Origin of the sequence: Bifidobacterium sp. M0399 (genome assembly GCF_016100595.1) — a bacterium.
Lineage (GTDB): Bacteria > Actinomycetota > Actinomycetes > Actinomycetales > Bifidobacteriaceae > Bombiscardovia > Bombiscardovia polysaccharolytica.
In genome coordinates this window covers 575,965-633,635 of the sequence record NZ_JACFSD010000001.1, presented here as the reverse complement: position 1 = coordinate 633,635, position 57,671 = coordinate 575,965, and the positions used below count along the sequence as shown (strand labels likewise).

The 57,671-nt window shown below is 62.3% G+C and carries 43 protein-coding genes (2 of these 43 only partly in view); 35 read left to right on the top strand and 8 right to left on the bottom strand.

What is annotated here, in order from left to right; genetic code table 11:
* From hemW to metF, 11 genes are all read left to right on the top strand, one after another.
* Positions 1-991 carry the 3' portion of a radical SAM family heme chaperone HemW gene (gene hemW, locus H3V09_RS02540; protein ID WP_198190839.1) on the top strand. It extends 353 nt beyond the left edge of the window, so 991 of the gene's 1,344 nt are visible here — the last part of the coding sequence; its start codon lies beyond the left edge, outside the window; its stop codon occupies positions 989-991.
* A gap of 123 nt (positions 992-1,114) precedes the next feature.
* Complete coding sequence (gltB, locus tag H3V09_RS02535; protein WP_198190838.1) at positions 1,115-5,671, top strand: glutamate synthase large subunit; 4,557 nt, start codon at positions 1,115-1,117, stop codon at positions 5,669-5,671.
* A 1-nt stretch (position 5,672) separates the two neighbouring features.
* A complete protein-coding gene (locus H3V09_RS02530) occupies positions 5,673-7,220 on the top strand; it encodes a glutamate synthase subunit beta (protein WP_198190837.1) in 1,548 nt (515 codons plus the stop codon).
* A gap of 45 nt (positions 7,221-7,265) precedes the next feature.
* Complete coding sequence (locus H3V09_RS02525) at positions 7,266-7,718, top strand: tripartite tricarboxylate transporter TctB family protein (RefSeq protein ID WP_232339339.1); 453 nt, start codon at positions 7,266-7,268, stop codon at positions 7,716-7,718.
* A gap of 2 nt (positions 7,719-7,720) precedes the next feature.
* Positions 7,721-8,560 carry an ABC transporter ATP-binding protein gene (locus tag H3V09_RS02520; protein ID WP_198191119.1) on the top strand — a complete coding sequence of 280 codons (840 nt, stop codon included), beginning with the start codon at positions 7,721-7,723 and terminating at the stop codon, positions 8,558-8,560.
* Positions 8,561-8,700: 140 nt separating this feature from the next.
* Positions 8,701-10,464, top strand: coding sequence for an ABC transporter ATP-binding protein (locus H3V09_RS02515; protein ID WP_198190836.1), 1,764 nt, complete (start codon positions 8,701-8,703; stop codon positions 10,462-10,464).
* Positions 10,465-12,411: an ABC transporter ATP-binding protein gene (locus H3V09_RS02510; protein ID WP_198190835.1), complete on the top strand. Its 1,947-nt coding sequence runs from the start codon at positions 10,465-10,467 to the stop codon at positions 12,409-12,411.
* 6 nt (positions 12,412-12,417) lie between these two features.
* The gene (locus tag H3V09_RS02505; protein WP_198190834.1) at positions 12,418-13,551 is read left to right on the top strand and encodes a tRNA (adenine-N1)-methyltransferase; all 1,134 of its coding nucleotides are present in this window, start codon (positions 12,418-12,420) and stop codon (positions 13,549-13,551) included.
* Between the two features lie 80 nt (positions 13,552-13,631).
* Positions 13,632-14,192: a SixA phosphatase family protein gene (locus H3V09_RS02500; protein ID WP_046322947.1), complete on the top strand. Its 561-nt coding sequence runs from the start codon at positions 13,632-13,634 to the stop codon at positions 14,190-14,192.
* Between the two features lie 178 nt (positions 14,193-14,370).
* Positions 14,371-16,707, top strand: coding sequence for a 5-methyltetrahydropteroyltriglutamate--homocysteine S-methyltransferase (metE, locus tag H3V09_RS02495; protein WP_198190833.1), 2,337 nt, complete (start codon positions 14,371-14,373; stop codon positions 16,705-16,707).
* Positions 16,700-17,581 carry a methylenetetrahydrofolate reductase [NAD(P)H] gene (gene metF, locus H3V09_RS02490; RefSeq protein WP_046322945.1) on the top strand — a complete coding sequence of 294 codons (882 nt, stop codon included), beginning with the start codon at positions 16,700-16,702 and terminating at the stop codon, positions 17,579-17,581. The genes metE and metF overlap by 8 nt, the downstream gene beginning before the upstream one ends.
* 58 nt (positions 17,582-17,639) lie before the next feature.
* Here metF and H3V09_RS02485 read toward each other — a convergent pair whose 3' ends face one another.
* Positions 17,640-17,960: a hypothetical protein gene (locus H3V09_RS02485; protein WP_046322944.1), complete on the bottom strand. Its 321-nt coding sequence runs from the start codon at positions 17,958-17,960 to the stop codon at positions 17,640-17,642.
* 719 nt (positions 17,961-18,679) lie between these two features.
* Between H3V09_RS02485 and H3V09_RS02480 the strand changes: the two genes are divergently transcribed.
* The 9 genes from H3V09_RS02480 (at position 18,680) to H3V09_RS02440 (ending at position 29,585) form a co-directional block, all read left to right on the top strand.
* Positions 18,680-21,784 (top strand): bifunctional [glutamine synthetase] adenylyltransferase/[glutamine synthetase]-adenylyl-L-tyrosine phosphorylase, encoded by a 3,105-nt coding sequence (locus tag H3V09_RS02480; protein ID WP_198190832.1) that lies wholly within the window; start codon positions 18,680-18,682, stop codon positions 21,782-21,784.
* 70 nt (positions 21,785-21,854) lie between these two features.
* Positions 21,855-22,862, top strand: coding sequence for an aspartate carbamoyltransferase (gene pyrB, locus H3V09_RS02475; protein WP_046322941.1), 1,008 nt, complete (start codon positions 21,855-21,857; stop codon positions 22,860-22,862).
* Positions 22,859-23,272, top strand: coding sequence for an aspartate carbamoyltransferase regulatory subunit (locus tag H3V09_RS02470; protein ID WP_015021856.1), 414 nt, complete (start codon positions 22,859-22,861; stop codon positions 23,270-23,272). Before pyrB ends, H3V09_RS02470 begins: the two co-directional genes overlap by 4 nt.
* Before the next feature lies 1 nt (position 23,273).
* On the top strand, positions 23,274-24,707 hold the full coding sequence (locus H3V09_RS02465) for a dihydroorotase (protein WP_198191118.1): 1,434 nt from the start codon (positions 23,274-23,276) through the stop codon (positions 24,705-24,707).
* Positions 24,695-25,756 (top strand): orotidine-5'-phosphate decarboxylase, encoded by a 1,062-nt coding sequence (pyrF, locus tag H3V09_RS02460; protein ID WP_198190831.1) that lies wholly within the window; start codon positions 24,695-24,697, stop codon positions 25,754-25,756. Before H3V09_RS02465 ends, pyrF begins: the two co-directional genes overlap by 13 nt.
* Positions 25,753-26,598, top strand: coding sequence for an iron-sulfur cluster-binding protein (locus H3V09_RS02455; RefSeq protein ID WP_110425264.1), 846 nt, complete (start codon positions 25,753-25,755; stop codon positions 26,596-26,598). The genes pyrF and H3V09_RS02455 overlap by 4 nt, the downstream gene beginning before the upstream one ends.
* Positions 26,595-27,566, top strand: a complete 972-nt coding sequence (locus H3V09_RS02450) for a dihydroorotate dehydrogenase (protein ID WP_198190830.1) — start codon at positions 26,595-26,597, stop codon at positions 27,564-27,566. Before H3V09_RS02455 ends, H3V09_RS02450 begins: the two co-directional genes overlap by 4 nt.
* On the top strand, positions 27,563-28,312 hold the full coding sequence (pyrE, locus tag H3V09_RS02445; protein WP_232339337.1) for an orotate phosphoribosyltransferase: 750 nt from the start codon (positions 27,563-27,565) through the stop codon (positions 28,310-28,312). The genes H3V09_RS02450 and pyrE overlap by 4 nt, the downstream gene beginning before the upstream one ends.
* 157 nt (positions 28,313-28,469) lie before the next feature.
* Positions 28,470-29,585, top strand: coding sequence for a DsbA family protein (locus tag H3V09_RS02440; RefSeq protein ID WP_198190829.1), 1,116 nt, complete (start codon positions 28,470-28,472; stop codon positions 29,583-29,585).
* Between the two features lie 110 nt (positions 29,586-29,695).
* Here the strand turns inward: H3V09_RS02440 and H3V09_RS02435 are convergent, their stop codons facing one another.
* Genes H3V09_RS02435 through H3V09_RS02425 form a run of 3 tightly spaced genes read right to left on the bottom strand, consistent with a single transcriptional unit; the run spans position 29,696 to position 33,379 of the window.
* Complete coding sequence (locus H3V09_RS02435) at positions 29,696-30,634, bottom strand: LysR family transcriptional regulator (RefSeq protein ID WP_046322935.1); 939 nt, start codon at positions 30,632-30,634, stop codon at positions 29,696-29,698.
* Between the two features lie 24 nt (positions 30,635-30,658).
* Positions 30,659-31,441 (bottom strand): 2,3-bisphosphoglycerate-dependent phosphoglycerate mutase, encoded by a 783-nt coding sequence (locus tag H3V09_RS02430; protein ID WP_046322934.1) that lies wholly within the window; start codon positions 31,439-31,441, stop codon positions 30,659-30,661.
* A gap of 30 nt (positions 31,442-31,471) precedes the next feature.
* Positions 31,472-33,379 carry a bifunctional ADP-dependent NAD(P)H-hydrate dehydratase/NAD(P)H-hydrate epimerase gene (locus H3V09_RS02425; protein ID WP_198190828.1) on the bottom strand — a complete coding sequence of 636 codons (1,908 nt, stop codon included), beginning with the start codon at positions 33,377-33,379 and terminating at the stop codon, positions 31,472-31,474.
* A gap of 134 nt (positions 33,380-33,513) precedes the next feature.
* Here H3V09_RS02425 and H3V09_RS02420 point away from each other — a divergent pair, with 134 nt between their 5' ends.
* A complete protein-coding gene (locus H3V09_RS02420) occupies positions 33,514-34,203 on the top strand; it encodes an MgtC/SapB family protein (RefSeq protein WP_046322931.1) in 690 nt (229 codons plus the stop codon).
* Positions 34,204-34,252: 49 nt separating this feature from the next.
* Here the strand turns inward: H3V09_RS02420 and H3V09_RS02415 are convergent, their stop codons facing one another.
* The gene (locus tag H3V09_RS02415; RefSeq protein ID WP_046322930.1) at positions 34,253-35,854 is read right to left on the bottom strand and encodes an ABC-F family ATP-binding cassette domain-containing protein; all 1,602 of its coding nucleotides are present in this window, start codon (positions 35,852-35,854) and stop codon (positions 34,253-34,255) included.
* A gap of 117 nt (positions 35,855-35,971) precedes the next feature.
* Positions 35,972-37,204 carry a TspO/MBR family protein gene (locus tag H3V09_RS02410; RefSeq protein WP_198190827.1) on the bottom strand — a complete coding sequence of 411 codons (1,233 nt, stop codon included), beginning with the start codon at positions 37,202-37,204 and terminating at the stop codon, positions 35,972-35,974.
* Positions 37,205-37,388: 184 nt separating this feature from the next.
* On the opposite strand from H3V09_RS02410, the gene H3V09_RS02405 reads away from it, so the two are divergent.
* The 12 genes from H3V09_RS02405 (at position 37,389) to hemH (ending at position 52,351) form a co-directional block, all read left to right on the top strand.
* Positions 37,389-37,991 (top strand): DNA-3-methyladenine glycosylase I, encoded by a 603-nt coding sequence (locus H3V09_RS02405; protein WP_198190826.1) that lies wholly within the window; start codon positions 37,389-37,391, stop codon positions 37,989-37,991.
* A gap of 126 nt (positions 37,992-38,117) precedes the next feature.
* The gene (uvrA, locus tag H3V09_RS02400; protein ID WP_198191117.1) at positions 38,118-41,075 is read left to right on the top strand and encodes an excinuclease ABC subunit UvrA; all 2,958 of its coding nucleotides are present in this window, start codon (positions 38,118-38,120) and stop codon (positions 41,073-41,075) included.
* A complete protein-coding gene (gene uvrC / locus H3V09_RS02395; RefSeq protein ID WP_198190825.1) occupies positions 41,072-43,372 on the top strand; it encodes an excinuclease ABC subunit UvrC in 2,301 nt (766 codons plus the stop codon). Before uvrA ends, uvrC begins: the two co-directional genes overlap by 4 nt.
* 60 nt (positions 43,373-43,432) lie before the next feature.
* Complete coding sequence (locus tag H3V09_RS02390) at positions 43,433-44,476, top strand: shikimate dehydrogenase family protein (protein ID WP_198190824.1); 1,044 nt, start codon at positions 43,433-43,435, stop codon at positions 44,474-44,476.
* 2 nt (positions 44,477-44,478) lie between these two features.
* Positions 44,479-45,372, top strand: coding sequence for an RNase adapter RapZ (gene rapZ, locus H3V09_RS02385; RefSeq protein WP_198191116.1), 894 nt, complete (start codon positions 44,479-44,481; stop codon positions 45,370-45,372).
* A 120-nt stretch (positions 45,373-45,492) separates the two neighbouring features.
* Positions 45,493-46,452 (top strand): DNA-binding protein WhiA, encoded by a 960-nt coding sequence (gene whiA / locus H3V09_RS02380; protein WP_198190823.1) that lies wholly within the window; start codon positions 45,493-45,495, stop codon positions 46,450-46,452.
* Between the two features lie 79 nt (positions 46,453-46,531).
* Positions 46,532-47,728: a phosphoglycerate kinase gene (locus tag H3V09_RS02375; RefSeq protein WP_198190822.1), complete on the top strand. Its 1,197-nt coding sequence runs from the start codon at positions 46,532-46,534 to the stop codon at positions 47,726-47,728.
* Positions 47,729-47,818: 90 nt separating this feature from the next.
* Positions 47,819-48,601, top strand: coding sequence for a triose-phosphate isomerase (gene tpiA / locus H3V09_RS02370; RefSeq protein ID WP_198190821.1), 783 nt, complete (start codon positions 47,819-47,821; stop codon positions 48,599-48,601).
* 60 nt (positions 48,602-48,661) lie between these two features.
* Positions 48,662-48,910 (top strand): preprotein translocase subunit SecG, encoded by a 249-nt coding sequence (gene secG, locus H3V09_RS02365; protein WP_046322919.1) that lies wholly within the window; start codon positions 48,662-48,664, stop codon positions 48,908-48,910.
* Positions 48,911-49,272: 362 nt separating this feature from the next.
* Positions 49,273-50,031 (top strand): hydrogen peroxide-dependent heme synthase, encoded by a 759-nt coding sequence (gene hemQ, locus H3V09_RS02360; protein ID WP_198190820.1) that lies wholly within the window; start codon positions 49,273-49,275, stop codon positions 50,029-50,031.
* A 57-nt stretch (positions 50,032-50,088) separates the two neighbouring features.
* Positions 50,089-51,435 carry an MFS transporter gene (locus tag H3V09_RS02355; RefSeq protein ID WP_198190819.1) on the top strand — a complete coding sequence of 449 codons (1,347 nt, stop codon included), beginning with the start codon at positions 50,089-50,091 and terminating at the stop codon, positions 51,433-51,435.
* Positions 51,428-52,351, top strand: a complete 924-nt coding sequence (gene hemH, locus H3V09_RS02350; RefSeq protein ID WP_198190818.1) for a ferrochelatase — start codon at positions 51,428-51,430, stop codon at positions 52,349-52,351. Before H3V09_RS02355 ends, hemH begins: the two co-directional genes overlap by 8 nt.
* Before the next feature lie 77 nt (positions 52,352-52,428).
* On the opposite strand, the gene tal is transcribed toward hemH, so the two are convergent.
* Positions 52,429-53,538: a transaldolase gene (gene tal / locus H3V09_RS02345; protein WP_198190817.1), complete on the bottom strand. Its 1,110-nt coding sequence runs from the start codon at positions 53,536-53,538 to the stop codon at positions 52,429-52,431.
* A gap of 157 nt (positions 53,539-53,695) precedes the next feature.
* Positions 53,696-55,798, bottom strand: coding sequence for a transketolase (gene tkt, locus H3V09_RS02340; RefSeq protein WP_198190816.1), 2,103 nt, complete (start codon positions 55,796-55,798; stop codon positions 53,696-53,698).
* A 184-nt stretch (positions 55,799-55,982) separates the two neighbouring features.
* Between tkt and hrcA the strand changes: the two genes are divergently transcribed.
* Together hrcA and dnaJ are read left to right on the top strand one after the other, a co-directional pair.
* Positions 55,983-57,056 (top strand): heat-inducible transcriptional repressor HrcA, encoded by a 1,074-nt coding sequence (gene hrcA, locus H3V09_RS02335; protein WP_198191115.1) that lies wholly within the window; start codon positions 55,983-55,985, stop codon positions 57,054-57,056.
* Between the two features lie 84 nt (positions 57,057-57,140).
* Positions 57,141-57,671, top strand: the 5' end (the start) of a protein-coding gene (gene dnaJ, locus H3V09_RS02330) for a molecular chaperone DnaJ (protein WP_198190815.1). The gene runs 606 nt beyond the window's last position; 531 of the gene's 1,137 nt are visible here — the first part of the coding sequence; it begins with the start codon at positions 57,141-57,143; its stop codon lies off the right edge, out of view.

Here is a 57,671-nt window from a genome sequence, read left to right as displayed (position 1 = left end):
ACTCCGGGGCGGTATCAATCGCGTTTCTTTCGGTATGCAGTCAGCGGTGCCCAGCGTCCTGGCAACCCTGGATCGTACCCATACCCCGGCCAATGTGACCAATGACGTGGCCGCTGCTAAAGACTTGGGTCTCAGGGCTAGTGTGGACCTGATCTACGGGACGCCGGGGGAGCGGCTTGAGGATTGGCGGACCAGCCTGCAGGCGGCTCTGGACCTGGGCGTGGAGCATGTCTCCGCCTACGCCCTGACACTGGAGCCCACCACCAAGATGGGCCGTGCAGTGCGCCGGGGCCAACTGCCCGCGCCCGATGACGATGACGAGGCGGCCAAGTACGAGATGGCCGACGACATGCTCTCTGAGGCGGGCCTCTACTGGTATGAGATCTCAAACTGGGCCCGCCCCGGCCAGGAGAGTCGTCACAACCTAGGCTATTGGCACAACGTGGACTGGGCCGGCATCGGACCTGGCGCCCACTCCCACTATCGTGCTCTGGAAGGGGAGGGCACAGGCATGGCACCGGTGGAAGAAGCCCGGGAACCGGAGCCCGTTTCCTCCGTTTCGCCCGGGTTCAGGGCCACCGGAAAAGCAGCAGCTCAAGAGGCCGATCCTGGGGTACGCTGGTGGCTTTCGCCGGAGCCCGGTCTGGGGGAACGGCGTGCACGGGCCATCCGCTCCTGGGACATCGCCCACCCAAGGGACTGGGCGGCCGCCATGGATGCAGGACATGTGCCCTGGCAGGATGCCGAGCTTCTGGGCTGGAGGCAGGACCTGGAGGAGACGGTCATGCTGGCCCTGCGCCTGCCCGAAGGCCTGGGACTGGATCGACTGACCAGGCTGGCCGGTCGTCCGGCCGATCCGAAGATCCTCAAGGATCTGGTCGATCAGGGCCTCCTGCTGCCCGTGCCTGACAGAATTCAGGTGACCCGCCGGGGCCGCCTGCTCAACGATCTGGTCATCGATCAGGTTCTAGAGGCGGTAGGAATTCGTTAGACACTGCGGAACGTTACACGGATGTCACCTGTGGATGCATTATTCTGTTGATTCACCATTGACAAGGCTCCTCAAGGGCGGAGCATGCCGGCCCCGCCCCCGTCCACGAATGAGGTGATTGCGGTGTCATTCACGGCCCCTCTCGATTTGCATGTCCGCGGCCCCCAAGGGCTCTATGACCCTGATACGGAACACGATGCCTGCGGTTTCGGCATGGTTGCCACCCTAAACCGACGGGACGAAAGACTGATCGTCGAGCAGGGCATCCGCGTCTTGATCAACCTGGACCACCGAGGAGCCGTGGGAGCCGAGCCCAACACCGGCGATGGGGCCGGCATCATGCTCTCTATGCCCGACGAGTTCATGCGCACCCGGGTCTACCGGAATCTGCCCGAAGCCGGCCACTATCTGGCGGGCATGGCCTTCTTGGATAGGGACCCGGCTCAGGCTGCCGGCCAGGAGGAGGCCATCGCCTCCATTGCCGGCCAGGAGGGGCTGCGCGTTCTGGCCTGGCGGTCAGTACCCACCGATCCGGACGGATTGGGCCTGCAGGCTCTGGCCTCCATGCCCCGCTTCCTCATGCCCATCATGTGTGACGCCGGTCCTGAGGGCCGTGGAGATCTGGATCTAGAGCGGCTGGGCTACCGGGTTCGTAAGCGCGCCGAGCACGAGCTGGGTGTCTACTTCGCATCCCTGTCCTGCCGAACCATCACCTACAAGGGCATGCTGACCACCAAGCAGCTGCAGGGATTCTTCCCGGACCTGAGTGATCCGGCCATGAAGGCCCGCCTGGCCATCGTCCATTCCCGCTTCTCAACCAATACTTTCCCATCCTGGCCCTTGGCCCAGCCCTTCAGGATGATCGCCCACAACGGGGAGATCAACACCATTCAGGGCAACCGCAACTGGATGTCAGCCCGGGAAGGAATGCTGAGCTCGGAGCTGCTGGGCGATATGGCCCCGCTGCTGCCGGTCAACACCCCCGGAGCCTCGGACTCGGGCACCTTCGACGAGACCCTGGAACTGCTCCACCTGGCGGGTCGGTCCTTGCCACACGCCGTCTCCATGATGATGCCTCCGGCCTGGCAGCAGGATCCGGACATGGACCCGGATCTGAAGGCCTTCTACGAGTACAACGACACCCTGATCGAGCCCTGGGACGGCCCGGCGGCCATCGTATTCACCGACGGAACCCTGGTGGGTGCCCAGCTGGACCGCAATGGCCTGCGCCCTGGCCGCTGGCAGCTGACCGATGACGGCCACCTGGTCCTGGCCTCGGAGGCCGGTGTCCTAGAGGACACGCCCCAGGAGTCCATCGTCTCCAAGGGCAGGCTGGAGCCGGGGCGCATGTTCCTGGCCGACACCAAAGAGGGCCGGATAGTGCCCGACAGCGAGATCAAGCGCCAGCTGGCCGGTCTGCACCCCTACAGGAAGTGGATTTCCGAACGCACCGTCCGCCTGGACGATCTGCCCGAGCGAGAGCATGTCAATTACTCGCGCATCTCGGTCCACCGTCGGCAGCAGGCCTTCGGCTACACCCGGGAGGACCTGACCATGCTGTTGGGTCCCATGGCCGAAACCGGCAGTGAGCCCATCGGCTCAATGGGCAATGACGCGCCCATCGCCGTGCTCTCACGCCGGTCCCGCATGCTCTTCGACTACTTCACCCAGAAGTTCGCCCAGGTCACCAATCCGCCCCTGGACTGGGAGCGTGAGGAGCTGGTGACCAGCATCGCCTCGGCCATCGGGCCCGAGCCCAATCTTTTGGAGGACACCCCCGAGCACGCTTGGAAGATTCACATCGACCTGCCAGTGGTGAACTCCGTCCAGATGGCGCAGATCAAGCGTCTGGACCGGGCACCGGTCCTGGAAGGCCGCTTCCGCCCCCGTCTGATCCGCGGCCTCTATCAGGTGGCCGGAGGCGGCAAGGCGCTTGAGGAGCGTCTGGAAGCCATCGAAAGGGAGGTGGATCAGGCCATCGAGGAGGGCTGCAATGTGCTTGTCCTGTCCGACCGGGACTCCAACCACATTTGGGGACCCATACCCTCCCTGCTGCTGACCGGGGCCGTACAGCACCATCTGCTTCGTCAGCACACGCGCACCCAGGTCTCCCTGGCGGTGGAGGCCGGCGACGTGCGCGAGGTCCACCACGTGGCCCTGCTGATTGCCTATGGCGCAGCCTGCGTCAATCCCTACCTGGCACTGGAGTCTGTGGAGAATCTGGCCAACAGCGGGGACTTGCACGTGGATGCCAAAAAGGCCTCCGACAACCTGGTCCGGGCTTTGAGCACCGGGGTCCTCAAAATCATGAGCAAGATGGGCGTGAGCACCATCATGTCCTACCGCGGCTCCCAGCTCTTCGAGGCCGTCGGACTCAGTCGGGAGGTCATCGACCGCTGGTTCACGGGCACTACCTCCCTGGTGGGCGGCATAGGCCTGGATGAGATCGCCGCCGAGGTGGCCTATCCCATTGAGTGGACCGCTGGCTCCGGGCATGATCTGGAAACAGGCGGCAACTACCACTGGCGCCGCACCGGCGAGGACCACCTGAACGACCCAGAGTCCATCTTCCTGCTCCAGCAGTCCACCAAACGAGGGGACTACGGGCTCTTCAGGGCCTACACCGACCATGTGAACGCGGCGGTCAAGCAGGGCATGACCCTGCGCGGCCTCATGGAGCTGCACTCCGACAGGGCGCCCATACCGCTGGACCAGGTGGAGGCCGCCGAGTCCATCGTCACCCGCTTCTCCACTGGAGCCATGAGCTACGGGTCCATCTCCCAAGAAGCCCATGAGACCATGGCAGTGGCCATGAATCGGCTCGGGGCCAGGTCCAACTCGGGCGAAGGTGGCGAGTCCCCGGATCGAATCGCAGACCCGGCCCGAACCAGCCGCATCAAGCAGGTGGCCTCGGCCCGATTCGGGGTCACCAGCGACTATCTGGTTTCGGCCACCGACCTGCAGATCAAGTTGGCCCAGGGAGCCAAGCCGGGGGAGGGTGGCCACCTTCCCGGCGCCAAGGTTCCCCCCTGGATCGCCCAGGTCAGGCGCTCCACACCTGGGGTCGAGCTCATCTCCCCTCCGCCCCACCATGACATCTATTCCATCGAGGATCTCAAACAGCTCATCCATGACCTGAAGATGGCCAACCCGCGGGCTCGCATCCACGTCAAGCTGGTCTCCGAGCACGGGGTGGGAACCGTGGCCGCAGGCGTGGCCAAATGCCATGCCGACGTGGTCCTCATCTCCGGCCAGGACGGTGGAACGGGAGCGGCGCCCCTCAATGCCATCAAGCACGCGGGCACCCCCTGGGAGCTGGGCCTGGCCGAGACCCAGCAGACCCTGGTCATGAACGACCTGCGCTCGCGGATTGTGGTCCAGTGCGACGGGGAGCTCAAAACCGGCCGCGACGTTGTCATAGCCGCTCTGCTGGGTGCCGAGGAGTTCGGTTTCGCCACCACGGCGCTCCAGGTGGAGGGCTGCGTCATGATGCGGGCCTGCCATAAGAACACCTGCCCCCAGGGCATAGCCACCCAGGATCCGGAGCTGCGCTCCCGCTTCACCGGTCGGCCCGAGGATCTGATCAACTTCTTCATGTTCATGGCTCGCCAGGTGCGGGAAATTCTGGCCTCCTTGGGCTTCGCCAGCCTGGAGGAGGCAGTCGGTCACGTGGAGTGCCTGCGCCGGGACCCCTCTGTGCAGACCTGGAAGAGCCAGGGCATCGACCTAAATGCCATTCTGCGCAAGCCGGGCCCCACTCCGGGCACTGTGCTGCACCACACTCAGGCCCAGGACCACGAGCTGGACAAGTCACTGGATGTGGATCTGATCAATCAGGCCATCGACGCCTTGGACGAGGGTCGGCCGGTGGCCATCAGGGGAACCGTGCGCAACGTCAACCGGAGCGTAGGTACCATGCTGGGCTACAGAATCACCCGCAAATACGGTGCGGCCGGCCTGCCCCCGAACACCGTGGACATCACGCTGACAGGTTCTGCCGGACAGTCCCTGGGTGCCTTCATTCCTAGAGGCGAGACCATTCGGGTGATCGGTGAGGCCAACGACTATGCAGGCAAGGGCCTGTCCGGCGGCCGTCTGGTCCTCCACGCTGCCCAGGGAGTTCGCTTCGATCCTCACGAGACCGTCATCTGCGGCAACGTGGCAGGATTCGGTGCCACCTCAGGCGATATGTTCGTGGCTGGACGGGCCGGGGAGCGCTTTGCCGTGCGCAACGGTGGCGGCCGCTTCGTGGTCGAGGGTCTGGGCGACCACGGTTGCGAGTACATGACCGGTGGCCTGGTGGTGGTTCTGGGTTCCACTGGACGCAACTTCGGCGCTGGCTTCTCGGGAGGGGATGTCTACCTGCTGGATATGGATACCTCCCGTCTCAATCCTGAAGCCTGGAATGACGGCTCCCTGCTGGCCCTGGAGCCCGACCAGGACCAGGCAGCCATGCTCAAGGAACTGATAGCGGAGCATGTCCGGCTGACTGGCTCAAAGGCTGCAGCCACCCTGCTCGCGGACTGGCCAAACGCGCTGGCCCGGTTCACCCATCTGGTACCCCGTCGTTATTTGGCCATGAAGCAGGCCATGGAAGAGGCCGAACGTGAGCAGGTGGACTTCAACGAGCCCGGCGTCTGGGATGCCACCTACGCCCAGGTCATGGAAGGAGCGCACTAATATGGTCGACCCCAAGGGATTTCTCAAGGTACGTACCCGGCACGAGCTGGCCGAGCGCCCGGTCGCTGAACGTCTGAAGGACTGGCGGGATGTGCACCAGTCCACCGGCCCCGGGCCCTGGACCGCCGAGCAGGCCGCCCGCTGCATGGACTGCGGCACCCCCTTCTGCATGACCGGCTGCCCTCTGGGCAACCTGATCCCCGAGTTCAACGACCTGCTGTCCCGGGGCCGCTGGGAGGAGGCCTACGAGCGGCTGAGCCTAACCAACAACTTCCCGGAGTTCACCGGACGAATCTGCCCTGCTCCCTGCGAGTCCTCCTGCGTGCTCTCGATTCACCAACCGGCCACCACCATCAAGCTTGACGAGCAGACCATCATTGACCAGGCCTGGTCCCTAGGCCTGGTCAAGCCCCGGCCTCCGCAGCGGTTGACCGACATGACTGTGGCTGTGGTCGGGTCGGGTCCAGCAGGGTTGGCCTGCGCCCAGCAGTTGACCAGGGCCGGACACACGGTAGTTGTCTATGAGCGCGCCGATGCCATAGGCGGCCTCTTGCGTTACGGCATTCCCGCCTTCAAGCTGGAGAAGTCCCTGCTGGATCGCCGGTTGGAGCAGATGGAGGCTGAGGGGACCCGATTCCGCACTGGCATCGAAATCGGCCGAGAACTGGGTTGGGACCAGCTGCGTGCCCGATACGATGCCCTGGTGGTGGCCATCGGTTCAACTGAACCCAGGCGTGTGGACCTGCCCGGACGGGAGCTGAAGGGTATCCACTACGCCATGGACTTTCTGCCTGACCCCACCCGTAAACTCATGGGCCGCGAGCCCATCAACGACATCGATGCATCCGACAAGAACGTCATCATCATCGGCGGCGGCGACACCGGGTCGGACTGCTTGGGCACGGCTCTTCGAGAGGGCGCCAAGTCGGTTACCGTCCTGCAGATCCGGCCTCGGGAACCCACATCCAGGCCTGATAACCGGCCCTGGCCAACTTACGCCAGGCTTTACAATCCCACCTCCTCCATGGAGGAGGGCGGCCACTACGAATACGCGGTGGACAGCCTGGAATACCTGGGTGCCGGGGCTGATGACCGAATCAACCTGGACCAGACCAGCGCCCCCACCGGCTTCGACAGGGACGATGAGGGACGAGTGTGCGGAGTTCGCGTGGTGGATGTCAGTCGTGACGACCAGGACCGAATCATTCCCCATCCCGACACCGAGCGAGTCCTGCCGGCAGACCTGGTGCTGATCAGCATTGGCTTTGCCCATCCGGAGACGGTCACCCTAACAGGACAGACCGGCGTAGGACTGGACCCTCGCGGCAACGTGGCCCGTGATGCCGACTATGCCACCGACCGTGACGGGATCTTCGTGTGCGGTGATGCCGGACGCGGCCAGTCCCTGGTGGTCTGGGCGCTGGCCGAGGGTCGTTCCTGCGCGGCGGCAGTGGACCGGTATCTGACCGGCGCCACCGAACTGCCTGCTCCCATTCGAGCCGATGAGCGCGCCATGACTCTGCCTGCGGCCGACCGGTACCCACGCTAATATGAAAAGGTATGGTGCCGATCGAAGGGATGGAGGCAGTGGGATATGACCAACCGCGCTGAACGTAGGGCGCAGGCCAAGCGGAGCCGCCGTAGCGGCAGCGACGACCGGAGGATGGCGGCCAAGGGCAGGGCCGGAGTGATGGACGAACGGGCCTTGCAGGAGCGTTCCCGTCGGCTGGAGGCTGGCCAGGGCGCCGAGTGGAAGCCCACCGGGCACACCGATGACCTGGTGCAGAAGGACTCCGTGGACCCCAACAATCGCAACCCCCGTCTGTTGAAGGCTCCTAGTGGTGTGCGTGAGTGGCTGCGAATCCTGGTCTGGGCCCTGATCATTTGCTCCGGCCTGGCCTTCCTGGTCTGCATGTGGTTGCCCCACGTTCCAATCTGGGCCACCATCGCCATCGCGGTGGTCTTCTGCCTGGGCGTACTGGGGCTCTTCCTGGTCGGCGGCAACCGGGACAATCCCCGACTGGACTCCTACGGAACGGCCCTGTGACCATGACCGAAAGCGTGGCAGAAAAGCAGGCTGTGCTCATGCAGCATGTGGGATTCCGCCGTCAGGGCCGGGTCATTCTTGACGATGTCAATCTTGAGGTGGACCGCGGGCAGAAGTGGGTACTCTTCGGACCCAACGGTGTGGGCAAATCCACCCTGGTGGCCATGATGAGCACCAGAGGCTTCCCCAGCACCGGCAGCGTAGAGATCCTGGGCAACCGGCTGGGCAAGGTGAACGTCTTCTCCTACCGGCATCGGATTGGTCTGGCCTCGGCTGGCCTGGCTAAGACCATCAGCCCCCAGGAGGATCCCTACGACGTGGTGCTGACCGCCTTCAGCGACACTACCGGCCGCTGGAGGGAGACCTTCACGGCCGAGCAGGAGGAGGCCACCCTGGCCTTGATGGATCGGTTCGGCATCGCCTACCTCAAGGGCAAGCGCATGTACCGGCTCTCCGAGGGGGAGCGCGGCCGGGTGCTGATATGCCGGGCGCTGATGGCCAATCCCGACCTGCTCATTCTGGACGAGCCGACCACAGGACTGGACCTGGGTGGCCGTGAGCTGGTGCTCAGGGCCCTGAGCGACATAGGCAGGGAGGACAGGGACAGGACGGTCATCCTGGTCACCCACCGGCTTGAGGAGATTCCTCTGGGCTTCGATCGGATAGCCATGATGGGACGACGTCCTGTGGACACTGCAGACACAGGCGATCCGGATCCTGGCACCATCGTCTACCAGGGGCCCCTGGAGGGTGGACTGACCGGTCCACGCCTGAGCGAGCTCTTCGGTCTGGACCTGACCGTGGTCCACCGCGACGGACGTTGGGGTGCCTTCGCCGTCTGAAGGCCACTTGCCGCCGAAGTTCTGACATGCCCGTATCAGCTCAAGGAATAGCAAATTCGTTCACCGAGGCGCGGGTATAGACTGTGGTGGTTTGTCTGCCCAGGGACCGCGGCAGACCAGTATGCGTGAAGGATGTTGACGTGATCAAGATATGGACCCGCTACCTGCGGCCTTACTGGCTCCAGGTGGCCGTTCTGGTGCTCTTTCAGGTGGCGCAGACGGCCTTGAACCTCTATCTGCCCAACCTGCAGGCGGACATCATCGACAAGGGCGTTGCCGTAGGCGACCAGGATGCCATCTACAGGATCGGCTGGCAGATGATGGGGATCACCGCCATTCAGATTGTGGCCAATGTGGTCGCCGTCTACTGCGCCACCCGTCTGTCCATGAGGATGGGCTACGAGCTGCGCAGGGACCTGTTTGCCTCGGTGGAGGGCTTCAGCCTCAACGAGATCGAGCGCTTCTCGGCGGGATCCCTGATCACACGCACCACCAATGACGTTCAACAGATGCAGATGACCACCATGCAGACACTGATGATCATCCTGCAGGCCCCGGTCATGCTGATCGGCGGTCTGGTTTTGGCCCTGCGCCAAGACGGCCCCCTGACCTGGTCGTTGGCGGTCATCGTCCCACTTATCCTCTTGGTGGCCCTGGTGCTCATGGGGAGGATGGGACCCCTGTTCACCCGCCTGCAGAACATGCTGGACTCCGTCAACCGCCTGGTCCGCGAGCAGATCTCCGGAGTGCGGGTCATCCGAGCCTTCGTTCGAGAGAAGACCGAGGCAGCCCGCTTCGACAAGGCCAACCGCGACGTCTATGGTGTTCTGATCTCCACCGGCCGGCTGATGAGCATGATGGTGCCGCTCATGTGGTTCCTGCTGAACATGTCCAATGTGGCCATCATGTGGTTCGGCGGCCGCCGCATCGACTCCGGGGCTATGCAGATCGGCGCCCTGCAGGCCTTCATCCAGTACCTGATGATCATTCTGTCAGGCCTGATGATGGCCGCCATGATGTCAGTCATGCTGCCCAGGGCCGCTGTGGCCGCCCGAAGGATCAACGAGGTCCTGGAGGCCACCAGCGAGATCGCAGCACCCGAGCATCCATACCGCAACGAGCACCCCCAAGGGTTGCTGGAATTCAAGCACGTGGACTTCAGCTACCCGGGCGCCCAGGACCCGGTCCTTTCGGACATTTCCTTCACCGCCCGGCCGGGCACCACCACGGCCATCATTGGGGCCACGGGATCCGGCAAGTCCACCATCATCCGACTGGCCAACCGCATGTTCGATGTCACCGACGGCCAGGTCCTGGTGGACGGCCACGACGTACGCGAGTACGACCCCGACCAGCTGGCCCTGATCTTTGGACCGGTCCCGCAGAAGGCCACCCTCTTCACCGGCACCATCCGCGACAACATGCACTATGGTGACCCCGACGCAGACGACGACCGCATCTGGCAGGCCTTGCGCATCGCCCAAGCCGAGGACTTCGTCCGTGAGATTCCCGAGGGCCTGGATGCCCGCGTGGCCGAGGGTGGCACCAACTTCTCCGGCGGGCAGAAGCAGCGGCTATGCATGGCCAGGGCCATCCTGCGCAACCCCCGCATCTACACCTTCGACGATTCCTTCTCCGCACTGGACATGACCACCGACCGCGCCCTGCATGCGGCCTTGGTGCCGGTCACCCGCGAGGCCACCCAGATCGTTGTGGCCCAGAGGGCGGCGTCCATCCGCCAGGCCGATCAGATTCTGGTACTGGACCGCGGTCGCATCGTGGGCCGGGGCACCCACGACGAGCTCATGGAAGACTGTCCCACCTATCAGGAGATCGTCCAGTCCCAGGGCGGGCAGGGTCCCGACGTGGAAGAGCTCAGCATTGACGAAGGGAGGGCCGAGTAGATGGCTAAGAACTTGAGCACGAACACAGGCTCGCAGGCCGTGGGTGGCCGCCGTCACACCGTAGGCCGGTTAGTCCATTATCTGCTGGCCAGCCCTTGGAGAGTCATCGTTATGGTCCTCGCCGGCATGACCGCCGTGGCCATGATCGTCATCGGCCCCAAGGTAATGGGAGAGGCCACCAACGTCCTCTTCGAGGGACTGCTCGGGTCCATGCTGGTCAAAATGGGTGCCAAGCCCGGCACTCCCAAGCAGGCTGTGATCGCCTATCTGCAGTCGCGCGGGCAGGACAAATTAGGCCGGATGATCGACTCCATGAACGTCCAGGTGGGTGTGGGCATCGACTGGGCACGCTTCGGCACCATCCTCATGTTCGTCATTGGCATCTACCTGATCTCCATCCTGGTCAGGCTGGTGCAGAACTTCCTGATGACCCGGCTGGTCTCCGACGCGGTCTACACCATGCGCAGGCAGATAGAGGACAAGCTGGACCGGCTGCCCCTGCAGTACTTCGACCGGACTCCGCGTGGCGAGGTCATGAGCCGGACCACCAACGACATCGACAACATCTCGGGCACCCTGCAGCAGATCCTGGGCGAGCTGCTCTTCTCGGTCTTCTCCATCATCGGCGCCTTCATCATGATGCTGACCATCTCGCCCCTGCTGACCCTGATAGCCTTCATAATCATCCCGGTCATGGCCCTGTGCGCTGGCGTCATCCTCAAGAAGACACAGCCGCAGTTCACCCGACAGTGGATTCGCACCGGACAGGTCAACAGTCATGTGGAGGAGATGTTCTCCGGCCATATGGTAGTCCGGGCCTTTGGCCACCAGCGCAAGGCTGAAGAGGAGTTCGAGGAGCGCAACCAGGAGCTCTACCAGGCCAGTTTCAAGGCCTCCTTCTTCTCGGCTCTGGTCACGCCCATGTCGACCTTCTTCGGCAACCTGAGCTTCGTGATCGTGGTCATCATCGGCGGCGTGCATGTGCTCAACGGCAGCATGAGCCTGGGCGGTCTGCAGGCCTTCACCCAGTACACCCGTCAGGCCTCCCAGCCCATCGGCCAGCTGGCCTCCATGGGCACCATGCTCCAGTCCTCCCTGGCTTCCTGCCGCAGGGTCTTCGACTTCCTGGACGAGGCCGAGGAGGTGCCGGACATCGAGCATCCCGACCATCTTGGCCAGGAGACCGGAGACAAGGTCGAGGGCCATGTCCGCTTCAATCATGTCCGCTTCTCCTACAATCCGGCCGAACCGCTGATTAAAGACCTTTCCATCGAGGCCAAACCTGGACAGACCATAGCCATCGTCGGGCCCACCGGGGCGGGCAAGACGACCCTGGTCAACCTGCTCATGCGTTTCTACGAGATCCAGGGCGGGCGCATCACCATCGACGGCGTGGACACCTCCAGGGTGACCCGTCACGACCTGCGCAGCCACTTCGGCATGGTCCTGCAGGACACCTGGCTCTTTGACGGGACCGTCCGCGACAACCTGCTCTACGGGCTGGACGAGGGACAGACCATCCCAGAGCAGACCATGATCAACGGGGCCAAGGCCACCCACGTGGACGAGTTCATCCGCAAGCTGCCCCAGGGCTACGATACGGTTCTCAATGAGGACAGCAGCGAGCTAAGCCAGGGTGAACGCCAGCTGATGACCATCTGTCGGGCCTTCCTGTCTGACCCCGACATCCTGATCCTGGACGAGGCCACGTCCTCGGTGGACACCAGGACCGAGCTGCTGGTCCAGCAGGCTATGAACACTCTGCGCAAGGGCAGGACCTCCTTCGTCATAGCGCACAGGCTGTCCACCATCCGCGACGCCGACCTAATTCTGGTGGTGAACCACGGCTCGGTGGTTGAGCAGGGCACCCACGACCAGCTGCTGGAGCGAGGCGGCGCCTATGCATCCCTCTACAACTCTCAGTTCACCAAGGGCGAGGAGGGCTGAGGAGGCATGAGCCTTAGACGCGGTCCGCTGAGCGTAGGGGAACGGGTCCAGCTGACCGACCGGCGTGGCCGCAAGCTGACGGTCATGCTGGAACCTGGCGGTTTGACCCAGACCGATCATGGCCTTTTGCCGCACGAGGCCATGATCGGCCTGCCCGAGGGATCCGTGGTAGTGACCATCTCGGCCGACAAGTGGCGGCAGATGCGCCACAAACAGGATGCCAGTACTGACGCAGAAGCGCCTGACAGGGCCAAGCCTTGGAAGTCCTCACGAGGCATCGGGGGATGGGCTTTCACCGTTATGCGTCCACGGCTTGAGGACTACATTCTCTCCATGCCTCGGGGCGCTCAGATCATGTACCCCAAGGATGTGGCCCGAGTCATCCTTCTGGGCGACATCCGTCCCGGCATGAGGGTTCTGGAGTCAGGAGCCGGCTCAGGGGCCATGAGTCTGGGTCTTCTGGATGCCATTGGCACAGAGGGGAAACTGACCAGCATTGAACGGCGGGAGGAGTTCGCCCGGGTGGCTATGGGCAACGCCACCGTCTTCTTTGGGCAGCGCCCAGCCCAGTGGGATCTGCGTACCGGCGACTTTGATGCCATTGCTGCCGACCTGCCGGAGGACGGATTCGACCGTATCGTTCTGGACATGCTGGACCCATGGAACCGTCTGGAACAGGCCTATCGTGTCATGGCAGCCGGAGGCGTGCTGACCGCCTACGTTACCACCACCACACAGCTCAGCCGATTGGCCGAGGCTCTGCGTGCAGACGGACGGTGGACCGAGCCAGAAATCATGGAGAGCCTGGAGCGCTCCTGGAAGGCCGACGGTCTGGCGGTCCGGCCAGAGCATGAGATGATCGGACACACCGGCTTCCTCTTGATTAGCAGAGCCATGGCTCCGGGCCAACAGGCTCTTCGCAAGCATGTCCGGGCCACCAAGGACTACCAAACCGATGTAGATCAGAGCCGGCGGCCTGACACGAGCAGTAAATTCAGTCAGGAGCGTGAGATGCAGGACGTGGAGGATCTTGAGGATCTGGAGCTGCGCCGGGTCTCCGATCGTAAGCTGCGCAAGGTGTTGCGCGACCTGGACCATCAGGTGCGCACCTTGCAGGGAGGCCAGGGTCAGGAAGGCTGATCGCCCATGACCCGTACTTTCAGTCAGCTCTGCCATAATGGAAAAGATGCCTGATATGAACTTCGGGAAAGGAAGCATGCATGGGTTTACGAAAAGGTCTGAAGGCCGAGGATCTGCGCAGGTGTAGCCGAACTCTTATGCTCATGCGTCACGCCAAGACCGATCGCCAGGGGTCACAGGGCGATCGCAGCCGTCAGCTGACCGACCGTGGCCAGAAACAGGCCCGGATCATGGGCCGTGGATTGACTGCTTTGGGTCTGGTTCCCGACCGCATCATCTGCTCGGGTGCGCCCCGAGCCCGTCAGACCCTGGACGGCATGCTCAAACCTCTGGGCGACGGACCCCGTGTCGATTACCGGGAATCCCTCTACGAATCGGGCATGCAGGCAGTCTTCGACGAGCTGGCGCAGACCGAAGACCGTGACCGCCGGGTCCTGATCCTAGGGCACGAGCCCACCATGTCTATCTGCTCACAGTGGCTGGCCGAGGACAACTCCGATCCCGATCTTTTGGACCTGCTCAATCTTGGACTGCCGCCGGCCACCATGGTTCTTCTGGGCTCTGAGCGACCCTTGACCGACTGGGGAACCCATCAGGCCCGTTTGCTTGGTATTCTTGGCCCGCAGGACCTGGAGGACTGACTGGCGGAACGAGCTATAGGCAACCCTTCAGAGGCAGTCTTAGTGACCAACAGCCCCCTGCCCGTAGTCCTGTCGTTATCGATTCAAGTTATGGCGACACCTTATTTGCACCAATTACCCGCCGCCCCCCGCCGCTGATAGGCTGACCGAAGACATCAGGACGAAACTGGGAGGTTTCATGGCAGCGATTACATCCGTGTCCGGGTTCCCGCGCATCGGTGCGCATCGTGAACTCAAGAGGGCCATCGAAGGCTACTGGAAGGGCGAACGGAATCTGGACGAGGTCCGGCGCACGGCCGCGGACCTGCGTGCCAGGCATTGGCAGCTTCAGCAGGAGGCCGGCGTCGACCTGATTCCCGTCAATGATTTCAGCTACTATGACCAGGTCTTGGACACTTCTATCCTCTTGGGCGTCGTCCCTAAGCGCTATCGGAAGCTGGGCCTGGGCCCCGAGGACACCCTCTTCGCCATGGGCCGCGGCTACCAGGGGGAGCAGGGTGACGTGACCGCCCTGCCTATGAAGAAGTGGTTCACCACCAATTACCACTACCTGGTTCCCGAGATCGACCAGGACACCAAAATCGTTCTTGAAGGCGACAAACCCTTCAAAGAGTTCCAGGAGGCGCGCGAGCAAGGCATCGCCGCCAAGCCGGTGCTGATAGGCCCATACACCTTCCTCAAGCTGGCACGCGGTCCTCAGGGCGAGCTGCTGGATCCCGACCCGGCACTGGTCCAGGACCTGGCCAAGGCCTACGCGACCATACTGGAGCGGTTCATCGGCCTTAAGGCCGACTGGGTGCAGCTGGACGAACCCTACCTGGTCCTGGACAAGGAACAGGGCGACCGGGATCTCTTCGAAACCCTCTACCAGCCCATTCTCAAAGCCCGTGAGAGCGACAAAGGCAAGGTCCGTATCCTCCTCAACACCTACTTCGGCCATGTGGGCGACTGTTACGACCAGCTGGCTGATCTGGGCTTCGATGGCATCGGCCTGGATCTGGTCGAGGGCAGGGATGAGAACCTGGCGGCCCTGAAGGAGCACGGCGTGCCGGATGGAACCACCATCTTCGCCGGCCTGGTCAACGGTCGCAACATCTGGCGCAACGACTACGCAGTCAGCCTGGGCCTGCTGGATGCCCTGCACCAGGTGACCTCGAACGTGGTGGTGTCCACCGCATGCTCCCTCCTGCATGTGCCCTACACCGTGGCCGACGAGGATGGGCTGGATGCCGACACCGTGCGGCCTCACTTCGCTTTCGCCCTGGAGAAGCTGGGCGAGTTGCACGACCTGGCTCAGTTGGCTGATGCCGACGAGGACCAGCGTCGCTCCAGCAAGGCTCTTGCCGATAACCAGAAGCTCTTCGACGGCAGCCGCGTACAGCCCGACCCCCAGGTGCAGCAACGCCTGGCCGGCCTTAAGGACGAGGACTTTGTACGCACCCCGGCCCGGCCCGAGCGCCAGAGGATCCAGGCCCAGGAGCTGGATCTGCCCCTGCTGCCAACCACCACCATCGGTTCCTTCCCCCAGACCGCCGAGGTCCGCGCCGAGCGGGCCCGCCTGCGCAAGAAGGAGATCAGCCAGGAGGACTACGACAGCTTCATCGCCCGCAAAATCGACCAGGTCATCGACCACCAGGAGCAGATTGGCCTGGATGTTCTGGTCCATGGCGAGTTCGAGCGCAACGACATGGTCGAATACTTCGGCCAGAACCTCAAGGGCTACCTGTTCACCCGGAATGCCTGGGTCCAGTCCTATGGCACCCGCTGCGTCAAGCCTCCGATCGTCTGGGGGGACATCTCCCGCGCCCGGCCCATCACCGTGCGCTGGTCCTCATACGCCCAGTCCCGCACCGACCATGTGGTCAAAGGGATGCTGACCGGTCCGGTGACCATTCTCAACTGGTCCTGGCCCCGCGAGGACATCGATCACAAGCAGCAGACCCGCCAGCTGGCCCTGGCCATCCGTGATGAGGTCCTGGACCTGGAGGCCGCTGGCATCCGCATCATCCAGATCGACGAGGCCGCCCTGCGCGAGAAGCTGCCGCTGCGGCGCTCCGACTGGCACAGCCGATACCTGGACTGGGCCATTCCCGCCTTCCGTCTGGTTCATTCCGGGGTTAAACCCACTACCCAAATTCACACCCACATGTGCTACTCGGAGTTCAACGACATCATCAAGGACATTGATGCCATGGACGCCGATGTGATCTCCTTCGAAGCCTCCCGCTCCGATCTGACCGTTCTTGATGCCATTCAGGAGGCCAAGTTCGAGACCGAGGCAGGCCCTGGAGTCTACGACATCCACTCGCCGCGCATCCCCTCCACCGAGGAGATCGTGGACCGGATCCACGCCATACTGAAGAAGCTCGATGCGGCCAAGGTATGGATCAATCCCGACTGCGGACTCAAGACCCGAGGCGATAAGGAGACCTGGCCCAGCCTGGAGCACATGGTGGCCGCCGCCCATCAGGTGCGCGCGGAGCTATCGTCCAGTCAGGAGTCGGATCATGCATGAGCCTATCTTTTCCCTGGAGGTCTTTCCCCCCAAGCGTGATGCCCCGGTGGGCACCATCTATGACACCCTGGATGGGCTTGAGGGACTGATGCCCGACTTCATCTCGGTGACTTACGGGACCGGTCGGCGCTCGGACCGCACGGCCACGGCCCGCATAGCCAAGACCATACATACCGAATATGGCATCCCTGCCGTGGCGCACTTGACCGCCCAGTATGCGGACCGCGAGGTGATCGACCAGGCACTGGACATGTTCGACGATGCAGGGGTGGCAGCGGTGCTGGCCCTACGCGGCGACAGCGTGGAGGGCCGTGAGCCCGCCGGAGTATTCGAACATGCCAGCGACCTTGCAGCCTACATCCGCTCCCGTCGGCCCAACCTGTCGATATACGGAGCTTGTTATCCGGAGACCCACCCGGAGGCCGCCTCGCCCGAGGAGGACATGGAGAATCTGCGAATCAAAGTCGATTCCGGCGTGGATCATCTGGTTTCGCAACTCTTCTACGACAATGCTGATTTTCTAGACTTCCTGGACCGGGCTCGGGCAGCCGGCATCCAGGTGCCCATTGAGGCTGGCATCATGCCCATCACCAACGAGGGCCAGGTACGGCACATGAGCGAAGTCTGCAAGGCGCGGATCCCGGCTGCGGTCGAGTCCATCCTGGATCGCTGGGGTGACGACCGGGCCAGCCTGCGCGAGGCGGGCATCATCTACGCCTCACAGCAGATCGCCGACCTGGTGGCCCATGGAGTGGACGGTATCCACCTCTACTCCATGAACCACTCCGGCGTCACCAGGCGCATCTGGCACAACGTCCGTCACCTCTTCCGACAGGTTGGCGCCAAGGAGGAGCCGGTCAGTAGCCAGAAATGACCGAATAAAAGCAGTTTAGGCCCCGCACCGATGACCGTAAAAGCGTGATTTCCGGCTTTCAGCGACGTTTTCGGCCTTGATCATCGGTGCGGGGCCTCAGCCATGGGCAGGCTTTGAGCGCAACTCTGTTCAGCGGCGGTATTATGCCAATCAACAGCCCAAGAACCATCGCTCCGATGGTTATCCAGGAGGCCAGATCACGTCCCAACAGAATGAGAATCACCACCAAACCGACCCCGACCAGAGGTAAGACCGGTGTCCAGCGTTGTTGCGAATCGGTAAGTCGGTCGTTTTTCTTCGGCAGAAGTCCGCAAATCAGTCCCCATGCCAGTCCTATCAGGGCACAGACGACGGTCAGGAGGATATCGGTCAGTTGCATTCTAGGATTCCTTCGTTCATGATTGTTCGGGTAAGGCTTTTCTGGCGCCACACATGACCGCTATGCGTTCGAAAACAGCGCAAACGTCCAGCAAATCGCGACAGATGGAGAATGCTGCGGCCCTCGGAACGCATCCTCTTAATGTAGTTGAGCAACTCAACGGACTGCATGACAGACAAGGAGGCCGTCGGCTCGTCCATCTGCATCAGGATAGCCGTTTCATGCATTCCAGGTCACTTCCTCTACGATGATCGACCTGCGGACTTTGTTGACACATCAATGTGTTTGTGGGCGCTATCGACAGCCATCCTAGCCGCCACAGAGCGAAATCGATAATGGGTGGCGGATAGTAAGCACCTCTATAGAAACCATGGTGTCAGGGAAAGCGTACGTTGAAGGGTCTCCCCGAGGGGATTTGAAACAGGTCTCAGGTTGTGCTCAGAATGCCTCCCAGGACCACTACCTCGGGATTCGTCGCATTGTCGATGCGGATAACGGTGTCACCTATGATCCGCCGACATTGGCTGTTGTATCCTTTCTCTGGTTGAGGCAGCGTAGAACGGCAGCCTGTTTACTAGGCCCATCCTGATTTTCACTACATATACTGCGCATTTCGGGATGGCCGCAAGGGCTGACGACCCGTCACCCCTATAATGCCTGTACCGGTTCTGCAGATATCAGAGGCGTTGCGGAGCCTGAGGAAAGGCAGGGGATAAGTCATGGCAGATCCGGCGCGACCGTCCACTTCGACCCTAATACACCTTGGGCTGCACGACCTGGACAAGGCCCGGGTTAGGCTGGATCGGCTTGCCCGCATGGTGGACGATCAGGAGCTGGAGCAAACCCTGGTCCAGAGCCTCGACCAGGCCTGTGATCCGGACGAAGCCCTTGCTGGGCTGATACGAATTCTGGAGCAGTATCCACAGGGAGCCCGGCCGGACTTTCTTGCCGGATCCCCAATGGAAAACAAAGAGGCCGCCCAGTCGCTGATCAGGGTGTTGGGGGCCTCGGAGGCCATGGGCCGACTGATGCGCTCGCGGCCGGAGTTGGTAGAGGCGGCCACCTTCGACCCTGACCACCTGGCTGACTGCACGGCGGAAACCAGACAGAAGCGGGTTCTTGACGCCTTGGATAAGGCGGAGGCAAATTCGGACTCCGTGCCCTCGCTGGCGACCTACGCCGATGCGCTGCGGTTCGAATACCGGCTGCAGCTGGCTGCCGTCATGGCCCGGGATCTGGCAGCAGAGGATCCTCTAGAGCTGGAGCCGGAAATCAGCCGCGCTTTGTCGGACATGGCCGACGCTGCAATACAAGGGGCTCTGAGCATCGCCAGTCGTCAGGTTCCCAATGCGGATTCATGCCGTCTGACGGTCATTGGCATGGGCAAGCTGGGTGCCCAGGAACTCAACTACGTGTCCGATGTGGATCTCATGTACTTGGTGGAGCCGGCTTCGGGGGCGGACACAAGCGAGACAGATCCCATCGCCGTGGGTACTGCCATGGCCGTCCTCCTGCAGCGGGTCTGCCAGTCGGTCATCCCCGGTTCGACGGAGCCGCCGCTCTGGAAGGTCGATACTACCCTGAGGCCCGAGGGACGTGACGGCCCTCTGGTGCGCCGTCTGGCCTCCTACGCTGACTACTATGCCCAATGGGCTGAGAATTGGGAGTTCCAGGCTCTGCTCAAGGCCCGTCCGGTTGCGGGCGACAAGGACCTGGGCGAGGACTATTCGGCCATGGTCGAGCCCCTGGTCTGGGGAGCATGTCAGCGACCCAACTTCGTCTACGATTGCCAGCGGATGCGCCAGCGTGTGGAGCGGCTGATACCAGAGGACCGCAAGGAGCGCGAGATTAAGTTGGGCCAGGGCGGACTGCGGGACGTGGAATTCACCGTCCAAATGCTCCAGCTGGTTCATGGCTCCAGCGACGAGGATCTGCATTGTCCTGCCACCCTGGATGCCCTGCAGGCCCTGTCGCGCGGCGGCTACATTTCACGCAAGCACGGCGACCAGCTGGACCATGACTACCGGTTTGAGCGGGTCATGGAGCATCGTCTGCAGATGTGGCAGCTGCGTCGCACCCACCTCTTTCCAAAAATCAACCGTTCAGGCGCCCCCGGCCATCGGCCACCCAGCCTGGAAGAGCTGGAGAATAACCGTGATCTTCGGCGACTGGCCCGGGCCTTCGGACTGCATGCCGACCAGATGCTGGCCCAATACCAAGCCACCAGGATCGAGGTCCGCAACCTTCACCAGGCCATCTATTTCCGTCCCATGCTGCCCATCAACGCCCAGGTGGACGAGGATGAGGTCAGCCTGCGCCCCCAGGCGGCACGTGCCCGATTCGCATCTATTGGCTTCGCGGACCCTGATGCAGCCATTCGCCATGTCACGGCCCTGACCACAGGGGTCACTCGATCGGCACGTATCAACCGGATTCTCATGCCCGCCGTCCTTCAGTGGCTGGGGGAGGGGCAAGACCCTGACATGGGACTCCTGGGCTGGCGAACCCTGGAGGAGCACTTCGGCGGCAAGAGCACCTACCTGGGCTTTCTACGGGACTCCACCTCCGCAGCCCGCCGCCTCTGCCATATCCTGTCCAACTCGCGTTACCTGTCCGGCGCCCTGGCTCGATCCGTCCAGTCGGTGACCTGGCTGGGTCACGATCAGGATATGATCCCCCGTGATCGAGCCACCTTGGACAAGCGCGCTGCAGCTTACCGAACCCGGCATGCGGACTCGCTGGAGGATTTCGCCACTGCAGTGCGGGCCATGCGCCGCCAGGAAATCGAGCGGATCGGGTTGGGCTGGATGAGCGGTGTGGACGATCAGCAGGCCTGCTTAGCGGGCATGTCCGATGTTTACGATGCAGCTATCGATGCCGCCCTGGACTGGGCCGTGGACCACCGTCTGGGTCAGACAGGTTCGAGTGATGAAGAACCGCGTCAAGCGCCGGCAGAAATGGCCCTGATTGCCATGGGCCGTTACGGGGGCAGGGAGGTCAACTTCAACTCGGACGCCGACATCATGCTGGTATACCGTCCCGCATCAGGCGCCGACCAGGACCAGACGGCTGAATTCGCACGTGGCGTGACTGCCGATCTGCGGGCCGTCCTGGCTGGACCGGCCAGCCTGGAGCCCGGCATCGACCTGGACTTCGACCTGCGTCCCGAAGGACGTCAGGGGCCTCTGGTGCGTTCCCTGGACTCCTACCAGCGCTACTACCGCGACTGGTCAGAAACCTGGGAACATCAGGCCCTGATCCGTGCCAGATTCGCAGCTGGGAATGCTGTTCTGGCCAAGGATTTTCTGGAGGGTATAGCCAATCCGCTTCGCTACCCCGAGCAGCCGCCCAATGAGGAGGAGCTAGGGCAGATCCGCCGCCTCAAGGCCCGAATGGAGGCGGAGCGACTTCCGCGCGGCGTGCGTCGGGATCGGCATCTGAAGCTGGGTCGGGGAGGGCTGTCTGACGTGGAATGGACGGTTCAGCTCCTCCAGCTGCGTCACGCCCACGATCTGCCTGAGCTACAGGTCACCGGGACGCTGACCGCCTTGGATGCCTTGGAGTCTGCGGGACTCATAGAGGCCAAGGATGCCAAGGCCCTGCGCCGCAGCTGGGTGCTCTGCACCGCAGCCCGGAACGCCAACTTCCTCTGGTCCGGTCGTGTCTCCCAGGCGGACATCCTGCCCGACGACGGGCAGGTTCTGGGGGGCATCGCGGTCTGCCTGGGCTACCCGGCCCACCGGGGCCAGCACTTCGTCAACGAGCTGCTAGCGGCCATGCGCCGCTGTAGGCAGGTCATGGAACGACTCTTTTACGGCCGCTGACTCTGGGTCCATCCGGGGTCGTATGCTTGTTCAGGTCACATAAGGTGGCCACCTTGAGGAAGGTGAGCCGTTGTCCCAACAAGTTGATCACGCATCCAACACCTCTTCCGCCGTCGTTCCGCTTCGTGGGCGAAGTGTGGTTACCCTCGACGACATTCCCATGACCCAGATCCTGGACCTGCTGGATCGTGCGGCCTACATAGACACCCATCGCCGTCAGGTGGCCCACACCTGCGACGGCCGGGTCCTGGCCACGCTCTTCTATGAACCCAGCACCCGCACACGGCTCAGCTTCGAGACGGCCATGCTCCGTCTGGGAGGTCAGGTCATAGGATTCGCCGGCGCCCAGCTGGCCAGCGTTTCCAAGGGGGAGTCCATCAGCGACACTCTGAAGACGGTCTCCAACTACGCTGACATCGTGGCCATCCGCCACCCTAAGGAGGGTGCTGCCTTGGTGGCCTCCCAGGCGGCTACGGTCCCAGTCATCAACGCCGGTGACGGTGGGCACATGCACCCGACCCAAACCCTGACCGACCTGGCCACCATCCGTGCCCGCAAGGGTCGGCTGAACCATCTGACCATCGGTCTGTGCGGGGACCTGACCTTCGGTCGTACCGTCCACTCCCTGATCACCACCCTCTGCCGACTGGGCCACGTGGACTTCGTCCTGATCAGCCCCGACGAGCTGCGCACTCCCGAATACGTTCTGGAACGGATCCGCTCTTCGGCCGATTGCACCTACCGTGAGACCGGGGATCTGAACGGTGTCATCGGCGATTTGGACGTGCTCTATATGACCCGCGTCCAGCAGGAGCGATTCTTCAACGAGGACGACTACCTGCGTCTGCGTGACACCTACATTCTGGATGCCGACAAGCTTCGGGCTGCGCGCCCCGACATGGCCATCCTCCATCCGTTGCCCAGGGTCAACGAAATTGCCGTGGAGGTGGACGATGATCCGCGTGCGGCCTACTTCCAGCAGGTTCGCAACGGCATGCTGGTCAGAATGGCCCTGGAGAGCGCCTTGCTGGGCGACGAGCTGCCCGGTTACCGCAAGCAGAAGGAGGTGGCGGCATGAAGGTCACCAGCATTGTTGACGGCATCATCATCGACCACGTTCGTGCGGGCACAGCTTTGAAGGTCTTGCACTACCTGCGCGTGGACCCGGCGAAGACCCGGCTGGCCCTGATCATGAATACGGACAGCCGCAAGTACGGTTCCAAGGACATCATCAAGATCGAGCAGACCGGTGATCTGGACCTGACCGCCCTTGGGTTCATCGCCCCCGAGGCCACCGTCGATGTAGTCAGGCAGGGCCGGATCGTCAGCAAGCATCAGCCTGACCGGCCAAACCATCTGGTCAACGTCATCACCTGCGTCAACCCTCGTTGCGTCACCACGGTGGAGACTGGTGTGGACCAGCGCTTCCACCTGGACGCTGCCGGTGTCTATCGCTGTGACTACTGCGACGAGAAGGCAGAAGACTGACATGCGGCTGCTGGGGTTGACTGATTGGCGCACCGGCAGGGCGGTCGATCTGGTGCTTCCCCAGACGGTTGACAGCACGCTGATTGACGAGACCGGCGCCATGTCGGCAGAGGTGGATCAGATAGACGCCTCGGGGCTGGTACTGGCTCCGGCCCTGGTAGACCCGCACGTCCACCTGCGCGACCCTGGCCAAACTGACAAAGAAGACATGGTCACCGGCACAGCTGCCGCAGCTGCCGGAGGCTACGGGCTGATACTGCTCATGCCCAATACCCAGCCAGCCATGGACGGCCGTGCGAGGATGGCCGATGGGCGTACGATCATCGACTACCTGGAATCCTACGAGCAGGACCATGGGCTGAGCCTGCCGGTGGACTACGACCTCTGCGTGGCGGCCACTCTGGACCGGGCCGGCAGGCAGGCCTCAAACCCAGACGACTGGTCGAGTCACCTGCCTGGCCGCGGATACGACCATCCTGTAGTGGCCATCAGCGATGACGGATCGGCAGTAACCGATCAGACCCTGGAGGCCGTTGCTGCCAATGCCCGAGAATTCGACCTGCCCATCCTGGATCACTGTGAACACCACGAGCATGGTCAGGTCAACCTGGGGGCCGTCAGCCGCAGGATGGGGCTGGAAGGGATTCCCGCCTCCACCGAGACCGCCATTATCAATCGGGACATCGAACTGGCAGAACGTACCGGCACCCGGGTGCATCTGCAGCATGTCAGTACTGCCGGGGGATTCGAGGCTGTTCGCCGGGCCAAGACCCGTGGGTTGCCGGTCACCTGCGAGACCGCACCCCACTATCTGGCCCTCTGCGACGAGGACCTGCTGCGTTGCGGCAGCATGGCTAAGATGAACCCTCCACTGCGTTCCCGCGCTGACCAGCAGGCTGCACTTGAGGCCGTAGCCGACGGCACCGTGGACATGATTGCCACCGACCATGCCCCCCACACCAGCGCTGAGAAGGCACTGGGGCTCAAGGATGCCCCCAACGGCATCATCGGTCTGGAAACTGCCTATGCAGTCTGCAACCAGGTCCTGGTCGAGAGCGGGCTCGTCAGCCATGACCGCCTGATCGAACTCATGTCTCTGGCTCCAGCCGAGCTCATGGGCATGCGTCGGCTCCTGCCCGAAGACCTGCCCTCGCATACGGCGAACAAGGTCAATAAAGCCGGTCACCTGCAGCTGGAGGCCGACCGTCACAGCGATGCCAATCTGCCACCTGTTGACCTAGTCATCTTGGACCCCGAGGCCAAGTGGGAGGTAGATCCCAGCCGCTTCCATTCCAAGTCACGGAACACCCCTTTCGCCGGAGCAGGGCTGGCCGGACGGGTCATGGCCACCATAAAGGATGGGCGTCTGGTATTCTCCCGCCTGCCCGCAAGCCGCGTCATCACCAGGGAAAGGATCCGAGCATGGACCGACTGACTGCGCTCGTCCAGGACAAGAACAATCCGACCGTGGTCGGTCTGGATCCGCGACCGGAACTGCTGCCCAGCCAGCTGATCGAACAGGCCAGACAGCGCGCAGCCCGGAGCATGGCTCAGATGGGCCTGGACCCCAAGGACCTGCAGCAGACCCAGGGCGAACAGGCTCAGGCTGTCTGGGCGGACCACCTGGCCAGGGCTTATCTGCGCTTTAACCTGGCCATCCTGGAAGGCGTGGCCGACCTGGTGCCTGCAGTCAAGCCTCAGATTGCCATGTACGAGGCACTGGGACCTTGGGGCATCAGGGCCTACACCGGCACCTGCCGAGCCGCAGCCGACCGTGGCCTCTATATCATCGGGGATGTCAAGCGCGGTGACATCGGCTCCACGGCTGAGGCCTACGCCGCCCACCTGGACGGGCTCCCTCTACCCTTCACTCCTGGGCAGACGATCGACGGGCCGGCTCACAGTGGCGGGAGATTCCCCTGGTACGAGGATGCCCTGACCATCAATGTCTACCTGGGCTCCGACGGGGTGGAACCCTTCCTGCAGGCTGCCGAGCACATCCAGGGCGACTTGTTCGCCCTAGTGCGCACATCCAATCCCTCGGGCAGCCAAATACAGGAACTGGGCCTGGACACGGCCTCAGGCGGGGGAACCATTTATCAGCGCCTGGGAGATCTGGTGGAATCCTGGGGACAATCCTCCATCGGGGAATCGGGTTACTCCAGGCTTGGTGCTGTGGTCGGCGCCACCCATCCTGAGGATGGCGCCCTTCTGCGGCAGGCCATGCCCCACACCTTTTTCCTGGTCCCCGGTTACGGAGCGCAGGGCGGTTCAGCGGCCGACGTGGTGCCCATGTTCGACCAGTCCGGCGGCGGCGCTGTGGTCAACTCCTCTCGGGGAATCATCGCAGCCTGGCGGAAGGATCCGGACTACAGCCCGCGGCTCAGCGTTCAGGCGGCCCTGGGCATGGTCACCCGCGATGCCCGCCAAGCTGCGCAGGCTATGAAGGACGATCTCAATCAGGCGATCAAGGAGGCCCGATGAAAACCAACCTCTTTATATCCACCAGTCGGGTGGAAGAACAGGCCGAACGGGCAGGTCGGCTGCCTGGACGGCGTACTGCCCAGGTCACCGGCATGGAGCCCCTGGACCGGCAGGTCTGGCGAATGACCATCCGCGACCCTTACCTGGCCGCCCACGCCCCTGCAGGAGCCTTCATCAACCTTTACTCTGCAGATCGCATGACCATGATGCCCAGACCTTTCGGTATCAGCCGGGTTCTGGCGGGCGAGCAGATCGAGATTATCTTCGCCGTAGTTGGCCAAGGGACCAATGAATTCTCCCTCCTACAACCGGGCATGGCTGTGGACCTGCTTGGGCCCCTGGGCCATGGCTTCGACCTGGAGAAGCCCGCAGACTATCTGCTGGTAGGCGGCGGCTTGGGTGTTCCTCCGCTGATTCGCGCAGCCCAATGCCTCCAAGGCCGGTCCGGTGTAAGCACCACCGCCCTGCTGGGCTACCGGGACCATCGGTTCGCCGATGCCATCATGGGCTCGCTGACCGATCGGCTGGAGTCCATCGACAATGCCTCCGGGGATGTCATAACCCTCTTGGATCGGGTTAGCGGCGACATCGATACCGAACGGACCATCATCCTGACCTGCGGACCCTTGCCCATGATGCGGGCCGTGGCCGCCTGGGCCCGCAAGACCGGCCTGCCTGCCCAGTGCTGCATGGAGTCCCGGATGGGTTGCGGCTATGGTACCTGCGTCGCCTGCGTGGTCGATACCGTTGACGGCAGGCTCAAGGTCTGCAAGGACGGCCCGGTCTTCGCTGCCGATCGTCTTATCTGGGATGCAGAAGGAAGCAAGGAGATGCCGCGATGAGCCAGCGGACAATCGCAGAGATGCAGACGGCCATAGCCATGGATCCTCTGGAGCCGCACGTCTGGCGGCATGGCACTGTTGTGGCCGGCACGCCTTGGAAGAACCCGGTGGGTACCGCCTCGGGCACATTCAACCTGGATGCCTGCGGGGGTTATTACGACGTCTCCCAGATGGGCGCCATTTCCACCAAGGGGGTTTCGCCGGTTCCCTGGGAAGGCAATCCAACGCCAAGGACCGCCGAGAGCCCAGCCGGCATGGTCAACTCTGTTGGCCTACAGAACCCGGGCGTGGACCATTATCTGGTGGACGAACTGCCCAGACTCAAAGCCCTGGGAGCCACCGTGGTCACCAACGTGGCCGGCCACAGCGACGAGGACTACGCCATCGTTGTGGAACGGCTGGCAGACTCCCCGGCTGATATGTTGGAGATCAACGTCTCCTGCCCCAACGTCTCACATGGAGGGATGTCCGTAGGCACTGATGCCAAGGCTCTGAATCGGTTGATCACCCGGCTGCGGGGCCTGACCGACAAGCCCATGGTGGTCAAGCTGACCCCCAACGTCACGGACATTGTGGAGGTGGCCCGAGCGGCCGTTGATGGGGGAGCAGATGCCCTCAGCCTGATCAACACCCTGGTGGGCATGCGCATCGACATCAATACAGGCAAGCCTATCCTGGCCCAAGGCACCGGTGGTGTCTCAGGCCCCTGCATTCTGCCCATCGCTTTGTCTTTTGTCTGGCGGGTGCGCCAGGCATTGCCCGACATTCCCATCATCGGCATCGGAGGAATCGACTCGGGACGCACGGCCTTGGAATTCCTCTATGCGGGGGCCAACGCCGTGGAGGTGGGGGCTGCGGCCCTGGTGGACCCTGTGGCGCCCATGAGGGTGGCCCGCGAACTGGATGATTTGTTGGACAAGCGGCCCGATTTGGCCGATTTGCTCAAGAAAGGTGAGTGCTGGCGATGAGCGCATCCGCAACAGAAAACAAGACCGACCATGACGGGGATGCCCAAGAGCAGACCCGCCGCATCCAGGAGGGCTTCACCAGCTTCCTGCTGCAGAGCGGAGCGCTCAAGTTCGGTGACTTCACCCTGAAGTCAGGGCGACGCTCTCCCTACTTCATCAACGCCGGGGCCTTCAATGACGGACGGCTAATTGCCCTGCTGGGGGAGTTTTACGCCCGGACCATTGTACAGGCTGTGAAGCAGGGGACCCTGCCCGCCGACATCGACACGGTATTCGGCCCGGCCTACAAGGGAATTCCCCTGGCCGTCTCCACCGCCATAGCGCTGAGCGGGGCGCACGGCATGCCGGTCGGCTACACCTTTGACCGCAAGGAGGTCAAGGACCATGGCGATGGAGGCCTCATGGTCGGCACCCAGCTCAGGGATGGCATGAGGGTGCTGCTGGTGGATGATGTCATGACCGCCGGGACTGCGGTCCGACAGGTGATGCCCAAGATCATGTCCCAGGCCAAGGTGACCATCGTCGGCCTAGTGCTCTCCGTGGACCGAATGGAGCGCACCGGACAGGGGCAAGGCTCGGCCGTGGAGTCCATCATGGACGAGTTCCACTTCCCGGTTATCAGCATCGTCAACGTCCGCCAGATCTTTGGCGCGGCCGCCTCTATGAAGGGTCCGGACGGGTCGCCCATTCTGGACCAGCGCACGGCCGATGCCGCCAGGAACTATCTGGCGCGCTACGGTGCCTGAGCAAATGCCTGGCTCATATCGATATGTTGATTGTGCGTGCAGGGCCGCATTGACGCACATTCTTCGAATGGTCATTCTGTCGGATGACCCTCGTGTAGATTGGTAAAGGTCCGACGGGCACGCCGACGGATCATCATCGCAAGGAAGGCCATGGATCATGACGAAACCGCTGGAGCAGAATGGTCATGAGGAACCGGACCAGACTGAGGTCGACGAAGTGAATGCCGCTCCTCAGACGAATTCAGAGGAGACGGCCAAGCCTGCCGTTTCTGACACAGCAACTAGTGCAGAGAAATCTTCGGATGAGGCAGAACCTGCTGATGAGCGTCCTTCGACTGTTGAGGAACCGGAAGAGCCAGGCCGGCCTGCTCAGCGGTCTCGGAGGCTACCGCTAATACTGGTTGCGATCGCTCTTGTGCTGGTGCTTGTAGCCGGCTTCTACATGCTGTGGACTAGCCGTTCAGGAGACGACCAGTCAGCCCAAAAGCCTTCGTCGGAAGTATCGACCGCCCAAGTCAGCAAGGGCCCCACTGGGGATGCCAAGGCCTACAAGGCACTGCAAGCGGTCACCGTCAAGCCGTCAGTTGCCGACGACCAGGGAGGGCTGACCGTCTCAGCTAAGGGAGTCGGCAGCAAGAAGAAGGTTGCTGGTGTGCCTACCCTTGAAATCTTCATGGATCCTATGTGCCCATGGTGTGGCAAGGTGGGCCGGGTCATTGATCCCCAGCTGCAGCGCATGATTAGCGCAGGCCAGATCAACGTCACCTACAACTTTTTGAACTTCCTTGATTCGGCCTCCAGTGACCAGTACTCCAGCCGCGTCGACAACGCCCTGGCCATGGTGGCCCAGGAGGATCCGGATCATCTGCCGGCCTTCGCCGCCGCCGTCTTTGCTACCGACTTCCAGCCCAATGAAAGCTCCTATCAGGCCGTCTCCGACGCGCGCCTGGCCGACCAGGCCGTTGGGGTGGGCGTGCCCAGGTCCCTGGCAGACCGTTTTGCCCAGGGCACCTACAGACCATGGGTGGACAAGGTCAACGCCTATGCCATCACCCGCAAGGACGCCAAGGATGCCAAAGGAGAGTTCTCGACCCCCACCATCATGATCAACGGCAAAGTCTGGGATTTGACCGCAGCTGCAAAGAGCCAGGGAGGCCTGGAACATCTGGACCGGGCCCTGCTCAAGGCCCTGGGACTGAATTCGCAGGATGTGGGTCACCAAGGGAAGATGCCATCCATCGGAGCCCGAGGAACAGCGCTGAAAGCAGAATAAGCGGCAACTGCTAAGGGCTATGATCTGTGGCAAAAATTAAGGATTGCCGTTATCAGTTCGGTTGTTTGCCTGTTAAGCCTTTGTTGGTTCGGCTATCGCTTGCCTGACTATTACTTGCTTGACTCCTGCTCGATCAGCGAATATCCGTGGTTGGACACCACCTGGCGTAACTTGTCCAAGTAGAGTTCGGCGGCATGGGACAGCTTGGTCCGGCTGTTGACGATCCAGCCCAAAAGCATGGATTCATCCGACTCCAGGGGGACACTGACGATCTTCTCGTTGTTCAGGTCCTCGTTGTCGATGCCAGTGCAGACCGTGTAGGCGTTGAGCCCGACGATGAAGTTGAGCATCGTGGCCCGGTCGCTCACGGTGATCTGCTTGGGGGAGTAGTCGGGCCAGACTGCCTCCTCTGCAAAATAGAAGGAACCCTCCTCGCCCTGCTCATACTGCAGGAAGGGGTAGGGCTCCAAGTCCTTCATGGTCACCATGGCCCGATCAGCCAAGGGGTTGGTCCGGGCGATAAAGACATGCAGATCTGCACGGAAGAGGGGATGGAAGTCCAGGTGTTTCTCACGAAGCATCTTGGACAGGACCCGTTTGTTGAAGTCGGACTCGTAGATGATGCCTATCTCGGACTGAAGAGTGGCCACCTGGTCAATGATATCCCTGGTGCGCGTCTCTCGTATGGTGAATTCGTACTCATCCGAATCGATGGAGTTGATCATCTCCACGAAAGCTTCCACAGCGAACATGTAGTGCTGGGTTGAAACCCGGCAGAGCTGCTTGCGGGGCCTGACCTGCCGGTAGCGAGCCTCCAGCAGGTCGGTCTGATCCAGAATCTGCCTGGCATAGGTAAGGAATTCCGCCCCGTCTACTGTCAGAGCAATCCCCTGGGAGTGGCGGGTGAAGATTTCGATGCCCAGCTCGTTTTCCAGCTCCTTGACCGATGAGCTCAGAGCCGGCTGGGAGATGTAGAGCTCGTGCGAGGCCTCGTTCATGGAGCCGCATTCGACAATCTTGACGATGTAGCGCAGTTGGAGCAGTGTCATGTAAGCAAATCTATACCCAAGTCTCTATCGGCCCAAGGCCGCGGTTTCAGCTATGCCCTGGTTCGCAGCCTTCTGATCAAGATAGTGACCCGGACCCATGACTTGAAGATTGCCATCTTCATCGGTCTTGAAGTTGTAGACCATAGGAACGCCCGTGGGCACGTTGATGGACCGGATGTCCTTGTCGTCAACGTCTTCAAGGACCTTGATCAGGCTCCGAACCACGGAACCATGGGTGACGATGAGCACAGTCCGACCTTGGGCCAGGTTGGGGGCTATCCGGCTTCGCCAGTAGGGATGCAGACGGAGCAGCAGATCCTTGAGGCACTCGGCGCGGATCTCGGCCGGATTCTGGCTGTCCAGCCCGTCGCCCATGGCAGGGTAATAGCGTGGATCCGGTCCCTGAAAGTATGGTGAATCGGTTTCGATGGCAGGCGGCCTGACATCGTAGGAACGTCGGTAAATGTCGAATTGCTGCTGACCATAGCGTTCCAGCATGGCCGGTCGCGTCTGTCCCTGGAATGCGCCATAGTGGCGCTCGTTCAGCCGCCAGGTGCGCTCTACCGGAATCCAGGCCCGATCAACCAGGTCCAGCACCGTGTTGGCAGTGACGATGCTTCGGGTCAGCAGAGAGGTGAAGACCATGTCGGGCAGCAGGCCTGATTCCTTGAGCAGCTGTCCGGCATGGCGGGCCTGTTGCAGTCCGCGATCCGTCAGAGGCACGTCCACCCAACCGGCGAAACGGTTGACCGACTTCTGAGTCCAGACGCTTTCTCCGTGACGCATGACGATGAGCTGCGAGGTCATCAAATCGACTCCTTTTCTGATGACGTGTTTTTAGAACCAGAGCGAGCTGTTTTCGAAGAAGAGGGAAGCATCGTCGCCTTCCTGGGCGGATTGGTCGATTTGATCAGCAGACCCTGCGGCTCTTGACATGACCAGACCTATAGCCCTGGGCAGAGCATCGGCCACCTGGCCGGCACGGATCGGCTGCCCCATAAGCCCTAAAGCTATCCCGTGACCTTCCTGCTGGCTGTCCTGGGCTACCAGATCCGCAAAATCCTGAGGCTTACGCGGGTCGAAGATCAGCGGTTGCTCCCAGCCGGTCTGCCTGCCTCCGCTGGCCAGAGAACCGGCAAGCCCGTGCACGAAGGCCGCAGCAGCTGTTAGATCCACCATCAGCATGGCATCATCCTGGATTGGTCCGGCATTTTGTGCCAGCATGGCCCCGATGGTTCCGGAAAGCACGTCTCCTGATCCGGCTGTAGACAGCCATGCTGGGCCGAAGCCTGTGGTCATGACGCGGGGACGGTCGGTGCCGTCCTCGCCGACGACCAATGTAATGGCCCCCTTGAGCAGAATGGTGGCCCCGGTCAGCTGACAGGCTCGGATTGCCCAGTGCAGGGGTTCGGCCATGACCAGGTCGCCGTTCACGTTCTCGCCATGCGAGTTGAGTAAGGCGGCCATTTCGCCAGCATGTGGGGTAAGCACCGTGCGTGGGCCCAGCCGGTCCGGCAGCAGATCCAAAGCACCGGCATCGGCTACTACCGGCGGGTCAGCTGCTGCTTCATCCTCGTCCAGGTCTGCGGCCTGACGGCTGAGTATATCGGCAATCAGATCACGCTGATCGTCCTGGCCTTGAGGTCCAGCTGCCTCCTGTGCTTGCCTGGTGGGTACACCAGAGCCCAGAACCCAGGATTCAACCCTTCCGCGGCCCAGGACGGTCTCGGGCAGCTCTTGCAGGATCAGGTCGCCCACCTGCTCGGGGCCGCAGTAACGGATCATGCCCACGTTGCCGTTGGCAGCAGCCTTGCTGGAGAGCAGCCCGGCGCCATGGTAGAGGGCGGATCCGGTGACCAGGCCGACCACGCCCCGACTGTACTTGGTGTCATTTACCCGAGGCGCTCTCAGGAGACTGGCGCAGTTCTCAGCGCTCATGCAGGAGACGCTGGGGACCAGGGCCGAAGTGTCAAAACCGAAGTCAACCAGGACGATTCTGCCGCAGACATAGGCTGCCGGGGGCAGCATCAGGCAGGGTTTCATGGCTCCCATGGTCACGGTCACATCTGCCGGAATGTAGGCACCGGGAAGTGTGCCCTCGTCCACGTCCAAACCGGAGGGGGTATCCACGGCCAGCACCAAGGGCCTATCCTGGCCGGCGGGGTCGTGCCAGGCTGGTCTGTCGGGCAGACCGCTCTCCATGCCCAGTTCTACGGCCAGAGCAGCGGGAATGCCGCGCAACGCCCCCTTGAGGCCGATACCCGTCATGGCATCGATAATCAGATCCGCCTGTCGGCACAGTTCCAAGGCCTGGTCCATCTCCTCGGATGCTTGGTCCGGTCCGGAGGGGGTCTCGCAGCCGGGGATGGCTGCCTGGGGATCCAGGGCCGTGACCACTCCGCCGGCGCGTAGAAGAGCATCCAGCCCACCCTGGTGCAGGCTGCGTCCGGTGGCCACCACAGTCACGTCGGCCCCGTGCCCGGCCAGATCAGCTGAGGCATAGAGCCCGTCGCCGCCATTGTTGCCGGCCCCTGCCAGCAGGACGATCCTGGCGCCTGCCGGCTCCAGTCCAGCCTGGGTCAGCATGACATCGGCCACGGAGGCCAGGGATCCGGCGGCAATGCGCATCAGAGGCACCCCGTCATCCAAAAACGGCTGCTCCAGGGATCGGATCATGTCGGCTGAATAGGCGCTGGTGGCCAGGGTCCGCCGGGCTTCGCGGCGTTCATCTGGTGACGGCTTCATGGCATCACACCCCTCATTCAAAAGGTCCACGTGCGGCGGCACGGCCGGCCACGTGCTGGCTCCACTCTATCCGATGGCCATGTCCTGCAAGCGTTATAAGGTCTGCCTATTTACGAGGGCAGGAAAGGAAATTCATGCAGGGATTCGCAATGCCGAACCCGGGCCAGATTATGGCAGTGGTCCTGACGGTGGTCCTATGTGGCCTGATCGGTTTCGAGCGCGAGTTCCTCAAACACGACGCTGGCATCCGCACCCATATTCTGGTGGGTCTGGGCAGCTGCCTGTTCACCATGGTCTCCCTTTACGGCATCCAAGCCGCTGTAGGCAACTACTCTTGGGATGCCTCCCGAATTGCGGCCGGAGTGGCCTCGGGCATCGGCTTCATCGGCGCCGGGGTCATATTCTTCAACCACGATTCTGTCAAGGGTCTGACGACGGCCAGTGCCATCTGGGTGGCCGCTGCTGTGGGCATGGCCTGCGGGGTCCAGCTCTTCGCCATCGCCATCCTGGCTGTCGTCTTCTACTTCCTGGCCGTTCTGGTCATCGCACCCATCCTCAAGTGGTTCCTGCGCAACCGTCAGAACACAGTTCTGCGTATCGTCTATCAAGACGGCCACGGCTGCCTGCGTGAATCCCTGCTGCTGGCCACCCGCATGGGCTTCGAGTCCCGGGTGCTGACCATCCACGAGCTGCACCGGGATGCCTGGAAGGGCGCCGATGTCACCGTCAACCTGTTGGGCAAGGGGGACGTGACCGAGCTGGTCGAATCCATAGGCCAGACTCCTGGGGTCAAAGGGGTTGAGGTCCTGGGGGAGGACGACTGACCCGCTGACGACACAGACGACCCACAGCCATGGGCCAACAGGTGGCTTCCTACTCTTCGGCCACCAGATCCAGATAGTCGTCGCTCCAGAGGTCCTCGTCACCGTCGGGCATGAGCAGCACCCGTTCAGGGTTGAGCGCCTTGACGGCCCCCTCGTCGTGGGTGACCAGCACAATGGCCCCCTCGTACTTGGCGATAGCCTTGAGTATCTCGTCCCGCGAGGCGGGGTCCAGGTTGTTGGTGGGCTCGTCCAGCAGCAGGACGTTGGCCCGGCTGGTCACCAGGGTGGCCAGGGCCAGGCGTGTCTTCTCGCCACCCGAAAGAACCTTGGTGGGCTTCATGGCGTCGTCCCCTGAGAAGAGGAAGGAGCCCAGGATGGTCCGCGCCTGGGTGTTGTCCAGGTCCGGGGCCACATGCTGTAGGTTCTCCAGAACGGTGACATCGTTATCCAGGGTGTCGTGCTCCTGAGCGAAGTAGCCGATCTTGGCCCCATGCCCCAGGGTCACCTTGCCCGTGTCGGGCTGCTCGATGCCGGCCAGCAACCGCAGGGTGGTGGTCTTGCCAGCGCCGTTGTATCCCAGGATGACCACCCGGGAGCCCTTGTCGATGGCCAGGTTGATGCCGGCGAAGACAATGTTGGATCCGTAGGCCTTGGACAGGTCCTCGGCCATGATGGGCGTGCGGCCGCAGGGAGCGGGATCCGGGAAGCGCAGGTCGGCCACCTTTTCTGCCTTTTCCGCCTCCTGGGTGTCGGCCAGCAGGCGCTGGGCGCGGCGCATCATGTTCTGGGCGGCCACGGCCTTGGTGGCCTTGGCGTGCAGGCGGATGCCCTGCCGCATCAGGCGGTCGGCCTTCTTCTCGGCCACCTCGCGTTCGCGGCGTCGGCGCTCCTCGTCCACCACCCGCTGGCGCAGGTAGGCCTTCCATCCCATGGTGTACATGTCGATGCAGGAGCGCTGGGCATCCAGATGCCAGATGCGGTTGACGGTCTCGTCAAGCAGCTCGGTCGAGTGTGAGATGATCAGAAAGCCGCCCTCGAACCGGCGCAGGTAGCCTTTGAGCCACTCAATGGAGTCGGCATCCAAATGGTTGGTGGGCTCGTCCAGAATCAGGGTGTCGGCATCGGAGAAAAGGATTCTGGCCAGTTCTACCCGTCGGCGCTGACCGCCGGAGAGGGTACCCAGTGCCTGCTGCAGTGTCTCTTGGCTGAGCCCCAGGCTCTCACCCATGACGATGGCCTGTGATTGGGCCGCATAGCCTCCGGCGTTCTCAAAGTCCTGCTGGGCCTTATCGTAGCGCTTCATGGCCTTTTCCATGATTTTGGGATCCGGATTGGTCATCTCGGTCTCGGCCTTACGCATCCGCTGGATGATGGATGCGATGTCCCTGGCGCTCATGACCCGGTCCAGGGCGCTTTGCTCGGAATCACCCGCATGTGTGGACTGGGGCAGGTATCCCAGCTGTCCGGTCACCCGCACCTTGCCGGCCGAGGGAAGCATGTCTCCGGTGATGACCCTGGTCAACGTGGTCTTGCCGGCGCCGTTGCGACCCACCAGGCCGATGCGGTCGCCTTTGGTCACATGGAAGTCGGTGGCTTGCAGCAGTAGTCGGGCACCTATTCGGATCTCAAGTCCCTGCGCCTCAATAGCCATGCCGCCTCCGACCCCGCTTTCCTTGTGGATTCAAAACTTGCAAGGAATCATGGTAGCAAGAAGCAAGCCCTGCCAGTGCGTCTCGGCTGACGGGGCAATGGATGAGCCGTGGATGAATCAGCGACGGACCAGTCTGAACTTGCTCCAGGGGAAGTAGACCAGGAAGGCGCCCACGGCCGTCAGGGCGATGACCAACACACCCATGGCGGCCGCGAAGGAGAAGATCCTGATGCCGATGCCCAGACATGCCCAGATGACCACCAGGCCGAAGACCCAGTCTTTGCCATGCCTGTTCATCAGATAGGCTACGGCCAGGAGTGCGCCGACCACGATGATGGTGGCAAATCCCTGGACGGCATTGCTGACCTTGTGCCCGGCGACCACCATGTATCCTGCGTTGACCACGGTGGCCACGCTCAGCCAGCTGGCGTAGATGGACAGGGGAATCCAGTCCAGGGCCTTGGCGGCGGTCGGGGTTCCGGCCTTGGTGGCGTCCCTGCGCACTAGGGCATAGAGCATCCAGGCCAGCACAGTCAGAACGAGGATGATGACCAGGGCCCAGAAGTTGCGCTCCATGTGCCACAGAGCCAGCCAGGCGATATTCAGGCAGCAAGTGGCCACAAAGAGCAACCCGCTCAGCGTGAAGGGCAGGAATCCCAGGCGTTTGCGGCTGGGGCCCGCCAGGCAGAAGCGGAAGAGCCATATGGCCAGGGCAATGTAGATGACCCCCCAGATGGCGAAAACATAGCCGGCGGGCATGATCCAGAGGTCGACCTTGCGGGCCAGGCCACCTACGGTCGTGCCATTGAAGTGGTAGACCTCCGCATAACCGTTGAAGCCCACCATTGCCACCCAGGCCACCCAGAGCAGGATGTCCTCGAAGAGCTTCCATCCGCGACCCTTGGAGGATTCCTGTTCCTTTTCAGGCTGATTCTGCTTTTGATACTGCTCTTTTGCTTGTTCCTGAGCCCGATTTGATCCCTGCGTCGCTTCATTGCTGCTGCGATCAGAGCGACCTTTGCCTCCATTGGCGGTCTCATCAGCACTGGTTTTCCCAGCCGCTGCCTTCTTTGACGAATCATCAGACTGCTTGGCTGCAGTACCCGAAAGCGATGAACCCGAAGCAGACAAGTCTGGAGTTGATGAATCCGAAGCCGACGAATTTGAAGATGCCGAACGTGCATCTGTCGAACTCCGAGTTGCCGATGCAGAGCTCGATTTCGTGGAACCTGCACCTGCTGAATTTTTGGCTGATTGGCTGCCCTGCATGGCAGGGGAGGTACGCTTGGCTCTCTCGACCGGATCCTCCTTGTCGGTCCAGAGTCTGCGCGGATTGTCCTTGTCAGTCATGGCACATGCTTCCTCTCCTTGCCGGCCGCAACCGTACTGCCGCCATGGGGATGGCCCCGGGCATGGGCCGACCGGCCTCTGCTTCAACTCTAAATCGGCCAGCCTGACTCGGTGGTATTGACCACCCGGTCAGGACTGCCGCCGGTGCTAGCCTGAAGCCGAATGCCAGAAAGGGGAGTACAGCATGGCCGAACCTTCACATAGATGCGACTGGGCTCGAGTAGACGACCCGCTCATGCGCAGCTACCACGACCATGAGTGGGGCCGCCCCCTGCATGGCTCCCAGAGGCTCTTCGCTATGCTCTCCTTGGAGATATTCCAGTGCGGGCTCAGCTGGCAGCTGATCCTGCATCGTCGTCAGGCCTTCTTCAAGGATTTCAACAACTTCGATATTCAAGCGGTCGCCGCCTTCGACACCGACCGAATCGACCGTCTCATGGCCGACCCTGCCATCATCCGCAATCGACGCAAGATCGAAGCCACGGTGGCCAATGCCGTCGTGGTCGCCAGCCAATTCCCCGGGGAGGAATTCGACCGCTACTGCTGGTCCTTTACCGGTGGGCTGACAATCAATCACGACTACCCGGACGATTCGTCCATACCGCGCTACGACCACCTGTCAGCCATCGTGTGCAAGGACATGCGCGACCTGGGCCTACGCTTCCTGGGCCCGGTGACCGTCCACTCCTTCCTCCAGGCAGCCGGCATGATCAACGACCACCAGCACGACTGCTTCCTCAACGGTTGCAAACGCCCGCCTCTTGATTCGCCGGACTTGTCCATCTAAGCCGTCATCGAACACCTGTTCGAATTATTCGGCCCAGGCGATATTATGGTCAGGCTCTGGCCTCAGCCTTGGCCATGGGTCTTCAGGGAAGCGGATGGGAAGCACGTGAAGCAGCAGAACAAGCCTATGTCGATAGTGGACGCGGCCATCGAAAACCCGCGCATGATCGAATCCAAGGGGTCCCTGGTGGCGGACCTGTCCATGGTGCCCAACGACCGAAAAATCGTCATCCAAGGCGCCCGGGCCCACAACCTTAAGAACGTCAACCTGTCCATACCCCGCAACCGGATGGTGGTCTTCACCGGCCTGTCAGGCTCCGGCAAGTCCTCTCTGGCCTTCGACACCCTCTTCGCAGAGGGTCAGCGCCGCTACGTGGAGTCCCTTTCCGCCTATGCCCGCCAGTTCCTCGGCCAGATGGACAAGCCGGACGTGGACTTCATCGAGGGTCTGAGCCCTGCCGTCTCCATCGACCAGAAGACCACCAACCGCAACCCCCGGTCCACCGTGGGCACCATCACCGAGGTCTACGACTACTTGCGTCTGCTCTTCGCCAGGACCGGCATTCCCCACTGCCCGGTCTGCGGGGCTGAGGTGCGCGCCCAATCGCCACAGCAGATCGTCGACACCCTCATGTCCAGGCCCGAGGGGACACGCTTCCAGCTGCTGGCCCCCATCGTCAAGGGCCGCAAGGGCGAGTTCGTGGAGACCCTGGAGCTCCTGCGCTCCGACGGCTACTCCCGGGCCATCATCGACGGGGACATGCACCAGCTGTCCGACTCCATCAAGCTGACCAAGCAGAAGAAGCACACCATCGAGGTGGTGGTGGACAGACTGGTCATCCGCGAAGGCATGCGCCAGCGGCTGACCGACTCCGTGGAGACCGCCCTGCGACTGGCCAAGGGCACTGTGGTTGCCGACTTCGTGGATATGGATGCCAAGGATCCCGAGCGTCGCCAACCCTTCTCCGAGAAGCGGTCTTGTCCCAACGGCCACGAGCTGGAACTGGACGAGATCGAGCCACGGACCTTCTCCTTCAACGCCCCCTATGGAGCCTGCCCGGCCTGCACCGGCCTGGGATTCAACCTGGAGATCGACCCTGAGCTGGTAGTGCCCGACCCGGAGAAGAGCCTCAAGGACGGGGCCGTGGAACCCTGGAGCGGCACCAAGAGCCAGCAGCGCTTCTACGGCCACCTGCTGGATGGTCTGGCCAAGGAAATGGGCTTCTCCACCTCGACCCCCTGGAAGGACCTGCCGGAGGAAGTCCGCCATGCTGTCATGTACGGGCACGACTTCAAGGTGGATGTCTCCTACCGGAACCGCTGGGGCCGCCTGCGCGAGTACACCACCGGATTCGAGGGCGTGGTCCGCACCCTGATGCGTCGCCACGACGAGACCGACTCCCAACCCATGAAGCAGTATTACGAGTCATACATGCGCGAGGTGCCTTGCCAGGTCTGCCAAGGCAAGCGCTTGAAACCCGAGGTCCTAGCCGTGACCGTGGACGGTCTGTCTATCGCCCAGGTCTGCGATATGGCCGTATCCGCCAGCCTGAAGTGGGTGGAGGGCCTGCATATGGGGGGCGCCCAGGCCAAGATCGCCGGGGAGGTCCTCAAAGAGATCCGCGCCCGCCTGCGCTTCCTCAACGACGTGGGTCTGAACTACCTGACCCTGTCACGGGCCGCAGCCACCCTCTCCGGTGGCGAGGCCCAGCGCATCCGTCTGGCTACGCAGATCGGCTCGGGCCTGGTGGGCGTCATGTACGTGCTGGACGAGCCCTCCATCGGCCTGCACCAGCGGGACAATGATCGGCTGATCAAGACCCTGCAGCGGCTGCGCGACCTGGGCAACACACTGATTGTGGTCGAGCATGACGAGGACACCATACGCCAGGCCGACTGGCTGGTCGATATTGGCCCGGGGGCCGGCGAGCATGGCGGTGAGGTCATCTTCTCCGGGCGCTCGCAGGACCTGGTCAAGGCCTCGCGTTCAATCACCGCAGACTACATTGCCGGTCGTCGTTCCATCGAGGTGCCCAAGCGCCGCCGCAAGACCAGCAAGACCCGGCAGCTGACTGTGGTGGGGGCTCGGGAGAACAACCTGAAAAACCTCAAGGTCTCCTTCCCACTAGGGGTCATGACACTGGTCACCGGCGTCTCCGGCTCCGGCAAGTCCACACTGGTCAACTCCATCCTCTATCCGGTCCTGGCCGACCAGCTCAACAACGCCCGCATCGTGCCTGGCAAGCATACCCGGGTGGAGGGCGTGGACCAGGTGCGCAAGGTCATCCATGTGGACCAGAACCCCATCGGTCGCACCCCGCGCTCCAACCCAGCCACCTATACCGGCGTCTGGGACAAGATCCGCCAGCTCTTCGCCAAGACCCCGGAGGCCCAGGTGCGTGGCTATGGTCCCGGCCGCTTCTCCTTCAACGTCAAGGGCGGCCGTTGCGAGACCTGCCACGGTGACGGAACCATCAAGATCGAGATGAACTTCCTGCCCGACGTCTACGTGCAGTGCGAGACCTGCCATGGCAAGCGCTACAACAGGGAGACTTTGGAAGTCACCTACAACGGCAAGACCGTTTCGGACGTGCTGGACATGCCCATCGAGGAGGCCGCCCACTTCTTCAAGGCCTATCCCTCCATCGCCCGCTACCTGGACACCCTGGTGGACGTGGGACTGGGCTACATCCGCTTGGGTCAGCCAGCACCCACCCTGTCTGGAGGCGAGTCCCAGCGGGTCAAACTGGCCACCGAACTGCAGCGGCGCTCCGACGGCAAGACCGTCTACATCCTGGACGAGCCGACCACGGGCCTGCACTTCGAGGATGTCCGTAAGCTGCTCAAGGTCCTTCACGGCCTAGTTGATAAAGGCAACACGGTCATCGTCATCGAGCACAACCTGGACGTGATCAAGACCGCTGACTGGATCATCGACCTTGGACCCGAGGGCGGCGACGGTGGCGGCACAGTGGTGGCCCAAGGGACTCCTGAGCAGGTGGCCGCCAATCCAGACAGCTGGACAGGCAAGTATTTGAAGCCCATGCTGGATTCCGCCAAGGTAGCCAAGGCTGCACGATCATGACCCGCAGCTGCTTCGAGCGTCACACGCCGCAGGTATGGCGACGCACCGCTCAAGCCCTGGAGGAGGAGTCCGCCACTGGCACCACCACCGGCGTCAACAAGAACGGTGCACCCCTGCTGGGGGACAGCCGTGATCTCTTCCGCCCCAAAACATCGGACATTCCAGCCCAGCCAGGTGTCTACAAGTGGCGGGATGGCGACGGTCGGGTTATCTATGTGGGCAAGGCCAAGAACCTGCGCAACCGTCTGACCAATTACTTCCAGCCCCTGGAAAACTTGCATCCGCGCACCCAGACCATGGTGCTGACGGCCCGGAGTCTGGAGTGGACCGTCGTGGGCACCGACCTGGAGTCCCTGACCCTTGAATACACCTGGATCAAGGAGTTCGACCCCCGCTTCAACGTCAAGTTGCGTGACGACAAGACCTACCCCTACCTGGCTGTCTCCGTGGGAGAGGAGTTCCCCCGGGTCTGGATGACCCGTGTGCGCAAGCGGCATGACACCCGCTACTTCGGCCCCTACGCCAAGGTCTGGGACATGAAGCACACCCTGGATGCCCTGCTCAAGACCTATCCTGTGCGGACCTGCACTCCCGGCGTCTTCCGCAAGGCCAAGCTCAGCGGCCGCCCCTGCCTGCTGGCCTCCATCGGCAAGTGCTCGGCACCCTGCGTGGGCCGGATCAGCGCAAGCGACCACCGTCGTCTCTGTACGGAGCTGACTGGGGTCATCACAGGCAGGCTGGGCAAGAGCTACCGGACCAGCCTGACCAGGAGCATGCAGAAGGCCAGTAAGGAGCTGGACTTCGAGAAGGCCGCCCGTCTGCGCGACCAGATCGCCATGCTGGATACGGTCATCGAGCAGAACGCCGTGGCCTTCGCCTCCAACGTGGATGTGGATGTCTTCGGCGTGGCCTCGGACGAACTGGAGGCCTCGGTACACGCTTTCTTCGTGCGCTCTGGAGCCATCCGCGGCGAACGCAACTGGAGCGTGGAGCGGGTCGAGGACGTCTCCGACAGCGAGCTGATCAGCGACCTGCTTGTGCAGGTCTACTCGGACCTGATGAATGAGAACGACAGCGAACTGCACAAGCTGCCAACAGAGTCGGACACACCCGTCTCCATCAGCCAGGACAGGGATGCCATGGGCTCCACCCAAAAAGTCACGGCCCTGGATGCCGAGGCCCGAGCCAAGGCCACCAGGAGCCGGCATCGCCATCAGGACCAGACCGGACGTGCCGACCTGCTGGCCCCCATTTCTCCAGTGCCTCCCGAGGTCATTGTCCCTATCCAGCCGGATCGGACCGGCGACTTGCAGGAGTGGCTGCGGGAGCTGCGCGGATCCGCAGTGACCATCCGTGTGGCCAGTCGTGGTGAGAAGAAGTCCCTGATGGACCGGGCCAACGCCAACGCCCGCCAGGCCCTGCAGCGCAGCAAGCTCAGTCGTATGAGCGACATGGGCACCCGCACCCAGGCCATGAACGACGTGGCCAAGGCCCTTGGGCTGGACCGCGCTCCGCTGCGCATCGAGTGTTACGACATCTCCAACACCGTGGGTGGCCAGTTCCAGGTGGCCTCCATGGTGGTCTTTGAGGATGCCGTCCCTAAGAAGTCCGAGTACCGTCGATTCGCCATTCGAGGCGAGGACGGCAGGGGCGCTGTGGACGATATGAGCGCCATCTATGAGACTCTGACCCGGCGCTTCCGTCACGGCAACATAGCCGGTGACAGCGGTGACAGTATGGAGGCCGAGCGAAAGGCCAACGACAAGGCGCCTGAATTGGTGGAGCAGGAGGAGGGGGCCATCGTTCAGCAGAACACCGCCACCCGCCACTTCGCCTACAAACCCAACCTGATCGTAGTCGATGGTGGCAAGCCTCAGGTAACAGCCGCGGCACGGGCCCTGCACGACTGCGGTGTGGACGATGTGGCCCTCTGCGGGCTGGCCAAGCGACTGGAGGAGGTCTGGGTGCCTGACGATGACTATCCCATCATCCTCAAGCGCCAGTCCGAGGGCATGTACCTGCTGCAGCGCGTGAGGGACGAGTCTCACCGATTCGCCATTACCTACCACCGTCAGACTCGGCGCAAGGGTGCCCTCCGGTCGGCTCTGGACGAGATTCCGGGCATCGGCCCCGCCTACCAAAAAAAGCTGCTCAATCACTTTGGATCAGTCAAGCGCATGCGCCAGGCATCACAGGAAGAGCTGGAGGCCGTCAAGGGCATCGGCTCTGCCAAGGCCAAGGCCATCTATCAGACCTTGCATAGTGACCAGAACCAGACCGGGGACAGCCAGCGATAAAATGGCTCAGGAGGCTGGCAAAGAGCCATGCCATGATTTGATTGGTGCGTGATTGCAGATATGAATGGACCTGATCGTCGTTGTGCCGTTCTGGGCGACCCAATCAGCCATTCCCTTTCGCCTCTTTTGCATAGATCAGCCTATGCCGCACTCGGCCTGGACGGCTGGCGCTACGACCGTGTGCGCGTGGATGCTGACGGCTTGGCGGACTTTATCCACGGTCTTGACCCGTCCTGGGCCGGTCTCAGTCTGACCATGCCCTTAAAGAGTGCTGTCGGCGCCTTGGGCAACTTTAGTGATTTCTGGTCTAAGACCCTGAGGGTGGCCAACACAGCAGTCTTTGAGCAAGGCGGTCCCGGGAAAAGGCCGTCTCTCTACAACACCGACGTGGAGGGTATCGTAGCCGCCCTGCTGGAGGCTGCCGACCGCTGCCATGCCGATGAAGACCCTGACGATTTGGCTGCCCTGCTGGAGGCAGCATGCCAAGGGCAACAAGACCAGCTGCCCGACCAACCGTACACAGGAGCGCGGGCTTTGGTCATCGGCAACGGGAACACAGCCGAGTCCGCCTTCTGCGCCTTGAAGGTGTTGGGAGTCGAGCGTGTAGACCTGCTGGCCCGAAATCCGAAGCACTGTGACCACATGCTGGACCTCGCTTCTCGATTGGATCTGTCTGAGCCAGCCGTCACCGCCATGGACCAATCTGAGACAGCCAAAAAGGCTCTGACCGGGGCCGATATTGTCGTCTCCACCCTGCCTGCGGGAGCAGCCGACCCCCTGTCTGATCTACTCAGTACAGTTGAGACTCCTGACGCCAAAACTTCCGAGGCAGAGACAGCCAAGGCCGATACTTCCGGCGCCAAGCCCGCCGATGCCATTGGCACCGATGAAGACGGACGCCTGGGCTCGGTCCTGCTTGATGTGGTCTATGACCCCCGACCCACCCCGCTCATGAAGGCCTTCTGCCGTCAGGCGGGCGCTCGTGCCATCAGCGGTGAACGCATGCTGCTCTATCAAGCCGTGCGTCAGGTGGCACTGATGACCGATCGACCCCTGGCCGCTGTTCCGGCAGCTGCTATGGACCGAGCCTTGAGGGAGGCATGACGATGACGACGGGAAAACCGCCCTTCGCAGGCTTCGAGGTACTGCTAATAACGGGAATGTCCGGCGCAGGCCGCACCCGTGCTGCCGACTCCATGGAGGACATGGGCTGGTATGTGGTTGACAACATGCCCCCGCGTCTGCTTGTACCCCTGGTCGACATGATGACCTCCGCCGGAAGCTCCTTGCACCGCCTAGCTGCTGTTATTGACGTCCGTTCCCGCTCCTACTTCGACGACCTGTCGGCTGTGCTCAGCCATCTGGACGACCTGGGCGTGCGCTGCCGCATCCTCTTTCTGGACGCCTCTGACCAGGTTCTGGTCAAGCGCTATGAGTCCGTCCGCCGACCACACCCCTTGCAGGGCTCCGGTCGCCTGATCGACGGCATCCACGAGGAGCGCCGCTTGCTGGGCGGTCTCAAGGAGCGCGCCGACATGGTCATCGACACCTCCAATCTGAGCATCCATCAGCTCTCCACCCGCCTGTATGAAATGGTCCTGGGCTCCGGCCCGACCACAGTGGGCGTGCACATCATGAGCTTCGGATTCAAGTACGGCTTGCCCATCGATGCCGACTTCGTAGCGGATGTGCGCTTCCTGCCCAACCCCTACTGGGTCCCCGAGCTGCGGGACCTGAACGGCCATGACGGCCCGGTCCGTGACTATGTGATGGCCAGCAAGGGCGCCAAAGAGTTTCTGGATGCCTACACCACCGCCATCTTGACCGCGCTCAGCGGCTATGCGCGTGAAGACAAACACTATGTGACCATCGCCTTTGGCTGTACTGGCGGACAGCACCGTTCAGTGGCCATGGCCGACGCTCTGGCCGTCCGATTGCGGTCCCGGGGAATGGAGGTGACGGTTTCGGCCCGCGAGCTGCCGCACCGTCCCCGCGGATAGCCAAAGGCGCAATTTGTCCAAGATATTCGATATCACAGTAATCCGGTGGTCGGCATGGCAGGTGTGTCGTGCGACCGAGAAGTATTCATTTTTCAGTATTTTTTCGTAGGAGGACGGCTCTTGGCCCTACTTGATGATGTCAAAAGCGAGCTGGCCGCGATTGACAACGAACCCCCCTCTGCCAAGAAAGCACAATCGGCGGCCATGATCCGCTTCGGTGGCGGTCTGCACATCATTCAGCGCCACATTGTGGTGGAAGCGCAATTCGACTCCCTGCCAGCAGCGCAGTGGTTGCAGAACACCATCAGGGACGTCTACGGCCATGATTCAGATCTGATCCAGGTCAAGCGGCAGGCCCCCACCGGCAACCTGACCCGCTACTCGGTCCGCGTGCTGCGGGCAGGCGGTGCCCTGGCCCTGCAGACCGGACTGCTGGACCGTCGCAAGCACCCGGTTCGTGGTCTTCCCGCCGACATCGTCTCGGGCAATATCGCCCAGGTCAAGGCCGCCTGGCGAGGGGCCTTCCTGGCCCATGGCGAGCTGTCCGACCCGGGCAAGGCCTCCTATCTAGAGATTGTCTGCCCCGGATCCGAGGCCGCTTTGGCCCTGGTAGGCGCCGCCCGCCGTCTGGGCATCAACGCCAAGGCCCGCCAGGTGCGCAGCTCCGAGCGTGTCACTTTGCGTGACCCGGATGTGATCGAGCGCATGCTCAACCTGATGGGCGCCCCCAAGTCCTCCAGGGAGTGGACCGGCAAGCGCAGCGACGGTGAATCCCGCGGCAAGGCCAACCGCCTGGCGAACTTCGACGATGCCAACATGCGCCGCTCTGCCAAGGCAGCCGTGGAGGCCAGTGCCAAGGTCACCAAGGCCTTCGAAATTCTGGGCGACGACATCCCCGAGAATCTGCGTGCAGCCGGCCAGCTTCGTCTGGACCATCGTGAGGCCTCCCTTGAAGAGCTGGGCCGCCTGGCCGATCCACCGGTCACCAAGGACGCCATCGCCGGACGCATCCGCCGTCTGCTGCAGCTGGCCACCAAGGTCGAAAAGAAGAGGGCCGAGGAACAGACCAAACAAGAGTGAGATAGCTCACACAGGTCGGTCTGCCTGAGTACCATAGCAGGGGAGCGGGCGCATGGACCCGCAGTCAGAAAGGATACGCATGAAAACACTGAAGAGCCTCGGTGATCTCAAGGGCAAGCGCGTGCTCGTCCGCGCGGACTTCAACGTGCCGCTGGACGGCACCACTATTACAGACGACGGCCGCATCCGCGCCGCCTTGCCAACCATCGAGCAACTTCGTGGCCAGGGCGCCAAGGTTATCCTCATGGCCCACCTGGGTCGCCCCAAGGGCAAGGTCGTTCCCGAGCTAAGTCTGGCCCCTGTGGCCGACCGCCTGGGCGAGCTGCTGGGCGTGCAAGTTCCTCTGGCGGAGGACACCTACGGTCCCGATGCCCATGCCAAGGTGGCCGCCATGAACGACGGCGATGTAGTCCTGCTGCAGAACGTGCGCTACAACCCCGAGGAGACCAGCAAGGACGAGGCTGAGCGTGATGCCTACGCCCGCAAGATCGCCGACCTGGGCGATGTCTTCGTTTCCGACGGTTTCGGCGTGGTCCACCGCGCCCAGGGCTCCAACTACTCCGTCGCCAAGTTCCTGCCCTCTGCCGCAGGTCTGTTGGTCGAGAAGGAAGTCAAGGCCCTGTCCAAGGCGACCGAGAACCCCGACCGGCCCTTCACTGTGGTCCTGGGCGGTTCCAAGGTCTCCGACAAGCTGGGCGTCATCGAGAACCTGCTCAGCAAGGCCGATCGTCTGGTCATCGGCGGCGGCATGGTCTTCACCTTCCTCAAGGCTGAGGGCTATGAGGTTGGCTCCTCCCTGCTGGAGGAGGATCAGGTCGACACCGTCAAGGGCTACATCGCCACCGCACGCGAGAAGGGCGTGGAGCTGGTCCTGCCCACAGACATCGTGGTGGCTGACGAGTTCAAGGCGGATTCGCCTCACCAGGTGGTTCCTGCTGACGGCATCCCCGCAGACAAGATGGGTCTGGACATCGGTCCCGACTCTCAGAAGCTCTTCCACGACAAGATTGTGGACTCCAAGACCGTGGTCTGGAACGGACCCATGGGTGTCTTCGAGTTCCCGGCATTCGCCGATGGCACCCGGGCTGTGGCTCAGGGCCTGGTCGATGCCACCAAGGCCGGAGCTTTCACCATCGTCGGCGGCGGCGACTCTGCCTCGGCCGTGCGCAACCTTGGCTTCCCTGAGGATGGCTTCTCGCACATCTCCACCGGCGGCGGCGCCTCCCTGGAGTTCCTTGAAGGCAAGGAACTCCCTGGCCTGAAGGTGCTGGAGTAAAATCGGCAAACAGACGGGCAATGCCGGGTCACCGGGTTTCGCATCCGGCGGCCCGGCATTGTTGTTGTTGCGCGGATGGAAAGGTCTGGTATGGCACGCATTCCCCTGGTGGCCGGCAATTGGAAGATGAACTTCGACCATCTGGAAGCCACCTATTTCGTGCAGAAGCTGGCCTGGCTCCTGCGCGACGCCCACTTCGACCGCAGGCGTTGCCAGGTGGCTCTAATGCCCGCCTTCACTGCTCTGCGTTCCGTCCAGGTGCTTGTGGAGGCCGACAACCTGCCCATCGAATATGGGGCCCAGGCTGTTTCCGTTACTGCCCAAGGGGCCTTCACCGGTGATGTGTCCGCCGACATGCTGGCTCAGCTGGGCTGTAGCTACGTCATCGTGGGCCATTCCGAGCGGCGCAAGTACCATCCTGAGGACGACGCCAACATCGTCGACCAAGTCCGTGCCGTATTAGCTGCGGACATGAAACCCATCCTTTGCGTGGGGGAGAGCTACGAGGAGCGCCGCCAGGGCATCCAGCTGGACTTCGCCGTGGGCCAGGTCAACGACGTCACCCGCGACCTAGCCAAGGAGGACATGGCCAAGCTGATTGTGGCCTATGAACCAGTCTGGGCCATCGGCACCGGCATGGTGGCCACTCCGGACACTGCCCAGCAAGCTGCACGTGCCATTCGCAACCACATCTCAAGCAATTTTGGAGAGCCAGCCGGCCAGTCCGTGCGCATCCTATACGGCGGCTCGGTCACCTCCAAGAACGCCTCTCAGATGATCAGCCAGCCGGACGTGGACGGATTTCTGGTGGGCGGTGCCTCCCTGGATGTGGAGGAGTTCGCGCGAATCGTGCGACTGGCCGCCAAGGGCTGATGCGTTTTTCGCCGGGTATCTGTATACTTGTTCCCAGTTCCTTACATGGAGGTAAATGCCGTGACCATTGTCAAGATTGTGCTTGAAGTCGTTGTGATTCTTGCCAGCGTACTGCTAACCATGCTGATTCTGTTGCACAAGGGCAAGGGTGGCGGCCTGTCCGATATGTTCGGCGGTGGAATCGGCTCCAACGCTGGAACCTCGGGTGCAGCCGAGAAGAACCTGAACCGGTTGACCATTATTGTCGCCTTAATCTGGGTGGCCATCATCATCGCTTTGGACCTCATTTCCAAGTACAAGCTGGCCTGATTCCAGCAACCAATACATGAAATACCCAACCCCGGCATCAACCGGGGTTTTCCATATTTGGTTGATTTTCCCTATGGCTGTTGATCATGCCGATCTACCAGCGCCCTCGACCTCCTATTTTGTCATGCAGGTTTGTCGCGATTCTGCAGAGATGTCTCATCCATGAGGTCTGTACACGAGGCCCGTTTTCTTCATCCATAGTGCAAGGCCCATAGTCCTTGACTATTACCACAATAAGTCATTCACAATTCATCAATAATCCAACGATTCTGCCGCCTGACCTATAGAGTGGGTAATGGTGTGCCGAACGAGCGGCGCATCACACAATGTCGTGCAAGCGAAGCGAGCGAAAGGATGTGCTCATGGCTGAGCAAGCTGCACCGAGCCTGGAGGGCTGGTTCTGCCTCCACCTCTTCTGGAAGATCGATTGGGCCAAGTGGCGCCGAGTGCCTCAGAACGAACGCCGGGAATGCCTGGATGGGTTCGAGACCCTGGCCGCGCAGCTGGATGCTGTCCAGTCCCAGGGCAAGGGAAGCCACTACTGGTGCCAGGTCAATGGGCAAAAGGCCGACCTGGGCCTGATGGTCCTCAGGGAGACCCTGGACCAGCTCCAGGAGGTCGAGACCTCCCTGGAGAAGCTGCGCCTGTCCGATTATCTGGTGCCGACCATCTCCTATGTATCAGTCACTGAGGTGGGCCTCTACTCGGGCAAGCCGACCACGGACCGGGGATGGTCCTACGTCAATGCCAGCCTTCATCCCAAAACGCCCGACAAGCCTTACATCTGCTTCTACCCCATGTCGAAGACCCGCGTTCCGGGCGCCAACTGGTACACGCTGCCCTACGACCAGCGCAAGGCCTACATGCACGACCATGGCAAAATCGGCCGTTCCTACGCCGGTAAGGTCTCCATCATCCTGACAGGCTCCATCGGCCTGGACGACTACGAGTGGGGCGTCACCCTCTTCGCCGACGATCCTGTTCAATTCAAGAAGATCGTCACCGAAATGCGCTACATCGAAGCCAGCTCCATCTACGGCGAATTTCCCTACTTCCTGGTAGGCACCCAGGCTGATCCTGAGCGTATTGACAAGCTGCTCACGGACCAGTTGGGACAGTAACACCATGTCGACAAGAGAGAGAGAAGATCGATTCTTTCCACGCCCATTTGGTTCTTCATGGTCATCGTCTTCATCACCCAGCTGGATGGGGGAGCGGTGCCGACCATGCTACCGTCCATCACCCGGACCTTCGGCCTGACCACCATGGGCTCCTCCTGGGTGGTGGGCCTGTACACCCTGGGTCTGGTGGTGGGCACTCCCATCACCTCCAACCTCTCTGACGCCCACGGGACCAGGAAGGTCTTCCTCTGGGAACTGTCCTTCTGGTTCCTTGGATGTTTGATGACGGCGGTCTCGCCCAACTATGCGGTCATGCTGCTGGGCCGGTTCATCCAGTCCCTGGGAGACAGCGGCATCATGGTCCTGTCCATGAACGTCCTTCTGCAGCGCGCCCGCCGGAACAACCAGGGTAGGAAGGTCTCCACGGTGGGCATCATCGCCGGTCTTTCCGCCATGGTCAGCCCGGTCTTGTCTGGCATGCTCCTGGGCATCACCCACGGATGGCGGGCCTACTACTTCATGATGCTGCCCTTCCTGGCCGTTTTGTTCATCCTGGCCTGGTTCATGATGGGCGACTCCCAGACCGACCGCGCCTGGAAGACCGACTACCTTGGCCTGGGCTCCTTCAGCATCGCTCTGGCCCTGCTGATGGTAGCGATCACCTTCCTCCAGTACGGAACCACCTACTTGGCCCTGATCATTGGGTGCCTCATGGTCGCAGTGGTGGCCGGCGTGATCTTCCTGGTGCATGAGCGGAATCTGGACGGTTCAAAGGAAACCATGCCCTTCCTGCCCATCCACCTGCTGAAGCTGCCCTCCTATGGGCTCACCCTGCTGCTGGGGACGCTGGGAGGCATGTTCTTCTCCCTCTTCGTCTACATTCCAACCTATGTCCACTCTGTCTTCGGGCTTCCGGTCCGCTCGGCCGGCATGGTCATGGTCGGTGTCGGGCTCGGCTCTGTGGTCGGATCCTGGCTGGGCGGGCTCCTGGTCGACAAGTTCGGCTACCGGACCACGCTCGTCTTCTCCTCATCGCTGATAGGCCTGATGGGCCTGATGATCACCCTGACCCTGCACAACCTGCAGCTCTTCATGGTCCTGTCCTTCCTGATGGGGGTGGGCATGGGCTCCATGATGTCCTCGCCGCTCCAAGTCATCGCCGGAAGGCTGGCCGGTCCCGGGAACCGTATGCAGGCCATCGGCGGGCTGTCGGCCTGCAAGAAGATCGGCACCACCATCGCCCCACTGCTCTTCGCCTCGTCTATTGAACTGGGCAAGGTGGGCGGAAAGGCCGGGCTGGCCTCCTACAGGAACATGTTCCTGGTGGTCATCGTCATAGCCCTGGTCAATATCGTCCTGACATACTGCATTCCATTTTCACAGAAAGAAGTTGCTAATGACTGAACCTACAGCTGTCCTCCTCATGGCTTACGGCACCCCCTACCAGGAGTCCGACATCAAGGGGTACTACACCAATATCCGCCATGGGCAGGAGCCGCCCAAACCGCTCATGGACCAGCTGGTCGGCCGCTACAAGGCCATCGGTCTTCCCTCGCCCCTGGCCAGGATCACCACGGCCCAGCGCGACGGTCTCCAGACTGCGCTGGACAAGGCCCACCCCGGTGCCTACAAGGTCTACGAAGGGCTGAAGTACATCACTCCCTTCATCAAGGATGCAGTCGACCAGATTGCCGCAGATGGCATCACCAGGGTCATTGGCCTGCCCCTGGCCCCGCAGTACTCCTCCTATTCGAGCGAGGACTACCACAACCGCGCCCGCAAGGCCGTAGAGGCCCACACGGGCATGGAATACCTGCCTGTGCGGTCCTGGTGGAACCATCAGGAGCTGATCCACTTCTGGAGCGACCAGCTGGTGGCCAAAAAGGATCTGACCGACCGGCCGGACACCAAGGTGATCTTCAGCGCCCACTCCCTGCCCCTACGCATCATCCAGGGAGGGGACCCCTACAAGGATGAGGTCATCGGTCTGTCCAATGCCGTGGCTCAGGCCGCCGGTCTCAATGAGGATCAGTACGTGCTGGCCTGGCAATCAGCAGGCCGCACCGAAGAACCCTGGATCGGCCCTGATTTCGTCACTGTGGCCAAGGACCTGATCACCAAGAACGGCATGAAGACCATCGTCTCCGCCTCCATCGGCTTCATTGCCGACAACCTGGAGATCTGCTATGACGTGGACATGGAGCTGGCAAAGGCCATCGAATCCTCCGGAGGCACCCTGACCAGGCTGAACATGCCCAATGACAGCCCAGCCCTGATCGCCACCCTGCAGCAGGTGGTCGAGGAGACAAAGGCTGAGTAACTGATACCAATTGTGCCCCGTCCGGTTCAAACCAGACGGGGCACAATCTTTAATAGCAGCGACTGACAGTCAGGCGCTCAGCCGTTGACGCGGTCGATACCCTTCTGCACGTCGGAGAGGACCGAATCCCAGGAGTCGATGAAGGCGGCGACGCCATCTGCCTCCAGCTTGTCGGTGACATCCTTGATGCTGATGCCCAGGTCTGCCAGCTTCTGCATCACCTGGTGGCTCTCCTGGTAGGTGCCTTTGACTGAGGGAGCGCCGTTGCCGTGATCGGCCAGAGCGTTCAGGGTCTTCTCAGGCATAGTGTTGACCACGTCAGGTGCCACCAGCTCGTCCACATACTTGCAGTCGGAATAGGCGGCGTTCTTGGTGCCAGTGGATGCCCATAGCGGGCGCTGGCGCTTGGCGCCCTTGGCTTCCAGGTCGGCCCAGCGAGGATCGCTGTCGAAGGCCTTCTCGAAGAGCTCGTAGGCCAGACGGGCGTTGGCCACAGCAGCCTTGCCCTCCAGGGACTTGGCCTCGTCAGAGCCATTGGCCTCCAGCAGCTTGTCAACCGCAGTGTCCACGCGGGAGACGAAGAAGGAGGCGACCGAGCCCATGTGCTTCAGGTCATGGCCGTTCTTGTCGGCCTGGACCATGCCCTCGATGAAGGCATCGATGACCTGCTTGTAGCGTTCCAGGGAGAAGATCAGGGTTACGTTGACCGAGATGCCCTTGGCCAGGGTGGCTGTGATGGCAGGCAGGCCCTCCAGAGTGGCGGGAATCTTGATCATGGCGTTGGGACGGTCGACCTTGGCCCAGAGTTCCTCAGCCTGCTTCTCGGTCTCTTCGGTGTTGTGGGCCAGACGAGGGTCAACCTCGATGGAGACGCGTCCATCCACATAGTCGGTCTTCTCAGCAACCTCGCGGAAGATGTCGGTGGCGTTGCGCACGTCGGTGGTGGTCAGCTCGCGGACGGCTTCCTCGACGGGGATGCGGCCCAGCTGCTTGAGCTGTTCGTCGTAGGGACCCACCTGGCTCAGGGCCTTCTGGAAAATCGAGGGGTTAGTGGTCACGCCCACCACATTGCGCTCGGCGATCAGCTGCTGCAGATTGCCCGATTCGATGCGGGTGCGGCTCAGATCGTCCAGCCAGATCGAGACACCTGAATCGCTGGTGCGCTGGGTGTTTGCATTTTCTGCCATCTTGTCACTCCTTATTTGGGTTCCCGATGGAATCACATTCACTATGCACTACCGGGAAGTCTGTTGCTGTATTCCCACAGACCCGCGTTTCGGGCGTGCCTGCAAGGGGAGGGGGCCGGCGTCACGGACGGCCCCCCGATTGATCACGATGCCGGGTTCAGCGGGCCCGACGGACTTCCTCCAGGGAAGCTTGTGCTGCTTCGACCACATGATCGGCGGTGATGCCCAGGTCGCGCATGTTCTCGTCGCCGCTGCCCTGCAGGCCGAACTGCTCGATGGAGACGGGCTTGCCATAGCTGCCCAGGTACTTGTACCAAGGCGTGGCCAGTCCGGCCTCAACGGAGACACGGGCCTTGACGGAGGCAGGCAGAACAGCTTCCTTGTACTCGTCATCCTGCTCCTCGAACCACTCAAGCGAGGGCACGGAGATGACGCGGGCCTTTACGCCCTGCTCAGCCAAGGTCTTGGATGCAGCAACAGCGTGCTGCACCTCAGAGCCGGTGGCCATGATCAGCACGTCGGGCTGGCCATCGGTGTCGACCAGCACGTAGGCGCCCTTGCGTACGCCTTCGCGTGCCTTGGCCTTGGTCTCCTCCAGGGTGGGCACGCCCTGCCTGGTCAGGATCATGGCCGTGGGATGGGTGTTGTCCTTCTCGAAGAAGGCGCGGTAGGCCTCAGCGGTCTCGTACTGATCGGCTGGGCGCACAACCTCCATCTGGGGGATGGCGCGAATGGCGGTCAGATGCTCGATGGGCTGGTGGGTGGGGCCATCCTCGCCCAGGGCCACGGAGTCGTGGGTCCACACATACAGGTTGGGGATGTCCATCAGGGCGGCCAGACGCACCGAGGGGCGCTCATAGTCGCTGAACTGGAAGAAGGTCCCGTTGTAGGGCCTGGTGTCCGAACCCAGCAGGATGCCGTTGGTGATGGCGCCCATGGCGAATTCGCGCACGCCGAAGTGCAGCTGGCGGCCGTACTTGCTGGCCTTGGGCCATTGGACGGTCTTGTCAGCCTCGGGGGCGAAGGAGACGGCACCGTTGATGTTGGTGTTGTTGGAGCCGCCCAGATCGGCGGATCCTCCCCAAAGCTCGGGCATGATGGGGGCCAGGGCGTTGATGACTGCACCTGAAGCCTTGCGGGTGGCCACCTTGGAGCCGGGCTCGAAGCCAGCCTCCAGGTCGTCCAGGGCCTTGTCGAAGCCCTCGGGCAGCTTGCCGGCATGGATGCGGTCGTAGAGGGCAGCCTTGTCGGGGTTGGCCTTGCGCCAGGCCTGGTACTTCTCGTCCCAGTCCTTGTGGGCGGCCAGGCCGCGCTGGGCGACCTCGCGTGCGTGGGCCAGGGCCTCCTCGTCAACCTGGAAGCTCTGCTCCGGGTCATAGCCCAGGGTCTTCTTCAGGCCGGCGACGGCCTCGGCACCCAGGGCTGAGCCGTGGGCTGAAGGATCGTTGGTCTTGCCGGGGGTAGGCCAGGCCATCAGGGTGTCCACCTTGATGAACTTGGGCCGGTCGGTGACCTGCTCTGCCTTCTCCAGGACGGCAGCCAGGCCCTCGACGTCCTCCTTGTAGGAGCCGTCAGGCTGAATGAAGCTGAACTCGTCGGTGTACCAGCCGTAGGCCTGGTAGCGCTTGAGGATGTCCTCGCCCAGGGAGATGCGGGTGTCGCCCTCGATCTGGATGTGGTTGGCATCAAAGATGACGGTCAGGTTGCCCAGGCGCTGGTCGCCGGCCAGGGAGCTGGCCTCGGAGGAGACTCCCTCTTCGACGTCGCCCTCGCCACAGATGACCCAGACCTTATGATCGAAGGGGGACTGGCCCTCAGGTGCGTCCGGATCCAGCAGACCGCGCTCATAGCGCTGACCATAGGCGAAGCCCACGGCCGAGGCCAGACCCTGGCCAAGCGGGCCGGTTGTCATTTCGATGCCGGGGGTCAGGCCGTACTCGGGGTGGCCGGGGGTCCGGGTGCCAGCGGTGCGGAAACGCTTCAGATCGTCCAGGGTCAGTCCGTACCCGGAGAAGTAGAGCTGCACGTACTGGGTCAGCGAGGCGTGGCCGCCTGAAAGAATGAACCGATCACGTCCGACCCAGTCAGGGTCGTTGGGGTCGTGACGGATGAAGTGCTGATAGAGCGCGTAGGCGATGGGCGCCAGCGAAATAGGGGAGCCGGGGTGGCCGCTTCCGGCCTTCTCGACCGCGTCGGCCGAGAGGACCTTGGCCATCTTGACAGCCCGCTCATCGAGCTCGGACCATGTGAAATCTGCCATATGGTGCTGCTTTCCTTCCAATCTAGAGGTCTCCATGTTCGACTTATGTCGAAAATGTTCGATTACCTTCACAATGCGTTTCCATGGTATCGGTTTGAGACGACACAATTCGGCTCTTCGCGCGACGTTTTGGCACTCTCATGGCCCGAGTGCTAATAATGAAACCATGACGGAAGGAGCGACATTGCCTAATACCAGACGCATGCTGGTGCTGCGCGCGGTCGTCGAGGACTATATTCGTTCTCGCGAGCCGGTAGGGTCGGGTTCGCTCACCAGAAATCATCAGCTTGGAGTCAGCTCCGCCACCGTGCGCAACGACATGGCGGCCCTGGAGAGCGAGGGCTACCTGGTTCAGCCCCACACCTCGGCCGGCCGCATCCCCACCCAGAAGGGCTACCGTTACTTCGTCGACAGGCTGGCCACCATCGTGCCCCTGTCCGCCGCCCAGCGCCGGGGGATCAACGCTTTTCTCTCCGGGTCGGTCAACCTGGAGGACACTCTACAGCACGCCGCCCAGCTTCTGGCCCAGATTACCGGGCAGATCGCCGTAGTGGCCTCACCCTCCCTGGCCAGCTCGAACCTACGTAGGGCTGAACTCATAGGACTTAGCCGGGGAACCGTACTTATGGTGGTTATCACCGACACCGGCCGGGTGGTCCAGCGTACCCTGCATGGGCCCCTTCAGGAGGACCCGAACGCCCTGGCGGATCTGTCCGACCGAATCAACCGGCAATGCCAAGATCTGCCTCTTGACCGTGCCGCCGACCGCTGCCGCATGCTTGCTGACTCCCTTACCGAGGGCCGCGACAAGTCCATGCTGCGCCTGGTGGCCACAGTCTTCGACGAGATGGCTACCCGAGAGCAGACCAGCGGCCTCTACATGGCTGGCACTTCCCAGCTGACCCACAGTCAGGCCGTCTCCCTGGGGGATCTGGGCTCATTGCTGGATGCCCTGGAGGAGCAGGTGGTGCTCATGCGGCTCATGCGGGCGCAGAGCGAGCTTTCCCGCGAGAGTAACGGGGTCAGCGTGGCCATCGGCACCGAGACCCGGACTCCAGAACTGGCCCATGCCTCTGTGGTGACCAGTGGATACGGGCACGCCAGGGCCAGGCAGACCGACGGCTCCGAAGCCGACGAGCCAGTCGCATTTGTGGGCTCCATCGGGCCTACCCATATGGACTATCCAGCGACCATGAGCGCGGTTCGTGCTGTGGCCTCTTACTTGACCGGTTTTCTAGCCGGCGACGGGGAGCCGTGACCGTCAAGGCAACGGCACAAGTCATAGGTATCGTGGGCCCATGCAACTATGGGTCGAGAGGGCATCAAACGAAAAGGATGATCGGTGGCAGATTACTACGAGGTTTTGGGAGTCGACCGCGGCGCGAGCGATCAGGACATCAAGCGTGCCTATCGCAAGATGAGCCGCAAGTACCACCCGGACATCGCCGGGCCTGAATACGAGGATAAGTTCAAAGAGGTCAACAGCGCCTACGAGGTACTCTCCGACCCTGAGAAGCGGCGTATGTACGACGCGGGCGTGGATCCCAACGACCCTCAGGCCTCCCAGGGAGCCGGCCCCTTCGACATGGGCGACGTCTTCAACCAGTTCTTCGGCGGCGGCTTCGGGGGCTCCACCCAGGGGCCCATTCCGCGCACACAGCCCGGCCGGGACTCACTGGCCCAGGTCTCCGTGGACATGAAGACCGCCATTTTTGGCGGCGTTGTACGCACCCCCATCAGTACCTATGGCCTCTGCCAGGAGTGCGGCGGCTCGGGTGCCCAGAAAGGGACCTCCCCGGTGACCTGCCCGGTCTGCAACGGCAAGGGCTATGCCCAGAAGGTGGTGCGAACCCTGCTGGGCCAGATGATGAGC

What these genes read in the sequence shown, in the direction of transcription:
- H3V09_RS02530 (WP_198190837.1), top strand. Translation starts at nt 5,673, where the DNA reads ATGGTCGACCCCAAGGGATTTCTCAAGGTACGTACCCGGCACGAGCTG.
- H3V09_RS02525 (WP_232339339.1), top strand. Translation starts at nt 7,266, where the DNA reads ATGACCAACCGCGCTGAACGTAGGGCGCAGGCCAAGCGGAGCCGCCGT.
- H3V09_RS02520 (WP_198191119.1), top strand. Translation starts at nt 7,721, where the DNA reads ATGACCGAAAGCGTGGCAGAAAAGCAGGCTGTGCTCATGCAGCATGTG.
- H3V09_RS02510 (WP_198190835.1), top strand. Translation starts at nt 10,465, where the DNA reads ATGGCTAAGAACTTGAGCACGAACACAGGCTCGCAGGCCGTGGGTGGC.
- H3V09_RS02505 (WP_198190834.1), top strand. Translation starts at nt 12,418, where the DNA reads ATGAGCCTTAGACGCGGTCCGCTGAGCGTAGGGGAACGGGTCCAGCTG.
- H3V09_RS02500 (WP_046322947.1), top strand. Translation starts at nt 13,632, where the DNA reads ATGGGTTTACGAAAAGGTCTGAAGGCCGAGGATCTGCGCAGGTGTAGC.
- metE (WP_198190833.1), top strand. Translation starts at nt 14,371, where the DNA reads ATGGCAGCGATTACATCCGTGTCCGGGTTCCCGCGCATCGGTGCGCAT.
- metF (WP_046322945.1), top strand. Translation starts at nt 16,700, where the DNA reads ATGCATGAGCCTATCTTTTCCCTGGAGGTCTTTCCCCCCAAGCGTGAT.
- H3V09_RS02485 (WP_046322944.1), bottom strand. Translation starts at nt 17,960, where the DNA reads ATGCAACTGACCGATATCCTCCTGACCGTCGTCTGTGCCCTGATAGGA.
- H3V09_RS02480 (WP_198190832.1), top strand. Translation starts at nt 18,680, where the DNA reads ATGGCAGATCCGGCGCGACCGTCCACTTCGACCCTAATACACCTTGGG.
- H3V09_RS02470 (WP_015021856.1), top strand. Translation starts at nt 22,859, where the DNA reads ATGAAGGTCACCAGCATTGTTGACGGCATCATCATCGACCACGTTCGT.
- H3V09_RS02465 (WP_198191118.1), top strand. Translation starts at nt 23,274, where the DNA reads ATGCGGCTGCTGGGGTTGACTGATTGGCGCACCGGCAGGGCGGTCGAT.
- pyrF (WP_198190831.1), top strand. Translation starts at nt 24,695, where the DNA reads ATGGACCGACTGACTGCGCTCGTCCAGGACAAGAACAATCCGACCGTG.
- H3V09_RS02455 (WP_110425264.1), top strand. Translation starts at nt 25,753, where the DNA reads ATGAAAACCAACCTCTTTATATCCACCAGTCGGGTGGAAGAACAGGCC.
- H3V09_RS02450 (WP_198190830.1), top strand. Translation starts at nt 26,595, where the DNA reads ATGAGCCAGCGGACAATCGCAGAGATGCAGACGGCCATAGCCATGGAT.
- pyrE (WP_232339337.1), top strand. Translation starts at nt 27,563, where the DNA reads ATGAGCGCATCCGCAACAGAAAACAAGACCGACCATGACGGGGATGCC.
- H3V09_RS02440 (WP_198190829.1), top strand. Translation starts at nt 28,470, where the DNA reads ATGACGAAACCGCTGGAGCAGAATGGTCATGAGGAACCGGACCAGACT.
- H3V09_RS02435 (WP_046322935.1), bottom strand. Translation starts at nt 30,634, where the DNA reads ATGACACTGCTCCAACTGCGCTACATCGTCAAGATTGTCGAATGCGGC.
- H3V09_RS02430 (WP_046322934.1), bottom strand. Translation starts at nt 31,441, where the DNA reads ATGACCTCGCAGCTCATCGTCATGCGTCACGGAGAAAGCGTCTGGACT.
- H3V09_RS02425 (WP_198190828.1), bottom strand. Translation starts at nt 33,379, where the DNA reads ATGAAGCCGTCACCAGATGAACGCCGCGAAGCCCGGCGGACCCTGGCC.
- H3V09_RS02420 (WP_046322931.1), top strand. Translation starts at nt 33,514, where the DNA reads ATGCAGGGATTCGCAATGCCGAACCCGGGCCAGATTATGGCAGTGGTC.
- H3V09_RS02415 (WP_046322930.1), bottom strand. Translation starts at nt 35,854, where the DNA reads ATGGCTATTGAGGCGCAGGGACTTGAGATCCGAATAGGTGCCCGACTA.
- H3V09_RS02410 (WP_198190827.1), bottom strand. Translation starts at nt 37,204, where the DNA reads ATGACTGACAAGGACAATCCGCGCAGACTCTGGACCGACAAGGAGGAT.
- H3V09_RS02405 (WP_198190826.1), top strand. Translation starts at nt 37,389, where the DNA reads ATGGCCGAACCTTCACATAGATGCGACTGGGCTCGAGTAGACGACCCG.
- uvrA (WP_198191117.1), top strand. Translation starts at nt 38,118, where the DNA reads ATGTCGATAGTGGACGCGGCCATCGAAAACCCGCGCATGATCGAATCC.
- uvrC (WP_198190825.1), top strand. Translation starts at nt 41,072, where the DNA reads ATGACCCGCAGCTGCTTCGAGCGTCACACGCCGCAGGTATGGCGACGC.
- H3V09_RS02390 (WP_198190824.1), top strand. Translation starts at nt 43,433, where the DNA reads ATGAATGGACCTGATCGTCGTTGTGCCGTTCTGGGCGACCCAATCAGC.
- rapZ (WP_198191116.1), top strand. Translation starts at nt 44,479, where the DNA reads ATGACGACGGGAAAACCGCCCTTCGCAGGCTTCGAGGTACTGCTAATA.
- H3V09_RS02375 (WP_198190822.1), top strand. Translation starts at nt 46,532, where the DNA reads ATGAAAACACTGAAGAGCCTCGGTGATCTCAAGGGCAAGCGCGTGCTC.
- tpiA (WP_198190821.1), top strand. Translation starts at nt 47,819, where the DNA reads ATGGCACGCATTCCCCTGGTGGCCGGCAATTGGAAGATGAACTTCGAC.
- hemQ (WP_198190820.1), top strand. Translation starts at nt 49,273, where the DNA reads ATGGCTGAGCAAGCTGCACCGAGCCTGGAGGGCTGGTTCTGCCTCCAC.
- H3V09_RS02355 (WP_198190819.1), top strand. Translation starts at nt 50,089, where the DNA reads ATGGTCATCGTCTTCATCACCCAGCTGGATGGGGGAGCGGTGCCGACC.
- hemH (WP_198190818.1), top strand. Translation starts at nt 51,428, where the DNA reads ATGACTGAACCTACAGCTGTCCTCCTCATGGCTTACGGCACCCCCTAC.
- tal (WP_198190817.1), bottom strand. Translation starts at nt 53,538, where the DNA reads ATGGCAGAAAATGCAAACACCCAGCGCACCAGCGATTCAGGTGTCTCG.
- tkt (WP_198190816.1), bottom strand. Translation starts at nt 55,798, where the DNA reads ATGGCAGATTTCACATGGTCCGAGCTCGATGAGCGGGCTGTCAAGATG.